The sequence below is a fragment of the Anaerocolumna jejuensis DSM 15929 genome, from assembly GCF_900142215.1.
Classification (GTDB): domain Bacteria; phylum Bacillota; class Clostridia; order Lachnospirales; family Lachnospiraceae; genus Anaerocolumna; species Anaerocolumna jejuensis.
In genome coordinates this window covers 57672-115342 of record NZ_FRAC01000019.1, presented here as the reverse complement: position 1 = coordinate 115342, position 57671 = coordinate 57672, and the positions used below count along the sequence as shown (strand labels likewise).

At 41.9% G+C, this 57671-nt stretch carries 46 protein-coding genes and 1 pseudogene (1 of these 47 only partly in view); 37 read left to right on the top strand and 10 right to left on the bottom strand.

The window, feature by feature from the left end:
• A protein-coding gene (locus tag BUB77_RS18185) for a YibE/F family protein (protein ID WP_073278265.1) crosses the window boundary here: on the top strand, positions 1-16 show its end. 1133 nt of this gene lie to the left of the window's left edge; 16 of the gene's 1149 nt are visible here — the last part of the coding sequence; the start codon falls outside the window, past its left edge; it ends in the stop codon at positions 14-16.
• A 319-nt stretch (positions 17-335) separates the two neighbouring features.
• Here BUB77_RS18185 and BUB77_RS18180 read toward each other — a convergent pair whose 3' ends face one another.
• Positions 336-2252: a right-handed parallel beta-helix repeat-containing protein gene (locus BUB77_RS18180; protein ID WP_073278264.1), complete on the bottom strand. Its 1917-nt coding sequence runs from the start codon at positions 2250-2252 to the stop codon at positions 336-338.
• Positions 2253-2461: 209 nt separating this feature from the next.
• Here BUB77_RS18180 and BUB77_RS18175 point away from each other — a divergent pair, with 209 nt between their 5' ends.
• The 5 genes from BUB77_RS18175 to BUB77_RS18155 all read left to right on the top strand — a co-directional run bounded on the left by BUB77_RS18175 (position 2462) and on the right by BUB77_RS18155 (position 9357).
• On the top strand, positions 2462-3256 hold the full coding sequence (locus BUB77_RS18175; protein WP_207650849.1) for an AraC family transcriptional regulator: 795 nt from the start codon (positions 2462-2464) through the stop codon (positions 3254-3256).
• Positions 3257-3435: 179 nt separating this feature from the next.
• Positions 3436-5652 (top strand): helix-turn-helix transcriptional regulator, encoded by a 2217-nt coding sequence (locus BUB77_RS18170; RefSeq protein ID WP_073278263.1) that lies wholly within the window; start codon positions 3436-3438, stop codon positions 5650-5652.
• Between the two features lie 196 nt (positions 5653-5848).
• Positions 5849-6817 carry an ABC transporter permease gene (locus tag BUB77_RS18165; RefSeq protein ID WP_073278290.1) on the top strand — a complete coding sequence of 323 codons (969 nt, stop codon included), beginning with the start codon at positions 5849-5851 and terminating at the stop codon, positions 6815-6817.
• 73 nt (positions 6818-6890) lie between these two features.
• A complete protein-coding gene (locus tag BUB77_RS18160) occupies positions 6891-7781 on the top strand; it encodes a carbohydrate ABC transporter permease (protein WP_073278262.1) in 891 nt (296 codons plus the stop codon).
• Between the two features lie 49 nt (positions 7782-7830).
• The gene (locus BUB77_RS18155) at positions 7831-9357 is read left to right on the top strand and encodes a DUF3502 domain-containing protein (RefSeq protein ID WP_073278261.1); all 1527 of its coding nucleotides are present in this window, start codon (positions 7831-7833) and stop codon (positions 9355-9357) included.
• A gap of 191 nt (positions 9358-9548) precedes the next feature.
• Here BUB77_RS18155 and BUB77_RS18150 read toward each other — a convergent pair whose 3' ends face one another.
• Positions 9549-10022 carry a MarR family winged helix-turn-helix transcriptional regulator gene (locus BUB77_RS18150; RefSeq protein WP_073278260.1) on the bottom strand — a complete coding sequence of 158 codons (474 nt, stop codon included), beginning with the start codon at positions 10020-10022 and terminating at the stop codon, positions 9549-9551.
• Positions 10023-10154: 132 nt separating this feature from the next.
• Positions 10155-11030, bottom strand: coding sequence for a LysR family transcriptional regulator (locus tag BUB77_RS18145; RefSeq protein WP_073278259.1), 876 nt, complete (start codon positions 11028-11030; stop codon positions 10155-10157).
• A gap of 125 nt (positions 11031-11155) precedes the next feature.
• Between BUB77_RS18145 and BUB77_RS18140 the strand changes: the two genes are divergently transcribed.
• Together BUB77_RS18140 and proB are read left to right on the top strand one after the other, a co-directional pair.
• Complete coding sequence (locus BUB77_RS18140; RefSeq protein ID WP_073278258.1) at positions 11156-11695, top strand: prolyl-tRNA synthetase associated domain-containing protein; 540 nt, start codon at positions 11156-11158, stop codon at positions 11693-11695.
• Between the two features lies 1 nt (position 11696).
• A complete protein-coding gene (gene proB, locus BUB77_RS18135; protein ID WP_073278257.1) occupies positions 11697-12497 on the top strand; it encodes a glutamate 5-kinase in 801 nt (266 codons plus the stop codon).
• Positions 12498-12592: 95 nt separating this feature from the next.
• Here the strand turns inward: proB and BUB77_RS18130 are convergent, their stop codons facing one another.
• Positions 12593-14092 carry an ATP-binding cassette domain-containing protein gene (locus tag BUB77_RS18130; RefSeq protein ID WP_073278256.1) on the bottom strand — a complete coding sequence of 500 codons (1500 nt, stop codon included), beginning with the start codon at positions 14090-14092 and terminating at the stop codon, positions 12593-12595.
• 2 nt (positions 14093-14094) lie between these two features.
• Positions 14095-14877: a DeoR/GlpR family DNA-binding transcription regulator gene (locus tag BUB77_RS18125; RefSeq protein ID WP_073278255.1), complete on the bottom strand. Its 783-nt coding sequence runs from the start codon at positions 14875-14877 to the stop codon at positions 14095-14097.
• A 354-nt stretch (positions 14878-15231) separates the two neighbouring features.
• On the opposite strand from BUB77_RS18125, the gene BUB77_RS18120 reads away from it, so the two are divergent.
• The 5 genes from BUB77_RS18120 (at position 15232) to BUB77_RS18100 (ending at position 22292) form a co-directional block, all read left to right on the top strand.
• On the top strand, positions 15232-16734 hold the full coding sequence (locus tag BUB77_RS18120) for a sugar ABC transporter ATP-binding protein (protein ID WP_073278254.1): 1503 nt from the start codon (positions 15232-15234) through the stop codon (positions 16732-16734).
• 12 nt (positions 16735-16746) lie between these two features.
• On the top strand, positions 16747-17736 hold the full coding sequence (locus tag BUB77_RS18115) for an ABC transporter permease (protein ID WP_073278253.1): 990 nt from the start codon (positions 16747-16749) through the stop codon (positions 17734-17736).
• A 54-nt stretch (positions 17737-17790) separates the two neighbouring features.
• Positions 17791-18894, top strand: a complete 1104-nt coding sequence (locus BUB77_RS18110; RefSeq protein ID WP_073278252.1) for a substrate-binding domain-containing protein — start codon at positions 17791-17793, stop codon at positions 18892-18894.
• A 368-nt stretch (positions 18895-19262) separates the two neighbouring features.
• Positions 19263-21272 carry a glycoside hydrolase family 31 protein gene (locus BUB77_RS18105; RefSeq protein WP_073278251.1) on the top strand — a complete coding sequence of 670 codons (2010 nt, stop codon included), beginning with the start codon at positions 19263-19265 and terminating at the stop codon, positions 21270-21272.
• Between the two features lie 99 nt (positions 21273-21371).
• Positions 21372-22292: a trigger factor gene (locus tag BUB77_RS18100; protein WP_073278250.1), complete on the top strand. Its 921-nt coding sequence runs from the start codon at positions 21372-21374 to the stop codon at positions 22290-22292.
• Between the two features lie 815 nt (positions 22293-23107).
• Here BUB77_RS18100 and BUB77_RS18095 read toward each other — a convergent pair.
• Positions 23108-23689, bottom strand: a complete 582-nt coding sequence (locus BUB77_RS18095) for a helix-turn-helix domain-containing protein (RefSeq protein ID WP_073278249.1) — start codon at positions 23687-23689, stop codon at positions 23108-23110.
• Positions 23690-23817: 128 nt separating this feature from the next.
• Here BUB77_RS18095 and BUB77_RS18090 point away from each other — a divergent pair, with 128 nt between their 5' ends.
• The 5 genes from BUB77_RS18090 to BUB77_RS18070 all read left to right on the top strand — a co-directional run bounded on the left by BUB77_RS18090 (position 23818) and on the right by BUB77_RS18070 (position 30537).
• Complete coding sequence (locus tag BUB77_RS18090; RefSeq protein WP_207650848.1) at positions 23818-25125, top strand: amidohydrolase family protein; 1308 nt, start codon at positions 23818-23820, stop codon at positions 25123-25125.
• 238 nt (positions 25126-25363) lie between these two features.
• Entirely contained in the window at positions 25364-25981 is a 618-nt protein-coding gene (locus BUB77_RS18085; RefSeq protein WP_073278247.1) for a TetR/AcrR family transcriptional regulator, read from the top strand.
• 92 nt (positions 25982-26073) lie between these two features.
• On the top strand, positions 26074-27825 hold the full coding sequence (locus tag BUB77_RS18080) for an ABC transporter ATP-binding protein (protein WP_073278246.1): 1752 nt from the start codon (positions 26074-26076) through the stop codon (positions 27823-27825).
• The gene (locus BUB77_RS18075; protein WP_073278245.1) at positions 27822-29561 is read left to right on the top strand and encodes an ABC transporter ATP-binding protein; all 1740 of its coding nucleotides are present in this window, start codon (positions 27822-27824) and stop codon (positions 29559-29561) included. Before BUB77_RS18080 ends, BUB77_RS18075 begins: the two co-directional genes overlap by 4 nt.
• 208 nt (positions 29562-29769) lie before the next feature.
• Complete coding sequence (locus BUB77_RS18070; RefSeq protein WP_073278244.1) at positions 29770-30537, top strand: alpha/beta fold hydrolase; 768 nt, start codon at positions 29770-29772, stop codon at positions 30535-30537.
• Here BUB77_RS18070 and BUB77_RS18065 read toward each other — a convergent pair whose 3' ends face one another.
• Complete coding sequence (locus BUB77_RS18065; RefSeq protein ID WP_073278243.1) at positions 30538-31497, bottom strand: helix-turn-helix transcriptional regulator; 960 nt, start codon at positions 31495-31497, stop codon at positions 30538-30540.
• Positions 31498-31692: 195 nt separating this feature from the next.
• Here BUB77_RS18065 and BUB77_RS18060 point away from each other — a divergent pair, with 195 nt between their 5' ends.
• The 12 genes from BUB77_RS18060 (at position 31693) to BUB77_RS18005 (ending at position 46992) form a co-directional block, all read left to right on the top strand.
• Positions 31693-32304 carry an MptD family putative ECF transporter S component gene (locus BUB77_RS18060; RefSeq protein ID WP_073278242.1) on the top strand — a complete coding sequence of 204 codons (612 nt, stop codon included), beginning with the start codon at positions 31693-31695 and terminating at the stop codon, positions 32302-32304.
• Positions 32301-33005, top strand: a complete 705-nt coding sequence (locus BUB77_RS18055) for an energy-coupling factor transporter transmembrane component T (protein ID WP_073278241.1) — start codon at positions 32301-32303, stop codon at positions 33003-33005. The genes BUB77_RS18060 and BUB77_RS18055 overlap by 4 nt, the downstream gene beginning before the upstream one ends.
• Positions 33002-34384 (top strand): ABC transporter ATP-binding protein, encoded by a 1383-nt coding sequence (locus BUB77_RS18050; protein WP_073278240.1) that lies wholly within the window; start codon positions 33002-33004, stop codon positions 34382-34384. The genes BUB77_RS18055 and BUB77_RS18050 overlap by 4 nt, the downstream gene beginning before the upstream one ends.
• 81 nt (positions 34385-34465) lie before the next feature.
• Positions 34466-36196 (top strand): ABC transporter ATP-binding protein, encoded by a 1731-nt coding sequence (locus BUB77_RS18045; RefSeq protein WP_242962538.1) that lies wholly within the window; start codon positions 34466-34468, stop codon positions 36194-36196.
• Between the two features lie 32 nt (positions 36197-36228).
• Positions 36229-37935: an ABC transporter ATP-binding protein gene (locus BUB77_RS18040; RefSeq protein WP_073278289.1), complete on the top strand. Its 1707-nt coding sequence runs from the start codon at positions 36229-36231 to the stop codon at positions 37933-37935.
• 145 nt (positions 37936-38080) lie between these two features.
• Positions 38081-38695, top strand: coding sequence for an MptD family putative ECF transporter S component (locus BUB77_RS18035; protein WP_073278238.1), 615 nt, complete (start codon positions 38081-38083; stop codon positions 38693-38695).
• A complete protein-coding gene (locus BUB77_RS18030; RefSeq protein WP_073278237.1) occupies positions 38688-39368 on the top strand; it encodes an energy-coupling factor transporter transmembrane component T in 681 nt (226 codons plus the stop codon). Before BUB77_RS18035 ends, BUB77_RS18030 begins: the two co-directional genes overlap by 8 nt.
• A gap of 11 nt (positions 39369-39379) precedes the next feature.
• Positions 39380-40762 (top strand): ABC transporter ATP-binding protein, encoded by a 1383-nt coding sequence (locus BUB77_RS18025; protein ID WP_073278236.1) that lies wholly within the window; start codon positions 39380-39382, stop codon positions 40760-40762.
• Positions 40763-40789: 27 nt separating this feature from the next.
• Positions 40790-41758 carry a helix-turn-helix domain-containing protein gene (locus BUB77_RS18020; protein WP_073278235.1) on the top strand — a complete coding sequence of 323 codons (969 nt, stop codon included), beginning with the start codon at positions 40790-40792 and terminating at the stop codon, positions 41756-41758.
• A gap of 119 nt (positions 41759-41877) precedes the next feature.
• Positions 41878-43659, top strand: coding sequence for an ABC transporter ATP-binding protein (locus tag BUB77_RS18015; RefSeq protein WP_073278234.1), 1782 nt, complete (start codon positions 41878-41880; stop codon positions 43657-43659).
• 15 nt (positions 43660-43674) lie between these two features.
• A complete protein-coding gene (locus BUB77_RS18010) occupies positions 43675-45423 on the top strand; it encodes an ABC transporter ATP-binding protein (protein ID WP_073278233.1) in 1749 nt (582 codons plus the stop codon).
• 321 nt (positions 45424-45744) lie between these two features.
• Complete coding sequence (locus BUB77_RS18005) at positions 45745-46992, top strand: hypothetical protein (protein WP_073278232.1); 1248 nt, start codon at positions 45745-45747, stop codon at positions 46990-46992.
• Between the two features lie 105 nt (positions 46993-47097).
• On the opposite strand, the gene BUB77_RS18000 is transcribed toward BUB77_RS18005, so the two are convergent.
• The gene (locus tag BUB77_RS18000; protein WP_073278231.1) at positions 47098-47469 is read right to left on the bottom strand and encodes a metal-dependent transcriptional regulator; all 372 of its coding nucleotides are present in this window, start codon (positions 47467-47469) and stop codon (positions 47098-47100) included.
• A gap of 449 nt (positions 47470-47918) precedes the next feature.
• On the opposite strand from BUB77_RS18000, the gene BUB77_RS29520 reads away from it, so the two are divergent.
• The 3 genes from BUB77_RS29520 (at position 47919) to BUB77_RS17990 (ending at position 51107) form a co-directional block, all read left to right on the top strand.
• Positions 47919-48095, top strand: coding sequence for a hypothetical protein (locus BUB77_RS29520; RefSeq protein ID WP_170866685.1), 177 nt, complete (start codon positions 47919-47921; stop codon positions 48093-48095).
• A 263-nt stretch (positions 48096-48358) separates the two neighbouring features.
• Entirely contained in the window at positions 48359-50314 is a 1956-nt protein-coding gene (locus BUB77_RS17995; RefSeq protein WP_073278230.1) for a cellulase family glycosylhydrolase, read from the top strand.
• 460 nt (positions 50315-50774) lie between these two features.
• Entirely contained in the window at positions 50775-51107 is a 333-nt protein-coding gene (locus BUB77_RS17990; protein WP_073278229.1) for an MGMT family protein, read from the top strand.
• Positions 51108-51137: 30 nt separating this feature from the next.
• Here the strand turns inward: BUB77_RS17990 and BUB77_RS17985 are convergent, their stop codons facing one another.
• Together BUB77_RS17985 and BUB77_RS31030 are read right to left on the bottom strand one after the other, a co-directional pair.
• On the bottom strand, positions 51138-51692 hold the full coding sequence (locus BUB77_RS17985) for a TetR/AcrR family transcriptional regulator (RefSeq protein WP_073278228.1): 555 nt from the start codon (positions 51690-51692) through the stop codon (positions 51138-51140).
• A 143-nt stretch (positions 51693-51835) separates the two neighbouring features.
• Positions 51836-51940 (bottom strand): annotated as a pseudogene (locus BUB77_RS31030) (transcriptional repressor); the annotation flags it as partial.
• Positions 51941-52194: 254 nt separating this feature from the next.
• Between BUB77_RS31030 and BUB77_RS17975 the strand changes: the two are divergent.
• The 4 genes from BUB77_RS17975 (at position 52195) to BUB77_RS17960 (ending at position 57638) form a co-directional block, all read left to right on the top strand.
• Positions 52195-54003, top strand: a complete 1809-nt coding sequence (locus BUB77_RS17975) for a hypothetical protein (protein ID WP_073278227.1) — start codon at positions 52195-52197, stop codon at positions 54001-54003.
• A gap of 23 nt (positions 54004-54026) precedes the next feature.
• On the top strand, positions 54027-55445 hold the full coding sequence (locus tag BUB77_RS17970; protein WP_073278226.1) for a dicarboxylate/amino acid:cation symporter: 1419 nt from the start codon (positions 54027-54029) through the stop codon (positions 55443-55445).
• Positions 55446-55476: 31 nt separating this feature from the next.
• The gene (locus BUB77_RS17965) at positions 55477-56946 is read left to right on the top strand and encodes a serine-rich family protein (protein WP_073278225.1); all 1470 of its coding nucleotides are present in this window, start codon (positions 55477-55479) and stop codon (positions 56944-56946) included.
• A 101-nt stretch (positions 56947-57047) separates the two neighbouring features.
• Entirely contained in the window at positions 57048-57638 is a 591-nt protein-coding gene (locus tag BUB77_RS17960; protein ID WP_073278224.1) for an Imm5 family immunity protein, read from the top strand.
• Positions 57639-57671 lie beyond the last annotated feature (33 nt).

Sequence of the window (57671 nt, the reverse complement as noted above, 5' to 3'; positions counted from 1 at the left end):
GAGAGTTGAGAACTGAACAAAAAAGTCTGGTAAAAGGATATCAGGGCTTGATATTACAGGGAAGGCTTGAAATTGCTTAAATGTGTGGCTTTTATCTATACCAGCATTGTTGTTTGTATTTAAATGTTAGATTAACCAGGGATTAAAAGCGGATTATTTATACGACATGTACTTGTCAAAGAATCTAAGTCTGGTAACAAAATGTTTTAAAGGATATCCTTAAAAAAGAAGCCTTGCACTTTATTAAACCGACCCCCAAAAGTTAGACCTAAATCTAACGATTGGAAGTCGGTTCAAAATGCAAGGCTTCTTCTATAGGAAATTACTAAAGGAGATTACCAAATTTTAATATAATTCTTGCCTTTTTTCAGCTCTCTGACAGGTCCTACCGGGCTCTTTTCAGCTCTCTGCCTATCCAGTAAATCCGTATCCAGAATGACTTCACTGCCATCAGGGTTCTCAAATTCGGCATCAACGATGCGGACTCGCGCCAGTGTTGCTGTTGAATGCACTTCACCGGGAAAACCATCAAAATTATCCGGCAGTTCACAGGAGAGATAAACATTCTCTCCCTTCTCGATCAAACTGAAATTTGGCTGAAAGCTTTTAGCTGAAAGCATGTCTTTTTCTTTTTCAAAGGGCTCTGCCCCTGCAAAATAGGCATTATGATTAATATAGACAGGCTGCTCGACCAGGTTAAATGTTTCAACATCACCCGGTTTTTGGTGTACATTTTCAATATATTCCTCTAAAGATGTCGTATAGTTTTTATAATGGGAGGTTCCGACTCCTTCTAAACTGTCAGCCCCTATAAAAATGTTATTATAAAAACGGTCATCACCCCCGTAAACAATAGCAAAGCCTGCAATTTTAGTACTGTGAGGCAGGTGATACTGTGTGGAACGATTCAATTCCTTCCGGTGAATCATCTTACCGCAGATAAGATTGTTTATATAAGCACCGCCCTGTGATACATTGTCTAAGGCATATTCGGAAGCCAGTATATTGTTATCAACAATATAGGGACCATGGCTTACTTCCACAAATAAATCACGGTTATTTCTGTAGAATATGTTCTTACTAATTCTTGTTCCCTGTGTCTGCCAATCGGACCATAATCCTAAAGAACAGTCATGAATACGGTTGTGATAAATCTGGACATCGATAGCTGCGTGCAGCTTGATTCCTGCGATTTCATGGCCGTAGAACTCACGTTTCAGAGCAATATTATAAATATGGTTATGATGGATTTCACTAAAGACACCGCCCATGTGACCTACAATTCCGTTTTGCCCGCAATCATAAATAGTATTATTCCGGATAATGTGGGAACCGATTTTTTCCTTGCACCAGCCATTGCGTTCAGCCGAAAAGACAGCTTCCAGCTGGTATTGATACCCGGGCTTGTCTTTCCTGACAGTGGAGTAATTATTCCCGGTGGTGGCTTCTTTCCCAATACTGATGGCACTGCATTTTGCATCGTGGATGATATTGTTTTCAATAATCCAGCCTTTGCTCCAATTGACACCAAGCAGTCCGGGCTGGTTCGCTGTGGGAGGTGCCCATGGTGTTGCAGCCTGCGCCATTTCTAAACCTCTTACCGTAATATAATCAATCCCTGTCTCCTGGGGATAAAAACAAGATTTGCGAACATTGATTTCAACCAATTCCCTGTTTGGATCAGCACCCTGGAAATTTGCATAAATAGAGGTGGTATCGGTATTCACTTCTGCAAACCAGACATATTTTGTCTGTTCCTGATTGTGAACTGGGACAATTTGCCTGGTCCAGTGGTCCAGTATTTCCGTTTTGACCTCAGGATGAAGCAACTGCTCAAAACAGCTGACTTCATAAAAAGACATACCGTTTAAATAAACATCTCCTAAGTGTTTGGTTTCCTCAACTGTGACAAGCCAGTCACCGGATACTTCCAGGGCATAGGGATTGTAGTCACCGAACAATGCGTTTGGCAAAGTGGCTTTCCATACATTCCCCTGGACCTGCGTCCAATCTTTAATGTGCTCGGAGCCTTTGATTACTGCATTTTCACCTTCTGCGGCCTCATAAGTAATTCTTCTCTTGTTGCTTAAGCCTTTATACTTTGGTTTTACCCATTCACGGTATACTCCTTCATGGATAATAACAGTGTCTCCGGCTGCAGCAATTGCTGCCGCTTTGTTGATTGTCAGAAAGGGCGCCTGTTCATTCCCCTGGCTCTGATCGGAGCCGTTTTTTGCTACATGATACTCCATAAATTTCTCTACTCCTTTCAATTCTTTTATTTTATTATAGGAAATAATAGTTGTCAGTTCTATTCAAAATATAGTATAGTATAAGACAATATTAGTGTTGTGGAAGGCTGCCCAAATTAGCGGCAGAGAGCCGGTAAAATTAGTTAGATTGAAGAATTCGTTGCATTTTATATCTTTCTATTTAAGCAGTATCACAAGCAAGCTTAGATATGCATGGGGATAAGGATGGAAGAAAGGGGAGTATTGCCAGTATGGTCTTTTTTGAAAAACACGGAGTGGAGGGAAAAGATTTCTTTGATTTCTTTCCTTTAAAAAACTATAGCTTTCCCCTTCATTTTCACCGTGCATATGAAATAATCTATGTTAATAATGGGCAACTATATGTATCCATTGATCAAAAAGAATATCTGCTGAAGGAAAATGATATGGTCTTTATTTTTACGAATCAAATGCATGAATTTAAGACCATAGACTGCTCGGATATTACAATTATCTTATTTTCGCCAGAATTGATCGGCGATTTTTTCATGAATTTTAAAAGTGTAATTCCAGATGACAATGTATTGCATTCGGAAAGTGTTCCTTTTAGTAAGCTGAATTCTGTCTATAGCCAGAAAAGCTTTATCTATGGAGTCTGTGCTGAACTCATAAATCAGAAATCCTTTATCCCTGTACAGCAGTCAGCACAGGCAAAGGTGTTTTATAAGATGCTGCTCTATGTTGAGGAAAATTATTCGGAGGATTGTACCCTGAAAGATGTTGCAAAACATCTGCAATATGACTATCCATATCTGTCAAAGCTGTTTGTCCGGCAGATGAACATGACCTTTACAGATTACCTGAATCAGTATCGGATTTCCCAGGCATGCTATATGCTGAAAAACTCCCAGCAAACAGTAGGTGAAGTGGCAGCAAAATGCGGCTATAATAATTTCAGGACCTTTCATCGTAATTTCAGGAAAATAACAGGTAAGGCACCCAGAGAATATCGCGAAATAGAGTAAGGAATGGCGGTTTAAACTTGAAACACAAATAAAATCCACAATTGTACAAGAGTTGACTTGATTACAAAAGTACTTTTCTATACAATTTATGATATAAGTTAATTAGGAACTATTTATGTTATTGGGCGAAATAAGCTTATATCTTATTGCCAAAAACTTAAAATGGAGTGGGGTTTACTATGTGGAAGGTCAGGAACAGGAACTTTGAAATCACAAATAAGCATTATTATAAGATATTGATAGTCACTTATATTCTGGTCGGAGCGCTGGCACAGCTTATTATGATTACTTCTCTGTTTTCGTGGTTCAATTCCTATCTGAAGAAACAGATATTTGAAATGGGAATTGAGCAATTGGATAATATTGATAATATTTATGAAAATTATATTAATTTATACCATACGCAGCTGCAGAATACTTTTCAGGAGCCGGATATTAAAAATTATCTTTACTCCGCGTCTTCGGAATTTGCAAGGGAGTATAAAATCAGCCGCTCCCTGAATAATATTATTTCAAATAATGGTGTGATAGATTATATTTGTCTATATCGTAATCAGACAATAGATTTTATTTCCGGAGCCAGTTATCCCGGAGAAAAGGAACAAAAATCAATAATAACGAAATTGCAGGCATCAAAGGATGATATGCAATACTTCTTAATAAAACAGGGAGAGAAGCAAAAACTTTGTATATTCCAGACGGAAAGAGAGACTTTGTATGGAAAGCCGGAGAGAGGTATTATTTATATTATAAATCTCGAGAAGCTTCAGAAAAAAATTTTAGAGCAGAACCACAATGGAAATTATCTTTTTATTTTCAGCAAAGACGGAGAGATATTAGCAGAAAAAGATAAGATTGCAGATAAGGACAGGCTTCAAATATGGAATGCTATCAGGAATCAGACAGAGACTTATAAGAGCAAGGAAATAGTATTGAATCAGATAAAATATATCTGTAATAGTAAAAGCAATGTTCAAGGAAACACCTACATTGTTATGCTTCAGGATTTTCAATTTAGTTCGCAGAAGTTAAAGGAAGCCGGAAAAAATATTTTTATAACTTCTATCCCGGTTCTTCTGCTGGTATTGATAATTTCCGTTATAATGGCAAATAAGATTTATTATCCAATAAAAAAATTTTTCAATGAATTATGGGATAGCTCTTCCTTTATGGTTTTAGGCGATGAAGAATATAGCATTAAGAAAATGGAAATGACCAATGAAAAGATTTTGAGTCAGATTAATGCAATATCTTCCCAATATTATTCCAATAAAATCTTACGATACCTGGGAGGAAACACTCAGACAGATTTAATACCAAGTGCATTAATGCTATCGGACAGAGGGGAGCAGTGCGTTTTTGTATTGTTTTGGACAGAATATGCCAGCATGGAGCTTAATGCATTGTCAATAAAAGTTCATTCCACAATGGAGACCTTGTGTAAGGGATGTAAACTGCAAATATTCAAAGAAGAGGATGGGGATTCTTTTTTATTACTGATAAAGGAACAAAAAAGAATTAATAAACTGTCCTTAAGAGAAGAATTAAAAGCTGAACTGATGAAAGTTATCAATGAGGTTGAAATGGAAAAGGGAATCCGGTGTTTTTGTGCAATCTCCAAAGTAATAGATCAGGAAAAAGATTTACGGCCGTATTTTAGTAAAGTGTTTTCCTGCACAAAGTACAATATTTTGGGACAAAGTGAAATAATAATGGATACGGAAGCCCTGAATAATAAGATTGACGCCGATATTCCAAAAAAGAATTACAGTAATATCCTGGATTACATGAAGGCAGGAGATTGCCAGACAGCAATAGATTTGCTGGAGCCGCTTTTAAGAGACATTAACGGATATGAGATTAAAAGAGAATTGCTCTTTCTTGCGGAATTTGCAACAGAAATGAATCAAATAGCCAGTGGTTTTACATTAAATAGTAAGCAATACCAGACATATTACTTAAACCACTATGTAAAAATCACATCATTATTTGATCAAAAACAATTAGTATTATATTTTTCCCAGATAATGATGGATACTTGCTTGGAAACAAAAGTTGCGCAGGAAAAATCAATCAGAATAAATATGATGGATTCCATTGCATATATCCAGGAAAATTATAAAAGTGATACCATATCCCTGGAACAGGTGGCGGATCGGTTTCATATTTCTGTATCCTATTTCAGCCGTTTGTTTAACGAATATGCCGGAATGACATTTCCTGAATATGTAAATGACTTGCGTCTTACCTATGCAAAAGAGCTGTTGCTAATAAATCCGGAAGCAAGTGTAAAAAAGATTGCTGAAGTTTGTGGTTTCAATAGTGTTTCTTATTTTTCAGCACAATTTAAGAAAAAATTTGGTACATCACCGTCTGCTTATCGAAATAATAGATAAAATTTATATATAATATAAAATTAATACATAGTTTTTGCAATAAGATAATGGATTATTGCAAGGATTATGTATTTTTTTTATAGATTACTGAAAATCCGTAAGCTATAATTACGAATACCAAATAGATGAAACCAGTACCGATGCGAATGACAAAAATCAGAAATTCGTTCGGGCAGGAATGGAGGATATTTTATTTATGAAAAAAGAAAAAAGAATTGTCAGGCGAAAGTCCGGACAGAAGGGCAAAAACAGATTAGCGTCGCTTCGGCAGGACGGACCCTTGTATATACTGGCATTACCGGGAGTGATTTCTTTGCTGCTGTTTTCCTATTTTCCAATGACAGGAATTCTGCTTGTTTTCAAAGACTATAACTTTAGAGGGGGGATATATGGAAGCCCCTGGGCGGATCCTATATTAAAGAACTTTCAGTTCTTCTTTCATAATATTTCTACTGCTATGCGGGCAACGGGACTTACCGTAATGTATAATCTTTTGTTTTTTGCAATCGGAACAATAGTTGCCGTAACTTTAGCTATCATGTTAAATGAAATAGAAAACAAGCCTTTTATAAAGGTTTCCCAGAGTATTATGTTTCTGCCATATTTCATTTCCTGGATGGTAGTGGGTGCAATTTTATTCGCATTGTTAAATTCAGAAAGTGGATTGATTAATCAGGCGCTGATTTCTTTTGGGAAGGAACCCTATGATTTTTATGCACATCCAAAAGCATGGATCCTTATTCTGGTCATCGTAAATGTATGGCAAAGCAGCGGATACAGTTCTATTATTTACTACGGTGTATTAACCGGCATTGACTCTTCTTTGTACGAAGCAGCAAAGGTGGATGGTGCTACAAAATGGCAGTGCATCCGTAAAATAACGTTGCCCTTAATAAAGCCAACAATTATAATTTTATTCCTGCTTTCCGTAGGAAATATACTGAAAGGAAATTTAAATATGATTGTGGGTGTTACAAACTTAAATCCGGTATTGTTCCCTACAACAGATTTAATTGATGTTTTCGTATACCGGAGCGGAGTCCGAAACGGAGAAATGGCATTTGCATCTGCAATAGCGCTGTATCAGTCAATCTTCGGATTCATCTTTGTGGTAGCTGCAAATAAAATCAGCGGAAAGTTTGATAAAGATTCTACGTTATTCTAAAAATGATGAACATGGACACAGGAAGGTTATTACATAAAACCAGGATATTAGAGAAGAAAGGATAGTCAGAAGAATGAAAAAGAAAAAAATAACAGGAGATAAAGTCTTGATTGTTTCATTTTATCTGCTTTTGGGCATTATGTCTGTAATTTGTATTTTTCCGATTGTTTTTGCAGTTATTGGGTCCTTCACATCGGAGGCGGAGGTGGCAAATCATGGATTTAGCCTTATCCCGGATGCCCTGTCGCTGGAAACTTACAAATATGTATTCCAAACCCAGGGAGGAAAATTATTAAATGCCTACAAAGTGAGTCTGATTAATACGTTTGCAGGAACATTTCTGTCGGTAGTTGTTACTGTCTGCTATGCTTATGTTATTTCAGTAAAAGGTTTCAAGCATAGTAGCAAATTAGCATTTTTTGCATATTTCACCATGTTATTTAACGGAGGTATGATGGCTTGGTATTTAATATGTACAAAGTATCTTGGCCTGAAGGATAATATGCTTGCAATGATTCTGCCCTATACTATGAATGTTTTTAATATGTATTTGATGCGTAATTTTATCAAAGGGCTGCCCTATGAACTATTGGAAAGCGCTAAAATCGATGGTGCAGGTCATTTTCGCATTTTGGGACAAATTATCCTGCCGTTGTCAAAAGCAGGTATCGTTACGATATCGTTATTTTATGCGCTGCAGTATTGGAATGATTTTTATCTGCCCCTTATGCTGATTAACAATGAAAAATATTATTCAATCCAGTACATCCTATATAAAATGATGTCAAATATTCAGTTTTTGGCATCCAATCCATCCAGCAGTTTAGCTTCCCATGTTGTGCTGCCTGCGCAGACAATAAAAATGGCAATCACATGCATTGCCATTGGGCCGATTATTCTGGTTTATCCGTTCATCCAAAAGCATTTTGTAAAGGGAGTTACGGTTGGGGCATTAAAAGGTTAAAACAGTGAAAACTGATTAACAATACTATTTTATTTAAAGGAGGATAAGCATGAAAATGAAAAAATTCATGGCGGTATTGCTGGTGGCAATTACTATGCTGCTGGTACTTGGGGGGTGTGGAAACACGAAGACAGAGAAATCATCTTCAGAGACTCAGACAGGGGAGACTGCAAAGGAGAAACCAACAACGGCAACGCTGATTCTTTATGGGGAAGGATCGGAGAGGATGAGTGATTTTGCAGCAAATGAATTCCATGATAAGGTGCTGGAGGCAATTAATGTTGATGTAACTGTCCAGTATCTGCCATGGTCAGAGTATGCCGGAGGAAAAACGGAATTGATGCTTTCTACCGGGGAAAAATTTGTGACCTATACGGATGTTCAATTTCTGGCAAAATGTGTGGCAAAAGGATACTATGCTGATTTAACAGAAGCCGCTGACAAATATGCTGGTGATCTGAAGAAGAACTGCGGGGGTGAAGAAGGCTTCGATACCTGGAAAATAGACGGTAAGCTGTATGCATTACCCTTTGGCAACAAGCCCAATGCCGGTGAGAACTATGTAATTATTGCGAGAGAAGACATTCTGAAGGAAGTAGGAATGACAGATCTGAAAACAGTGGAAGATGTTGAAAAATTTTATGCCCTGGCAAAAGCGAAATATCCGGATATGATAGGCTTCTCCAGAGGAGGGATAGTCCCCCAGATGCTGAATGGAGCAATTGCATCGGAGATGAATGTGCACCGTTTGAACAGCTTTGTATCGACAGATGGTAATAAACCGGAGGATTCTACGGTATATAATTACTATGCTTCGGATGAATACAAACAAGCATGCGAAATTATAAGAAAATGGAATAAGATGGGTCTGATTCCAAGCTATGCGTTATCCAATGGCTCTCAGGCTGATGCGGAATTTTCCAATGGAAAAGCACTTTTTGCAGTAGGGGCAAGCTACCGTGTATTTGAATATGAAGATATGGTCAGAAAAGCGGCACCCAACGCCGTATTTAAAAACTATTATATCGGTGATGTCAGTAAAAAGCCTTTAATGTCCCGCGGTACTTATTCAACTGCATTCGCTGTAAGTGCCAATGTTGAAGGGAAGGAAAAAGAAGGATATGTAAAATTGATCAATCTGCTTCAAAGCAGCCAGGAATGGGTGGACTTTATTTTATATGGTGTAAAAGGAAAAGACTATAATATCACGGACAGCGGACAATTGGAAATGATTAATTCGGATACCTTGTTTGATACCTGGCTTCCGGATAATATCAACTTTAAGCGTTATCAAAGCTACATCACAAAAGACCAGATTGAAACCTATGAAAACTGGAATGAAGGCAGTATACCCCAGAAGGACCTTGGCTTTGTTTTTGATGTGACACCGGTTAATACGGAATATGCAATGCTTCAGGCTGTCGAGCAGGAATATTTTCAGCCGATTACTTATGGTTTTGTAGATTACGATGAAGCAATCGGAGCAGCGTTAAAGAAGCTGAAAAATGCAGGTATTGATAACTATGTGGCAGAGTATCAGAAGCAGTTTAAAGATTTTTATGATAATAAGAAATAATATAACAGTGGGAAGATTTTTCACTATTCAGGAGTCTATAAAAGGGATTCATTATTGGAAGATTCTATCCTGATTAAACTATCCAAAAAGTAAAAAAGAGGGCTGTTTCGGTGTAAAAACAGCACCTATAGAAAGAACCCTGTATAAAAGTAGTTTATTTCACTTCTTTACAGGGTTCTTTTACAGAGCAATTAAAGTGAAGAGCTGCTTCCATTCACGTTAAAACTTCTAAGCAGGTCAATAAAGGTTTCAAGGTCTGAATTTTCCCAGGTTGATATGCGTTTATAAAATTCCTTTTCCTTTTCTTTAATAGCATTTGATGCTTTTTCCCGTCCGGCCTCTGTCAGTGATATTATCACTCCGCGGCGATCCTCCGGAGAGGTTTCGCTTTGTACATAACCTAATTGTTTCAGCTGTGCCACAAGGCGGCTGACGGAGCTTCTGTCCATAGCAGTGGATTCAGCCAGTGTGGTAGCAGTTGCCGGTCCATAGGATAAAAGCCAGCGAACAATCAGAAAAGCCGCCGGCTGCAGCGTCGAATCGAAAAGAGCGGCGGTTCTGACATTAAGAGCATGGGATGCACTTATAAGGGCGTTCAGCTGTTCACCAAGACTTAATTCGAGCTGGGTTCTTGCTGATATTTGTTTTTCATTATTATTTTCCATAATTTAACCTCACAAAAGTACTTAAAATATAATGTTTATTGAATGCAATTGATATATGTCAAGTATATTTCATGTTATGAAAGTTGTCAAATGCAAAGATAATATAAGGCTATGAATAAACGGCACTTGGATTTAATTTGGTGACCTGTACTTCATATAATCTAAGAATCTCTTAACGGCAAGAGACATACTCTTTTTATCTCTTACAGCCAATCCAATTTTTCGGTAAGCGGGTACTTCCAATTCCTTTGTTACTATACGGTAGGGAACGCGCTGTAATATAAGCTGCGGTAAAATACTGATGCCCAAACCGCTTTCCACCATCGACATGATTGCATAGTCGTCCCAAGTTGTGAAATGAACGTTAGGAGAAACGCTGCATTCCTCGAATATTTCTGAGACATCTGCTTTAGCACCCTTTTCCAGTAACATAAAAGGATAGTCATTTAAAGCGTCGGCTGGAAAGTAATCACAATTGGCAAGCGGGTGGTTTTCGGGCAATACCACAAGCAGCTTATCCTGTTCCAGGAAAAAGGTTTCAAGCTCCGGTATTGTTGGAAGCCGAAGAAATCCGCAATCAACACGCCCTTCTAAAATCCAGTTTTCAATCTCCATATAATCACCCAATAATAACTCATAATCAATATTAGGATAGTCCTTCTGAAATTCCTTAATAATATTTGGAAGCCAATGTGTTGCTACGCTTGAAAACGTACCTATCCGAATAAGTCCGGATTGCAGTCCGTTCAATTCTTCAACCTGTGTCTGCAGCTTCCGGTATTCCTCACAGACGCTTTTTGCATAGGGCAATAATTTTAAGCCATCCGAAGTTAATCGCACACCGGAGCGGCCGCGTTCAAGAATTGAGACACCCCATTCTTTTTCTAAGTCGGTTATCATACGGCTGATTCCGGACTGGGAATAGTGCAGCATTTCTGCGGCTTTTGTAAAGCTCCCATGCTCTACCGTACTAACAAATGCCATATATTTCTGAATATTCATATCCATAATTTGTTAACCTCATAACATCTGAATTTGTCATGCTTTACATGATAAACATTCACTTTTGTAATCCATTGATTTATGATACAGTATTTCCACAAAGCTTTCAAGGGAAAGGAAGGGAATAAATTATGTTTTATGTAAGTGATATTTACACAACACCACCGGATAAGTTTGAGACCGCACTGCAAAAAGAAACCTATCGAATATTGCAAAGTCTGCATATTCCATTTGTACGTGTTGCGACGGACGCGGCAATTACCATGGAAAAATGTATCAACATTGACAGAAAATTAGATATGAAGATGGTAAAAACCCTATTTCTTTGCAATAGGCAGCAAACTGCTTTCTATCTTTTCATTACATTAGGTGATAAACCATTTAAGTCAAAGGATTTCAGCAATAAATTGAAGGTGTCACGTGTATCTTTTGCTCCTGTTGGTTTAATGGAAAGCATGTTGGGAACTAAAATTGGTGCGGCTACGGTCTTCAGTGCTATTCATGATAACAAAAATGCGGTGGGGATTGTGATTGACAAAGAGGTTGCAGCTGAAGAATGGTATGGGTGCAGTGACGGTACAACTACCGGTTTTTTGAAAATCAGTACAGCTCAAATTATCCATAATTTTCTGCCGTTTGTTGGACATATTCCAGCTATAATAGAGGTGTAAGGTGAGAAAGTATCAGAATAGAATTGTAATAAAAGTCGGAACTTCCACATTGACAAATGACATAGGGCAAAATGATTTGCGTTCTTTTGACCGCCTTGCCTGTGTATTATCCGATCTTCAAAATATGGGATATGAGATTATATTAGTGTCCTCCGGTGCGATAGCAATAGGTACAAATAAACTGCAAAGGAAAACACGTCCTGCAGGTATGCCTTTGAAACAAGCTGCCGCTGCAATCGGGCAGTGCAGCCTTATGCATTTATATGATAAATTCTTCAATGACTATGATAAAACGATAGCACAGATATTACTGAATGCCGAGGATATGGAAGTCGAGGGAAAGAAGGAAAACCTGATAAATACTTTTGGTGCCTTGCTTGAAATGGGGATTATACCGGTTGTTAATGAAAATGATTCAGTCAGCTATACCGAAATTGAGTCTGCGGACAGGTTATTTGGTGATAATGATATGCTGTCAGCTGTTGTTGCTGTATTGTGCAAAGCACAAAAGCTTATTATTATGTCTGACGTTGATGGCTTTTTTGACTTGGACCCCCGCCTCCATCCTAATGCAAAACGGCTGGAATGTATAACTTCAATAGGTGAGGAAATAAAAACCTTAGCCGGAGGAGCTGGCTCCCGCCGTGGTACGGGAGGTATGAAAACGAAGCTGCAGGCAGCAGAATTGGCAACCATGCAGGGAATTGATACCGTTATCATAAATGGTAAAAATCCATCTGCGCTATATAAGATTATGAAGGGAGAAAAAGTTGGAACACTCTTTGTTGGAAAGCAGCAATAATGAGTGTTCCGGTTATTCAACTTTTAGTGGCAGCCTGACTTATTCCTATCTGGAAGGACTGAATCCGCTGTAGACTGATGATTTTGCAGCAGTAGCTACTCCAGCCCAATATGCTGGTATAATTCAGAAAAGCTGGTTTTATCCGCCCGCTCAGCCTCATAGGTAATCCGTCCGTTATTCAATACAAGAATCCGGTCGCAGATACCGGTCAGCTCTTCCAAATCGGAGCTGCAGACAATAATGGCAGCATCCTTTAGCAGTAAATCATTGAACAAATTATAGATATCTGTTTTTGAAGCAATGTCCAGGCGGCTGGTTGGCTCATCAAAAATAAATATTTTAGAGGCAGTCATGAACCAGCGCATGAGTAAGAGCTTTTGCTGCTCTCCGCCGGAGAGGAATTCCGGATTGCTCTGAGAGTCGATGAACAGATTCAAACGTTTGCTGTATTTTGCAAACTGCTTGTGCTCAAAGGGGGTTTCCCGGATAAGTCCTCTGGATGAAAAGGAGCCCAGGCTGAATGCATTTTCCAGTGAGGTCTGATTCATAAATAAGCCTGCGTCAATCCGTTCATCGGTTATATAAGCTATGCCGAGGTTAATTGCATCCTGGGGCGATTGAATATTTGCTTCCAGGCAATCCACATAGAATTTTCCTTCTGAGGCAGGGCAAAGTCCAAACAGGGTCTTTGCCAGGATGCTTTTGCCGGCACCGATTACTCCGGTGATTCCAATGATTTCCCTTTTGTATAAGGTAAAGGAGATATCCCGGAGGGTATCGCCGTTTCCCAGATGCTCTGCGCAAAATACCTCATTTCCCCTTTTCAGGGTGAGCTTCGGGTAACGGTTTGAGGTCAGGTTGCTCCACAGCAATTTGTAAACATCCTTCGTTTCGGTACTTGGATTTTCAAAGGTGGTTACAAGCTCGCCGTCCTTTACAATGGAGATGCTGCTGCCGTACTGCATGACCTCCTCAAGACGGTGGGTAATATAAAGGATTGCTGTACCGGCATTGATAAAATGTTCAATAATCCGATAAAACATTTTTAAGAAACTGTCACTTAAATTATTCAAGGGCTCGTCTAAAATAAGCAGCTTTGGTGCATTATCAATTAACATTAAACGCAATAATTCTATAATCCGCTTCTGGCCGGCATTCAGCCTGCTGATGGGCTTTTTGGGATTCAGATTAATATCCCACTCCTTAAATAATGCCTCTGTCATTGCAATTTTCTGTGAGGATGACATTTGACTCAGTCCAGACTTATTTCCCGGAAACAGGCAGTAAAGATTTTCAGCAACCGATAACTGGTCATAAAGGTAGGTATCCTGCTGAAGCAGAATAATCCCCTTCAGAATCGCATCCTTTGGAGAACTCAGGTGCAGTAATTGATTATCAAAATAAACATTGCCTGAATATTGCCCATAGGGGTAAATTCCTCCCAGGATGCGGGTCAGGGATGATTTGCCGGAGCCGTTGCTTCCGAGAAGAATGCGGAATTCGCCTTCCTGCATGGTAAGGTTGATGTTTTTTAAGACAGGGGTATTATTAATAACTAAGGAAACATTTTGATATGATAAAATGGTGTTTTTCATATTCAGCTCCTGAAGGCATCAAAGGTTGCAAAGAAACGTTTGTTGTTCATAAAGTAGTATTCCTTAAATTTCTGCGGAGCATATTCGTTTGAGATAATATTGTCAAACATATTGATATTGCCCACAATGGCGGCAGACTCCGTATCAAAATTATTATGGGTGCAGACCGCGAAATTCTGCTTGGAAATTGTAACAACATCCTGTATAATGTATGCTTTTACCAGTGAAGAAGCACTGTACCCGCGTTCAAGGGTTATTCCGTCAATATCGAAAAATGCGCTGTCAAAATAAAAGGACTTCAGACTTGTATCCGTGATTCGTCCGGAAAGCTGAAGATTAGAGCTGTTTAATTCGCCTCCGGGAAGAAATATCTTGACCTGGGGGCAGAATTGCGCACAATCACTGGCAACTAATAAGTCGGTGGTTACTACCATTAAATTGATTTTATCATCAAATGCTCTGACAATATATCTGGAGGTAATGCCAGGGCCTAAGAATATAACTTCATTATTGTTGACAAATTTAGATGCGATCTTACTGATTACCTTATAAGAGGAATCATCCTTTTCATTGATATCAAATAAATTTGAAACTGCAATCGACGCATCATTCAGGACAGCACCACCATGAGTTCTTTTTAGAAAATTCTCGTTCTCCAGCTTCTCTAAATCTCTTCGAATAGTGGCTTCCGTAACATTAAGCTCCTGCGATAAGGTCAACACATCGATTTGTTTTTTATCGGAAATTATTTTTTTTATTCGATTAAGTCGTTCTACCGGTAACATCTGTGTTCTCTCCCTCAATAATACAATACTATTATTATAAAAGAAATTGTTAATATTTGCAATACTATAATAAAATCCAATGAATAAACAAGGTGTAAACAAGAAATAAACAATGAAATGAAAAAATCCTCCTATTCGTTATTTTGGAGAAATGTAACAAAAGGATAAGAAACGAAAAAGATAAAAGTAATAATGCACAAAATATAAAACATAATTTGAGCAATATTAACAAATGTGACAACTTGCGACGAAATCCTCTTTACAAAAACGAAAATAAACGATAAAATATAAACATGAAACAAACATTAAATATAAAAAAAACTTAAAAACAAAAATTAGAAAGGAAGCAGACTATTGGAAAATAATATTATCCTAAGTACTGAAAACATACAAAAAAGTTTTCTTGGAACGAAGGTTTTAAAGGGTGTTTCAATTGAACTGAAACGAGGCGAAATACATGCACTGATAGGCGAAAATGGAGCAGGAAAGTCAACTCTGGTAAATATTATCTCCGGTGTACACCAGCCGGATGACGGTGATATTTTTCTCGATGGTATAAAGCAGGAGTACAAAAATCCAAGCGATGCCCAAAAAGCTGGTATTGGTCTGGTTCACCAGGAACTGGCACTTTGTTCCCATGTGACGGTAGGCGAAAATGTATTTATTGGACGCCTGCCCGAAACAGGAGGTCTTATTGACAGGAAAAAGCTTTATGAAATGACGGAAAAAGTACTTGAGCCCTTTGAAAGTTCGATTAAACCGGATCAGATAGTGGAAGAATTAAGTGTAGCGCAGCAGCAGATTGTTGAAATTGCAAAGGCACTTTCCTTAAACTGCAAGGTCATTATCTTCGATGAGCCTACATCAAGTCTTAATGAATCTGAGGCACAGAAGCTGATGAATATAATTGAAGATATCAAAAAGCAAGGGATAGGAATACTGTACATAAGTCATAAGCTTTCTGAAATCTTCCAAATTACGGACAGGCTTACCGTGCTGCGTGACGGCAACTTCATTGAAACCCTGGATACCGGCAGTACCAACAGCGACCATGTGATTTCATCAATGGTAGGAAAGCAGGTAAAGAAGCTGTATCCCAATAAAAGCACCTGTGTGAATGAGAAGGAAGAAATATTACATGTTGAAGGCTTTACCAGACTGCCGGAATTTAAGGATATCAGCTTCACGGTAAGAAAAGGAGAAATCCTTGGTCTATGCGGGCTTGTTGGCTCCGGCCGCACGGAAGTTTCGAGAGCAATCTGCGGTATCGACAAGTCAAAGTCAGGTGAGGTGTATCTGAATGGAACCAAGGTTTCGATTAAATGTTACGCAGATGCATTAAATAATGGAATTTGCTATCTTAGTGAGGACCGTAAAAAGGACGGGCTGTTCGTAGCAATGACATTGCTTGAAAATATGATGGCTCCGGAGCTGAAGAATATATCCAGGTTCGGATTGCTGAACCGGCGAATGGTAACCAAGCAAATGGCAGATTATAAACAGAAGATCAATATCAAATATGTAACGGTCAATCAGATTATGAACAATCTGTCCGGTGGTAACCAGCAAAAGATTATGATTTCAAAACTGCTGGCGCTGAATCCAAAATTAATTATTATGGATGAGCCCACACGCGGTATCGATGTAGGTGCCAAAACAGAAATCCATGCAATGCTGCGGGAGTTATCGGAAGCGGGAGTAGGTGTTGTGATTATTTCCTCAGAGATGCCTGAAATTGTAGGAATGTGTGACAGAGTAGTAATCATGAATGTCGGTAATTTAGTTGGAGAGCTAAAGGGAGAGGATATTACGCAAGAAAACATTATTGCAAAGATTTCTGAGTTTTGTGAATATTAGGAGGGAAAATTTATGGGAAAAATGCAGCAAAGCGCAAAGAATGGCATTTTGGGGAAGATTAGGTCATTTAAAGAATTTAATGTTTTAATGGTAACAATTATATTGATTATCGGTATTTCAATCAAATCACCGATTTTCCTGAGCGCAACCAACATCAGGACAACACTGATTGGCCTGGCCTGCAACGGTATTATTGCAATTGGTATGACCTTGGCCTTGGTCAGCGGAGGCTTTGATCTTTCGGTTGGTGCAATTATGGGTCTGTCAGCCTGTTTGACCGTGGTATTTGCAGGCATGGGATTAAATGTTTGGTTTGCAGCAATCCTTGCCCTGATAGTATGTATTGGGGTCGGTTTATTGACAGGTACCTTGATTGGACGTGTTGGGTTAAATCCGTTTATTACAACCCTGGGCATCCAGCAGATCGCACGTGGTGCGGTATTTGTTCTGACAGCCGGCAGTTCCTTAAGTTTACCTGCCGGTGCAGATATCAGTTCCTTTAAGAAATTGGGACAATCCAGTATCCTTGGTATTCCTATTATTGTAGTGATTTTCATTATTATGGCTGTATTGGGTGACTTCCTGGTTAAAAAATCTTCCGCTGCCATGAAGGTATTTTATATCGGAAGCAATGAAAAAGCCGCCATACTGTCAGGTATCAATGCAAAGAAAGTAAAACAGATGGTATACATTATCACGGCAACTCTGGCTGCGGTTGCAGGTATTCTGACCTCTGCCAGGTTTGGTGTAGCGACCTCCAATACGGGAGCCGGTTCCGAAATGACAGTAATCTCTGCAGCAGTTATTGGCGGTGCCAGTCTGACCGGAGGAAAAGGAACAATTCTTGGGGCGGTTGTCGGTGTCATTATGTTAAGTGTAATAAGTAATGCCCTGGTACTGTTCAATGTAGATGTTAACTGGCAGAGTCTTATTTCCGGTGCAATACTTATTTTAGCAATACTCTTTGATTTGTTAAGTCATAAACGTAAATATAAAGCCTAATTTATATTTACTTTTATAGAGGAGTACAAGAAAAAGAAAGGAAGGTATGGTTCTATGGGAAAGAGAAAGTTATGGAGATCATTGACAGCGGTTCTATTAGTGGCATTGATGATTTTTGGGGCAGTAGGCTGCAGCTCGAGGACAACAGGAGATAATTCAGGAAAAAAAGAGACTGCAGACAAATCAAACGGGGATCAGACAAAAGAGGGAGGTACCTCATCCGGCGGTACAGTTGAGACAGCAAATGCTTCGTTTGTCGGAGATCCCAGTGAAGAATATTACATGGTTACATTTTTATCCGGTTATTCATACTGGAAAACTTGTTACAAAGGGTTTGAGGATGCGGCAAAACAGTTTGGTGTAACATCTGTTTATGGCGGAACGACGGAATATGATGTTAATGAGGCTGTTACAGCCTTTGAACAAATCTGTGCGAAAAAGCCCGCGGGTATTGCCGTAAGCTGTATGGATGCAGATGCTTATGCACCGGTTATTGATAAGGCAGTTGCAGATGGCGTTAACATTGTAACCTTTGACTCTGACAGTCCGAACAGTGACCGTATTACATTCTTGGGAACAGAAAACTATGCAGCAGGAGCTGCGGCAGCAAACTATATCGGTGATAAATTAGGCGGCTCCGGGAAGGTTGCGGCAGTAACAACAACAGGACAATCCAATATCAATGAAAGAATCAAAGGTTTTTCTGAAACTTTAGCAGCAAACTATCCGAATATAAAACTGGTTCAGGTGGTTGACTCCGGTTCCGATGAAGTTACCTGTGCCTCCAACGTAGCAGGACTGTTAACGAATAACCCGGATCTGAAATATGTATTCTGTGCATTACTCTTAGCCAGCACAGGTACCCAGCAGGCACTTGCAGAGGCTAATCTTACCGGCAAGATTAAGGTTGTGGCCTTCGATACGGATGATGCGACTCTTGATGCAATCAAGAACGGTGCGGTAGAAGCTACTGTAAGCCAGGCTCCCTACGCACAGGGTTATTGGTCCATGGTATATCTGTATTTTATTAAACACGGCTTAATCAATCCCGTTGACGGCTGGATGGAAAAAGGATATCCTTCTCTTCCGAAGACAGCGGACAGTGGTGCCAGCATCGTAACGAAAGAAACCTGCGACAATTACTATATTTCAAAATAATCATAAGAACAGCTCATTAAGCAGCTCACAAAAAGAATAAAATCAGGTGCCATAGGACAGGAAAGGGTATGTTATTAACAGGATAACATTTCATACATAAGATTTGTGGCACCTGATTAGTAAAAGCAGTGAAAAAGAATAAAAAATCAATGATGGTTTGAGCTTCCTATGCAAGGCTCGTAAAAAGCGGTATCGATACATGAAATACAAGCGGTAAAAAGAAAATCCTTTATCTAAATCCCGCAGGGTGCCTGGCAACCTGGCTGCTCTGCAGGATATATGGCAAATCATGGAGAAAGCTAAATGACTGTCAGGGTTAATACATAACGGAAAGGCAGTCCTATTATAAAGAAAGGTATGGTGTTAATATGGCATTTTTACAGGAAAAAAATAAGTTAATCTACGTTAATGGCGGTGAAACCGTTCAGGTTGAACCTTGGGGAGAGAACAGCTTCCGTGTAAGGGCAACCAAAACAGCAAAGGTCAGTGAGGAAGACTGGGCGTTACTGCCTGGAAAAGCATGTGATGCAAAGATTACGGTAGAAGAAAACACGGCATCCATTGTAAACGGTAAGATTAAAGCAGTATTTAATGAATTTGGATGGCTGAGCTATTACAACCAGAAAGGGGAAACCTTACTGGAGGAATTCTGGAGAGTAAACGATGGCGGTGAAAAGACCAGTGCGTTAGCAGTATTCGGACGTGAGTTCAGATCGATTATCGGCTCCAGTGATTATAAAATCAAACTTCGTTTCGAAGGCAGGGATGAGGAAAAAATCTATGGCCTTGGACAACGCCAGGAGCGACAGCTGAATATGAAGGGCTGTTCCGTAGAGCTTGCCCAGAGAAATTCACAGGCAAGCGTTCCCTTTGCTCTTTCCAATCTGGGCTATGGTATCCTGTGGAATAACCCGGCAATCGGTAACGTGACCTTTGCCAATAATGTTACCATATGGGAAGCGGACTGTTCCGAGCATATTGATATCTGGATTACTGCCGGTGACACACCTGCGGAAATAGAAGAAGCTTATGCCACAGCAACCGGTAAAACACCTATGATGCCTGATTTTGCAACCGGCTTCTGGCAGTGCAAGCTGCGTTATACCACCCAGGAGCAGCTGCTGGAAGTGGCACGGGAGTATAAGAGAAGAGAACTTCCGATATCAGTTATTGTGTGCGACTTTTTCCACTGGACGGAGCAGGGTGAATGGAAGTTCGACCCTGAGTTCTGGCCGGACCCCAAGGCAATGGTGGATGAGCTGAAGGAAATGGGCATTGAACTGATGGTATCAATCTGGCCCACAGTGGATGTAAACAGTGAGAATTACGAAGAAATGAGAGAACTCGGTTACCTGGTCCGTTCGGAAAGAGCTACTCCAACCAATATGAACTTTATGGGAAATGAAGTGTTCTATGATGCAATGAATCCGGCAGCCAGAAAATATGTATGGGAAAAAGCAAAGAAGAATTACTATAGCTATGGAATCAAGGTATTCTGGCTGGATGAAGCAGAGCCGGATTATATGTTCCACTACGATTTTGACAACTTCCGCTATTATAATGGGCCGGCTGTTAAGGTCAGCAATTTCTATCCCTTTGAATATGCCAAGACCTTCTTTGAGGGCATGGAAGCAGAGGGACAGGAGAATATCCTGAATCTGATAAGATGCGTATGGGCAGGAAGCCAGAGATACGGAACCCTATTATGGTCCGGTGACGTTCACTCTACCTTCGAATGCCTGAGGAGGCAGTTTGCCGCAGGTCTTAATACAGGAATTTCAGGTATTCCCTGGTGGACTACTGACATTGGCGGCTTCACCGGCGGAGATATTCATGATCCGAAATTCCATGAATTGCTGGTACGCTGGTTCCAGTTCGGTTTGTTCTGTCCGGTTACCAGGCTTCACGGCTTCCGTCTTCCCATAGATTTTAATATATCTGATGCAGCTAAGATGTTCAATGAACCCTTTGGAAGCGGCGCAGAAAATGAGCTTTGGAGCTATGGTGAGGATGTATATGAAATGTTAAAGACCTGCACCATGACAAGGGAAGCCTTAAGACCTTATGTAAAAGAGCAGATGAGGGCAGCACACGAAAAAGGTACTCCGGTAATCCGTCCGTTATTCTATGACTTCCCGGATCAGAAAGTTTGCTGGGATATAAACGATGAATATATGTTTGGACCGGATATCTTAGTTGCGCCGGTACTATATGAGGGCATGAGAAAGCGCTCCGTATATTTACCGGAAGGAAAGAAATGGAAATGTGTAAATACTGGTAAGACCTATGAAGGAGGAACTATTGCAGAGTGTGATGCTCCGTTAGATACGATTCCTGTATTTACAACCAATGGTATGGAATTTGAATTTGTAAGATAATAAGTAACGCGTTCCCCCCCCCTCTTTATATATATTTTATGATTGGTTATGGCAAACACCATAACCAATCATAAGCTTTGAAGCAGAAAGGAGTGATTTATGAGAAAATCATATATTTGGCTTTTGTTAATAATCATATGCTCTTTTCAGTTATCCGGCTGCAGTAGAAAAATAGACGGTGATGCAAAATTAGACAGTGACGTTAAAATAAACGGTGATGCAAAATTAGACAGTGACGTTAAAATAAACGGTGATACAAAATTAGATGGTAATGTAAAAATAGACAGTAATGTAAAATTGGACAGAACTGCCAAAATGGTAAACAAAGCAATGACAGTGGAGGATTACCCCTCCTGTATTCGTCTAGGAAACTATGTAGGAGTAGCAGTAGAACTGCCTAAAAACAAGAAAATTACCGATGAAGATATTCAGGAACAGATTGCCTACGCCTTGAAGGGGACTGGAGAAAGCACCCTGACAAGCCAAAATGTAAAAGCTGTTTCAGGCTATGATTCAATCGAAGAATATAAAAAAGTCATTAAAAAGAATCTGGAAAAGTTAAATGAATCCTCGCGGCAGAACGATCTGATGAATCGGGCCTGGGATGCGGCCTTGAAGCAGGCGGTATTGATCAAGTATCCCAAGGATATGCTGGATACCCAGATAACCCAGGTAAAGGCAGGGTATAAAGGATATATAGGTGTATTTGGAAAATCCTATGAGGAGGTTCTTAAATATTTTGGTGTTACAGAAGAGGATATTCAGACAAAGGCTTTGAATTATGTAAAAAGCGATCTTTTGGTCTACGCCATTGCAAAGGCGGAAAACATTGCAGTGAATGAGGAAGAGTACAAACAGGAAGTGAAGCAGCGAATCAAATTCTTTGGTGTTGCCACAGAAAAGGAATTGGCAGATAAAATGGGAAATGGCACCGACCTGCATTTCGTTTTTCTAGCCGATAGGGTAATGCAGTTTGTATATGAAAATGCACATATTGGGGAAGATGGAAATTCACGTTAAATCATCTGAAATTCACGACATATGCATGAATCATTATAAATTTACTCATGCGTTTATCCTTTGAGGATTGTAGTAGATAGATAAGGGGGGGTTGGGAACGGACGATGATTTTGGCTTACCTTTCGTAATTTTCTTGTTCGGGGTTCCAAATTCCACTAAAATGCCGGCAGCTGTTCCTGGCAGGTGAAATTATACCAAACTCGCTGGGAGGTTGTTTTTTTGTGGAGCTGTGAGCTCAGACAGTGGTATAATTTTACCTAGGAACAGCTGCCGCCATTTAAGTGTCATTAGGGAACTCCTCAATAGAAAATTATGAAAGGTAAGCCAAAATCATCTGGGTATTGGCAATAAACCCTCTTAAGTTGTTTTGTAGTTTTAGTCTTATAGGGTACTAGGCACAGCAAACGCATAGGACCAAATAATGAATATACACAGATGACCAAGGGGATTGTTTTGGAGTTTTGTCTCAAGAGGTTCCTTATGACACTTAAGCGGCAGGAAACGTGACTAGGTAAAACAGTGCCACTGTTTGAGCTCGTTAACTGACACAGCCATATTTGTCACAGCGAGTTTGGCGCTGATTTACCTGCCAGTTACGTTTTCTGCTGCTTTAGTAGAATAAGGGTTCTCGCGTAACAAAACTCCAAAACAACCCCCTTGGTCATCGTCCGCTTCCATAAACTTCCTTCATGCACTTGCCATGTCATAAATCTGATTTATATTGACAGCGAAAAATGATAGGGTTAATATTAACTCACAGTTAATTAACTGAGAGTTAATATTAACCCTTTTAAAGCTTGACAAGGATTCTTGGTTTACAGGCAGCTGATACCATATCCAATCATAATAAGCTCGGTATCCCAGGCATTATAAAAATTGTGTTGTATTCCAGAATATATATAGGCACTGTCCCCCTGGTCAAGGATTAAGGTGTCATCGTCCAGAGAGGCTTTCACTTTTCCTTGAATGACAAATATACTAAAATCAAAGTTTAATGAAATTGGTTTTTCACACGACCATTTACCCGGCAGGAGTGTGATGTACATACCACTGACACGGGGGTTATCTTTTTTTTCAGCAGAATAGGGTGTAATGAATTCGTATTCGGTGAGTATCTCCGGCATAATAAATTTTTTTCTGCTATGATGCCGGATGATATCATACTTTTTACCGGGGGTATTTCCGGTAATAGTATCAGCAGCTTCATTTTCTGACAAAAGGTCAAATACTGTAACGTCAAGAGAATTACTGATTCGTCTGAGCATTTCAAGAGACGGCTGTTTGAGGCCTCGTTCCAGCTGGGACAGGTAGCTGGATGTGCAGCCGGTTATGCTGCTAAGATAGGATAGAGTATAGCCCTTAGCTCTCCTGAGTTGTTTCAGCTTTATAATATTCATGTTCTTTCCTCCAAAAACGAGCTTTAAAAATTATTTATAATACTATCCTTGAAAACAAATAAAGTCAATAGAGACGTATATACGAATTGTTATAATAAGGAATAATAAAGGGATAAGGAGATATTATTATGTCAGGTTATGCATTAACAAATTGCAGGCTTATCGATGGTATCCATTCCGGTTATCAGGAAAATATGACGGTATTGGTAAGCAGGGGTAAAATCAAACAAATAGGAAAAGCATCGGAAGTGAAAACACCGGCAGGCTATACCTGTCTTGATATTGATAATAAATATGTTATGCCGGGGCTGATAAATGCCCATGTCCATTTGTTCGGCAGCGGAAAACCGATGAAAGCTCTTAGCGGGGGTAACGCACAGAAGCGGATAGCTGGTATAATAAGCACGAAGCTTGGGCGGAAAGTACTTGACCGTATGGTGAAAAACCATGCTCTTACTGCACTTAATTCGGGAGTAACGACCATAAGAGCCGTTGGTGATCTGCTGTATTCCGATATTAAACTGAGAAACCTGATAGATTCCGAAAAGCTTCAGGGGCCAAGACTGATTGTATCGGGCCCTGCTATTTCTGTCACAGGCGGTCATGGTGCCGGAAGTTTTGCCCTTATCTCAGATTCTCCCTGGGAAGCGAGAAGGTTAGTTCGCAAAAATGTAAGTGAACAAGTTGACTTAATAAAAATATGTGTGACCGGAGGTGTAATTGACAGCCGGAAGGTGGGTCAGGCGGGCCGTCTGGAAATGACACTGGAGGAGGTTTCCGCTGTTTGTGAAGAAGCTCATAAAATGGGTTTTCTGGTAGCTGCTCATGCCGAAAGCACCGAGGGAGTAAGGACAGCCCTGCTGGGAGGAGTGGATACGATTGAACATGGCAGTATTCTTGACCAGGAAATTATTGAGCTTTTTTTAAACAATCCCAAATCTTTTCGCGGATACTCCAGTCTGATTCCAACCCTTTATCCCGCAGTTACGATATACAAGTTAAAGCCGGAGGATACTCTCATGAATTCTGTCAATATTGAAAATGCTAGGATTGTTTTCGAGGGAATGGTGAAAGGATTGGTTCAGGCGGCTGAGGCAGGTATTTTGACGGGACTTGGGACAGATTCCTCCTGCCCATATGTTACACAGTATAATACCTGGCGCGAACTTGACTATATAGTAAAATATGCCGGATTGCCGCCGGAAACGGCCATACATAATGCTACACGGCAGAATGCCAGAATTCTTGGAATAGATCATTTGACCGGCACTCTGGAGACCGGTAAAGCTTCCGATATAATCGTAATAAAGCATAACCCTTTAGCTGATTTACGGGCTTTATCAGAAGTTGATATGGTAATGCGGGGCGAATTAGTAATCCATAACCCCAAAACAGCAAAGCTGCCTCAGGTAGATAAATTACTTGATAGCATTTAAGCGGAAGATAAAGGAGCATTTATTACAAGCACTGCTACGGCAGTATATCTTATTTTTCTAAGGCGGAATAAGTTTAATCTCATTGGAGGGGAATACCCCGAAGTGACAGTGGAAGTAAAGTGATATTGCAGGATGATTTTATAGAAAATTTAAAAATAATATTGACAAAAAAGAAGATTGGTCGTATATTCAAAACAGTGTTATGAAACACTGTTTTGAATATACAGGGAGGCAGGCTATGGCAAAACAAATTGAAGGAGTCTATGAAAAGGTGTATGAATGCGCCCAAAAAGAGTTTTTGGCAAAAGGCTTTCAGGAGGCTTCTTTACGGACGATTGCCCAGGAGGCAGGTACCAGTACCGGCTCTATTTATACCCGTTTTCACAATAAGGAAGGCCTGTTTCATGCCATTGTTTCTCCGGTGGTGGAAGAAATAAAAAACTGGTTTATCGACGTGCAGGAATCCTTTCATCAGAAGGATGCGGACTATCAGAAACAGAATATGCCTGAATACAGCGGGATGGAAGCGGAAGAATTTGTGGCCTATATCTATGATCATTATGATGTTTTCAAACTGCTTTTAGAATGCTCAGGCGGAACAGAGTTTTCAGATTTTCTGAATCAGCTGGTGGAGATCGAGATGAAATATACGGTGAAGTATATGGAAGCGACAGGAGATGATGCCATCTGCAAGGGAAATATCAGTCCGGAATTTCTGCACATCGTAACCAGCGCTTACTTCTCCGGAATATTTGAAATCGTGCGCCATGATATGAGAAGAGAAGATGGCATGCTCTATGCAAAGCAGCTAAGAGAGTTTTATTATGCTGGATTTGCGAAAATCTATAATTGGTAAAGGATAAGAAAAGAGAATGCCTGAAAAAATGCGGGGAATACCCGCAATTTTTTAAAACATGGGTTAGACACAACTAACCAAAAGGAGGATTTATGAACCCCAAAAAGGAAAGCCCGTTAAAGAGAATATGGGGATTGGCAAAGTCCGAGCACAAAAGGCTTAAGTTATCCATATTACTGGCCATTTTAGGAGTTGCATCAGGCTTTATACCATATTTTTGTGCCGGGAAAATTATTATTATGCTGCTGAATGGGACGGCAGAGAGAAACAACTGTATTCCATGGCTTGTTCTAGCCCTGGCAGGAAGTATCGGGAAAGTACTGCTTGTCACCTACTCCACATCCCAGTCCCATATTGCCACCTACGCCGTACTGGCTGAAGTAAGAAACAAATGTGTCCATAAGCTGACGAACCTTTCAATGGGGACACTGCAGAACCAGTCCCTTGGAAGATGGAAGGGCATTCTGGTGGATCAGATTGAGAGCATGGAAACAACACTGGCACATCTGCTGCCGGAAATGACCTCAAATCTCCTTGCTCCCTTGCTGCTGCTTGCCGTGCTTTTTACCATTGACTGGAAAATGGCATTGATATCGGTTGCAACCCTGCCGGTAGGGATGATTTTTATGATGGCTGCCATGAAGAACTATCCTCAGAAATACCAGGAATCGGTTCAGACAGGTAAAAAAATGAATGATGCCATTGTGGAATATGTAAATGGCATTGAAGTCATAAAGGCTTTCAACCAGGGAAAGGAGGCCTATGCCGGATATGTGGAGGCCGTAAATGCCAATGCAGGATTTTATTATAAATGGATGAAAAGTGCACAGTTTGGAATGGCATGCTACCGGAATTTCAGCCCGGCTGTTTTACTTGGCGTCCTGCCGGCGGGCATGGGCTTTTATTTGAACGGAAGCCTCTCCTCCTCTCAGTTTATCATGGTAATGATTTTATCCATGGGAATTGTGGGACCGATTATCGCGGCCTCCAATTTTGTTGATTCTTTAGCACAGACAGGCACGATTATTGAGTCCATTGAAACTATTTTAGATGCCGGAGAGCAGCATCATCCGAAGGAGTACGTAAAACTTTCGGGAACCGATATTGAGATGGAGCATGTTTCTTTTGCTTATGAAGAGGGAAAAGAAAGTATATTAAGAGATGTCAGCCTGACAATCCGGCAGGGAACCGTCAATGCTCTGGTTGGTCCCAGCGGAGGAGGAAAGTCAACAATTACAAAGCTCATTGCTGGGTTTTGGGATACTGATCAGGGAATGATCCGGATTGGCAAAAAAGATATCAGGCAGATTCCTCTTGCCCAGATATCGGAGCAGATTGCCTACGTATCCCAGGATAATTTTCTCTTTGATGATACCATACGTGAAAATATCCGCATGGGAAAGGAAAACGCTACGGATAAAGAAGTGGAAGAGGTTGCGAAAAAGGCAGGCTGTGACGGGTTTATCCGAAAGCTGGAGCATGGATATGACACGACAACAGGGGGCGGCGGTGCGCACCTGTCCGGCGGAGAAAGGCAGAGAATTGCCATTGCAAGAGCCATGCTGAAGGATGCGCCCATTGTCATTTTGGATGAGGCTACTGCCTACATAGATCCGGAAAATGAAGCCATTATCCAGAAGGCTATCTCCAGGCTGGTACAGGGAAAAACCCTGATTATGATAGCACACCGGTTATCCACGGTAATTGGTGCAGGGCAGATTCTGCTTGTGGACCAGGGGAAAATCAGCGGGACTGGAACCCATGATGAGTTATTAAAGCAATCCGCATTATACCGGAACATGTGGAATGCCCATATCGGAGCAAAGGACGGTGAGCAGGTGTGATAAAGATCTTTCGGGAAATATGGAGATTTGCTGGTGCAGAACAGAAAAATATCAGAAATTCCATTATCGTAAATTTTATAAATGCAATTTTTCATATGCTGCAAATAGGTGCAATTTTTTTGACAATCCAGGCAATAGTGGAGGGAGGGTTACAAGCCAGGACCATTTGGTACATTTTGCTGCTTATGCTGATCAGCATTGCAGGAAAAATAGGGGCCAACTACTTTTCCCAGCTCCAGCAGACCCATGCAGGGTACTTTATGGCGGCAGACAAGAGGATTTATATTGGCAATAAGATGAAGCTCATCCCCATGGGGTTTTTCAATCAAAGCAGTCTGGGGAACATTACCGGTATCTGTACCACGGTGCTGGGTGATGTTGAAATGACGGCACCCATGGTCATGGTGCTGACCTTGGGGGGATTTATAACCACCGTTGTATTTACAGTTTATATGCTGGTCTTTGACTGGAGGATGGGCCTGATTACGGTTATTGGAGTCTTTCTGTTCTGCCTGGTTACCTCGTCCATGGAGAAAAAGTCAAGAAATACCGCACCAAAAAGGCAGAAAGCACAGGCAGAGCTGGTAGAAAACATGCTGGAAACCATTCAGGGAATGGGAGTTGTTAAATCCTTTAATCTTACGAAGCTGGATAATAAAAAGGTCGACCGTGCGATTGAAAACAGCAGAGCTACCAACCTTGCCATGGAAAAGCTAATAACACCTTATACCATTATGCAGGAGGTGACACTTCGAATCTTTAGTGTTGGGATGATGGCAGCCGCCCTATTGTTTTATTTTCAAGGGACCATGGACCTTACCTATTCACTGATGTTCATTGTGGTTTCATTTATTATTTTTGAGCAGATAGAGTCTGCCGGCCATGGAGTTGCTATTCTTCGTGTATGCGGCAGCTCCATTGAACAGGCAAATCAAATGAATGACACTCCTGTTATGGATGAAAACGGGCGGAATAAAGAGCCGAAGAGCCATGAGATTGCCTTTGAGCATGTGGATTTTTCTTATGAAAAGCGCCAGATATTAAAGGACGTTACCCTCCAGATAAAAGATAGAACCATGACGGCAATCATCGGACCAAGCGGGTCGGGAAAGACTACCATCTGTAATCTGATAGCCAGATTCTGGGATGCGGACAGCGGAAAAATTACAATCGGGGGAACGGATATCAGAGAGTATACACTGGAATCCTTGATGAATCAAATGAGCATGGTTTTTCAAAATGTCTATCTTTTTCACGATACCATAGAAAATAATATCCGCTTCGGAAATCCCAAAGCCACCAGGCAGGAGGTCATTGAGGCGGCAAAGAAAGCCAGCTGCCATGAATTCATCATGTCGCTCCCCAAAGCTTATGATACGGTAATCGGTGAAAAGGGCTTTTCCCTTTCCGGAGGAGAGAAGCAGAGAATTTCCATTGCCAGGGCTATCCTGAAGAATGCGCCGATTATTATTTTCGATGAAGCAACGGCAAATGTAGATCCGGAAAATGAAGCCCATCTGCAAAAAGCCTTTGAAGAATTAACGAAGGATAAGACAATTATCATGATTGCACACCGGCTGAAAACGGTCCGTCATGCCGACCAGATATTGGTGGTGGAGGACGGGCGGATTGTCCAGCAGGGAAACCATGAGGAATTGATTTTGCAGGAAGGTATTTATAAGAGATTTGTAAGCGAAAGGAAAGAAGCAGCTTCCTGGAATGTTTCCAAGGGGTAAGGCAGGGAAAGAAAATCAAACTTTTTTCGGAGTTTAAAGTTTGGGAAGCGGTAAGGAAGCCAGAGGGGTAAAAAGAAAATTTTTTAAATTTGAACAGGTACATTTGCAGCTATGGACGAATGTGCCTGTTTGGTATATAATGGTTAGCGAAAACTAACCAAATATGAAAAAAAATCAGATAACATAAATAATAAGAAGGTGGTGCTTTATGAAGGTATATGAGTTTGGAAAAGAAGAAAATCCGGCTATTATGTTACTGCCAGGAACATGCTCTCATTGGAAAAATAATTTTTCCCAGGTAATTGATTTGCTGTCAGAAGATTTTTATGTGCTCTGTGTATCCTATGATGGCTTCGATGAAACAGAAGAAACAGAATTCCCGGATATGATAATGGAAACAATAAAAATTGAAGATTATATCAGACAGAAATTTCAGGGAAGAATTCATGCAATTTATGGGTGTTCCCTCGGTGGTTCTTTTGTCGGGCTGTTGACACAGAGAAAGAGAATTCACATGAATCACGGGATTTTAGGAAGTTCGGACCTGGATCAAGCCTCAAAGCAGGTTGCTGCTCTGCAGGCGAAACTCATGATTCCCTTCTTTTATAAAATGGTACATACAGGAAAAGTTCCTGAAGCTCTAAGGAAACATCTATTGAAAAATGGAGGAGAGGAATATGTGAAAAATGGGCTTCGTATGTTGGGAATTGGCGGCGTAAATATGGCTTTTGTAACAAAAAAAAGTATGAAAAACCAATTTTATTCGGACCTGACAACACAATTGGATGATAATATCCAGGTACCGGGGACAATAATCCATTGCTTTTATGCTGCCAGGATGGGGGAAAAGTATCGTGACAGATATCAGCAGCATTTTGTACATCCCCATATTATTGAGCATAAATTACTTCATGAAGAGCTCCTTGTGAGCAGGCCGGAGGTATGGGTAGAAAATGTCAGAAGCTGCATTAGCTGACTAACTCATAATCCTCCGGTATTCTCCGGGAAGAATCCCTACATTTCTTTGAAATAATTCCGCAAATCTGCTGGCATTGGAATATCCTACGGTCTGAGAAATCTGTGCGATGCTTAATTCCGTGTTGGAAAGCAGGTATTCCGCCTGGCCGATTCGTGTCTGCTGGATATATTCCGTAATGGTACAGCCATTTACCTGTTTGAAGCACCTTTTTAATTTCGTGTGCCCCATACAGGCAATTTTAGACAGCTGGTCCAGAGTAAGTGAAAATGCAGCGTGGTCCTTGATATAAGCGGTAACGTTTTTTATTTGCTCCTTATCATTGTGAAAGAGATGAATTTGCCCGCTGCCCTGCTTATGAAAACGCTCCACTACCAGAGAAACTGCTTCGTTTACCTTTGCCTCGTAGAAGAGCTTGGCACTGATGCCATTCCCCCGGTATTCGGCTGCCTGATTCAGCAAAAGCAGCATTTCGGGAAAATGGGAGGTTTCGTCAAGGGAGCAGAAAGCATCATAAGGATTGATATAATCCTCCGGATACTTCTCCTTGAGATAATGGATGTAATAGGCCGGCAGTATTTCAATGCCGACTGATTTAATCGGCATTCTTTTATGCATGACAGCTTTATAGGGACTCCTGCCCCCCAAATATGTCTTGATACAGTTGGCATTGATTCGCCTGTAGGGGCTCAGCTCATGGCCGGCAATGGACTGATAGTAGGAAATACTCATGCATTCCGGCAGCATGCATTCAAAGAAATAATCTTCATGAAAAGAAAAGTCATGTATTTTGATATCAAATAAATTGGCTTCGGAATAAATCCAGTAATAGCCTTCTCCTAACTCTTTGGAAAGAGCAAAGGTCTGCCCGCAGGAGTTAAATGTTCCATTTGGACCGATGGGCAAAAATCCTCTTTCCGTCAGTATGTTCTCATAATAACATTCAATTCTGTCTGTCATAAATCCTCCTTGGGAAAATGAATTGCCTGATACCTCAATCGGACGCAAATTGAACACGATTAGACTTAACTAACGCAATCCTGTTGAAAGTCAGAAATATGTGTGGTAATTATAATAATCAGGGTTAGAAACAACTAACCATATCATAACATATTTTCCTGAAAGGTCAAGAAGGAAGAGAGAAGGAGGCTAATTATGAGTAATCAGTCTAGGATAAACAGAAAGGGACTGACAGTAAAAGATCTGGTTACAATTGGTATTTTTACAGCACTGTTATTTGTTACCATGCTGGTGGGAGGAATCTTTTTTGCACCAAATCCAGTCCTTACATTTTATATGCCGCTGGGGGCTGCTTTGCTGGGGGGACCGGTTTTCATGCTTCTGGTTGCAAAAGTACCAAAAAGAGGAGCTATTTCCCTTGCAGGCATTCTGTGTGGTGTTATCTGGTTTGCAACGGGAATGCATTGGGCAATGGACCTTGGATATATCATTGGCGGAATTGCCGGTGACCTGATTGCAGGAACCGGGAAATACAGGAACAAGGGTCTGAATATCCTTGCGTTTATCTGTATCAGCCTTGGAGCTACCGGGAGCTATATCTGTTATTTTGCGGACAGGGGGACCTGGAGCAGTTACATGCTGAACGGCGGTACATCTGCAAGCTATATTGATGCCATGAATGGGGCAGCCCAGAACTGGATGCTGGCAGTCATTCTTCTGGGAACGGTATTGGTTGCAGGCTTCAGTGCATTTGTCGGTGTAAAGCTGTTGAAGAAGCAGTTTGAGAAGGCAGGAATCACGGCATGAGAGGATTGGGCTTTGATCCCAGGACAAAACTGATTCTGTTATTGTTCTGCGTTTTATGCACCATGTTTGCCCCATCCCTTACATATGAAGTTATTCTGGTCTGCCTGATAGCGGTGTTTGCCCTGCTGTCAGGCAGATACCGTCATGCCGTTACAGGAATTGCGGCATATGGTCTTATCTATGGGGCAACACAGTTTTCCATCTATGAATTGAGCGGAACCTGGCAGGCAATTTTTGCGGCTTTCTTAGGCTTGGTGAATAAGGTATATCCATGCGGATTTATGGCAGGGATTATGATAGCCACCACAAAAACGGGGGAATTTATGGCCGCTCTCTACCGGGTTCATATGCCGGACAATTTTGTTATTCCTTTTGCGGTTATGCTGCGGTATCTTCCGGTCGTGAAGGAAGACTGGAGATATATAAAGGATGCCATGCGGATGAGAGGTATTTCACCATCCCTTAAAAATATCTGCCTGCATCCGGTAATGACCGCAGAATGCTTGTATGTACCGCTTATGATGGCAGCCTCCAATACGGCGGATGAGCTGTCGATTGCATCGGTGACCCGGGGAATCGAAAATCCTGCTCCCAGAACATCCCTTACGGATATTAAGTTTTCCTTTAAGGATTTTGGAGCAGTGACAGTAATCCTGCTGTATTTTGCCTTTGGACTTTTAGTACGGGGAGGTATTTTATGATTCAATTTAAAAATGTCTCCTTTACGTATGAGGGTTCGGAGGACGGAAAAGTAAAGGGCCTGGATTTTACAGTGGGGACGGGAGAATGCATCCTGCTGACAGGACGGAGCGGCTGCGGGAAGACGACGATTACCAGACTGATAAATGGTTTGATACCGGAATTTTTTTCAGGGGAATTAAAAGGAAAAGTACTGATTGATGGAGAAGACCTGGCAGATAAACAGCTTTATGAGATTGCAGATAAGGTGGGTTCTGTTTTCCAGAATCCAAAGACCCAGTTTTTTAATACCGATACCGATGGAGAGATTGCCTTTGGCATGGAGAATAAGGGGATACCAAGAGAAGAAATGGAACAGAGGGTGGAAAAGACGGCAGGAGAGCTTAAGATCGGTCCTTTGCTTGGAAGAAGTATTTTCTCCCTGTCAGGGGGAGAAAAGCAAAAAATCGCCTTTGCCTCTGTATATGCCATGAATCCGGATATTTACCTTCTGGATGAGCCGTCCTCCAATCTGGATACGGAGGCAGTGGAAGACTTACGAAAGTATATTGAACTGCTGAAGAAGCAGGGGAAGACTATTTTGATTGCGGAACACAGACTTTACTATTTAAGAGACCTGGCGGATAGAATATTCTATCTGGAAAAAGGGGAGCTCCGGCATATCTGGGCGAAGGAAGAGTTTCTGGGGCTATCTATGGCAGAAAGGAAAGCTGCGGGACTGAGAACGCCTGAATACAGGGAAGCCAGAGCGGATACGGGTAAAGCAGAAAAGACGGTACCTGTTCTGGAAATCAGTGATTTATCCATAGGATACGGAAAAAAGGAGGTCCTTTCCCATATAAATTTTAAGGCGGCAAAAGGGGAAATTATCGCAGTGACCGGCCGGAACGGAGTGGGAAAGTCGACTTTTTCCAGGACCTTGTGCGGCTTGCAAAAGCCCCTGGGCGGAGAGATTCTTTGGGAGGGCAGTGCAGAGAAGGAAAAAGAACGGCTGAAGAGGACCTATATGGTGATGCAGGATGTTAATTATCAGCTGTTTGCGGACAGTGTAGAGCATGAATGCTGTTTTGGAATTCGGAAGCCGGACCCGGTACAGGCAGAGAAGGCTTTAAAAGACCTGGGACTGTCAGAATACCGGGACAGGCATCCCAATACCTTGTCAGGAGGGCAGAAGCAGCGCATTGCAGTTGCGGTCAGTATGGTCTGCAAAAAGGAGATTTTAATTTTTGACGAGCCGACCAGCGGACTTGATTACGAAAGCATGTGTGCTGTTTCCGGATTGATGAAAATGCTGGCAAAGCTGGGGAAAATCATATTTGTGGTGACCCACGACTTTGAATTGATAGAGCAGGTTAGCACCAGAATATTGAGGCTGGAATGACAGTAGTTTTTATAGGAATATCATCGTTGAAGGAAGGAAAGGTAGACAATGAAAAGGAAAGAGAATTCCGTAAGCCTGTTATTGAAATGGGCGGGTAAAGATAAGTACTATCTGTATTTATCGGCACTGTGTTCTTTCATCAGCGGACTTTGCACCATGGTTCCGTATTATGGCATCTATCAGCTACTGACAGCAATCTATAATGACAGGTGTACTAGAGAGGTGCTGTTACATAACAGTGTATTGATTGCCGTTGCTGTTTTTGCCAGATTTACATTGTTCGGCTGTTCGGGAGCACTGTCACATAAGGGAGCCTATCATACGCTCTATAAGGTGAGATGCATGATCGTAGACCATATGGCAAAGGTTCCCCTGGGGGTATTAAATGAGCATAACACAGGGGCAATCAAGACCATATTAAATGAGGATATTGAAAAGCTGGAATTGTTTTTGGCACATCATCTGCCGGAATTTATTTATTATATGTGCGGGCCGGTAGCGGTGTTTGTCTATCTGTGTACCGTAAATATGCCGCTGGCCCTTATATCTCTGATACCTCTTTTATTGGCCCTGGCCGTAATGGGAATGATGTTCAGCGGTATGGGGAAGATGATGGGAGCAGCAAACCGGTCCCTGGTAAATCTGAACGCTGTCATAATAGAATACATCAGTGGAATGAGACTGATAAAAGCATATGATATGGGCAGCAGTTCCTTTCAGAAATACCAGGATGCCATTGAGGAAGAAAATAAAAACTGGAACAGGATTTCCAGAAAGATGGGGCCGCCTTATTCCGCCTATATTGTCATAACAGAATGCGGCATGCTTCTCATGGTGCCTGTTGGGGGATATTTCTTTTTGCACGGCTCCATTCCGTTAAATGTATTTCTTTTATTTGTATACGTGGGCTCCTTCTATCTGACAGAGCTAAGGCCCCTCCAGGAGCTTGGCTCCAAATTTGCCCAGGTATTGCACGCGGTCACAAAGGCAAAGGAAATCCTGGATATCCCAGTTTATGAAGGAGGTGAAGATTTCCCGGAGAATCATGAAATCTGTTTGCGGGACGTATGTTTTGCTTACCCTGCCAAGGAAAACGAAAATGTACTTGAGCATTGCAGCCTGACCATACAGGCCGGTGAGAAGCTGGCGCTGGTGGGAAAATCCGGCACCGGAAAAAGTACCATTATCCAGCTGATTGCAAGGTTTTATGACGTGCAGGAAGGAAGCGTTACAATCGGAGGCAAAAATGTAAAGGCTTTCAACTATGAACAGCTGTTGGAGCAGGTATCCATTGTATTCCAGAAGACGTTTCTGACAAGGGACAGTGTCCTTGAAAATATCCGTATGGGTTCGGAGGCAACTCTGGAGGAAGTCAGGGAAGCAGCAAAGAAAGCGCAGATTGATTCCTTTATTATGGGGCTTCCGGAGGGCTATGCTACGAAGGTCGGAAGCTTTGGAACACGTTTTTCCGGCGGTGAGAAACAGCGGATTGCCATTGCCAGGGCAATTTTAAGAAATGCACCGATTCTGATTCTGGATGAAGCAACATCTGCGGCTGACCCGGAAAATCAGGTGGAAATAGACAGGGCAATCCGGAATCTTTGTGAAGGAAAAACGGTTATCATAGTTGCACACCGCTTAAGTGCCCTTAAAATCTGCGACCGGATAGCCGTAGTGGAAAATCATGGGGTAAGCTGTGTTGGCACGCATGAGGAAGTCTTAAGCAGGAACAGCTATTACAGGACCGCATGGGAAAGCTATGAGCAGGCAAGAGCAATGACCTATCAACTGGAAAGGAGGGAGCAGCAATGAACAAGGGAGCAGCAGTGAACGGGGAAGCAGCAATGAACGGGCATAATCCCATGAAGTGGAATAAAAAACTCTATTTATCCATGGCTTGTATCATGGTGGAAGGGCTTTTATCGGGAAGTAATTTCATGCTGATGTATTACATTTTTAAGTCCTTATGGGAAGACCGGATGGATATGGGGAAAATAGTTACGATGACCGGCCTTTTGGCAGGGGTTTTTCTTCTGAGGCTTCTCATTTACGGATATGGATATGTACAGGGACAAATCGGCGGTGCTGGAGTAAGCAGGCAGATACGCCTGTTCTTAGGGGATAAGCTTAAGCGGATTCCCCTTTCCCGGTTTCAGAAATCCCAGACAGGGGATTATATCAATGCGGCAACGGAAAATGTCAACAGCTATGAGCAGATTCTCACACATAAAGCTGGTGATATTATGAAAAATCTGACACTGGCATTGATGCTGGTAGGCTTCGTGGCGGCCATGTATGTACCGTCAGCAGTGATTTTGCTGGCGGCAGAGCTTTTGTTTCTTCCGGCCATAGCCATTTCCTTTCAGGCAGTAAAGAAATATGGTACCAGAAAGAATGCAATCTGTGCGGAAAATGTCAGCAGCACCGTGGAATATATCAGCGGAATTCAGACCTTTCGGGCCTATGGAATCGGTGGAATCAAGAATAAATCCGTTACGGCAGCTATGAAAGATTTCAGTGATATCAGCTTTCTATATGAGGTGAAAATCATTCCCGATGGTGTTGTTTACAGTATTCTTACCTGGATGGCACTGCCTCTGGAGATGGTGACAGCCGGCAGTCAATGGCTGAACGGAAGACTGGACACGGTATCCTTTCTTTTAATCTGCCTGCTGCCTTTATTTCTTGCAAAATTAATGGGGACCATTTTTGTGGATGTTACCAGCTATAAGAATCTGATGATTGCAAAGAAAAAGATTGAAAGGGTGATGGAAGAACCCGAAGATGCCAGGAGCAGCGAGATATTTTCTCCGAAGGTGCATGACATTGCCTTCGAACAGGTATGCTTTTCCTATGTGCCGGGGGAACCGGTCTGCAAGGATATGGATATCCGTATAGAGAATGAGAAATTAACGGCTATTGTAGGCGATTCCGGTTCCGGAAAATCGACGATTCTGAATTTGATTTCAAAATACTATGAGCCTGATTCCGGGGATATTAAGATTGGCGGCTGTTCCATAAAGGGAATCGGAACGGAGCAGGTATTGTCAAAGATATCCATGGTGGATCAGGATATCTTCCTCTTTGATGACACCATCCGCAATAATATCCGCTATGCAAGGCCGGAGGCAGCGGACGAGGAAATCGAATGGGCATGCCGGGAGGCAAACTGTGAGGAATTTATCAGGAAAATGCCGGAGGGCTATGAGACCATGGCAGGAGAGAACGGAAACCGGCTGTCGGGTGGAGAAAGGCAGAGACTTTCTATTGCAAGAGCCATTTTAAAGGATGCGCCGATTCTTTTGCTGGATGAAGCAACGGCTAATCTGGATATTGAGAATGAGCTGGCGGTAAAGAAGGCAATATCCAATCTGCTGAAAAAGAAGAAAACAGTTGTCCTGATTGCACATACACTGTCTATTGTGAAAAATGCGGATAAGATTCTTGTAATTGCAGAGGGAAGGGTAAAAGAACAGGGAAGCCATGAAGAACTAATCCTTCAGGATGGCAAATACGCTGCCATGTGGCGTGCGGAACAGCAGCTTTTATAATGTTCCGTCTAATTGGAGCAAAAAAGTCTGATTGGAATAGATATTTTTTCTTTCTTCCGGTATTATTTACTGCGAAATAAAACGCTTTTAGGGCGTTTTATTTTGGATGATAGTTAGCCACAACTAATCAAAAGGAGGAAAAAGGATGTCTCAGTTATTAAAGGAAAACAGGCTGAATGGAAAAGATCTGATTACCATTGGTATTTTCTCTGCCATTTATTTTGTCATTAATTTCATTTTCATGCTCATGGGTGGAATCCATCCCATGATGTGGATTCTTATGCCCGGGTTTATTGCTCTTTTTACAGGTGTTCCATTTATGCTTTTGTGCTCTAAGGTGCAAAAACAAGGTGCGGTGCTTTTAATGGGGGTGATAACAGGGCTCATTTATTTTGTGACCGGCATGTTTACGGCCGTAATACTGATTACCTTTGCAGCTGGGTGTATCCTGGGAGAAGTGGTACGTCTGCTTAGCAGATACAATAGCATGAAGGGAAACATAGCGGCCTTTATCTGTTTTTCCCTTGGGATGACTGGCTCCCCTCTTCCAATCTGGATCATGCACGATAAATTTATGACGCAGATTGGCAGTCAGGGAATGCCGGAAAGCTACATAACCACACTGGAAAACTTATCATCACCGGTTATGCTTCTAGTATTATTCCTTGCTCCGGTACTTGGGGCCCTTGCCGGTTCGTGGATAAGCAAAAGGATGTTTCGAAAGCATTTTGAAAAGGCAGGAATTGTTTCCCATGCATAAGAAAGCAGCAGGACAGCCATTGCTTGATCCACGTACCTTTCTGCTGCTCCTGGTTTTTGCAAATGTAATTACCTTTTATCAGAGCAGCTTATGGATCGAATTAGGATGGATTGTATTTCTCGATATCACGATGCTCCTTGCCCGAAGATATGGCATGGCTGTCAAATGGGTGCTGTCCTTTCTGATTCTCTTGCTGCTGCAATATGTTTTACTGCCTGCCGCGCCGGAAGGCATAGCTGCCGCTTTTGTGATATTAGTGAACTACTCCAGAAGGATGTTCCCCTGTCTCATGGTAGGTGCTTTCATGCTCAAAGAGATTTCTTTGCGAAGCTTAATCCTGGCAATGAGAAAACTGCACATACCTCAGAAGCTGATTATTCCCATATCGGTCACAATCCGTTACTTTCCGGCAATCAGGGAGGAAACAGACTATATCAGGGATGCCATAAAATTGAGGAATATCAGGACAGGTGACAAATTGGAAGCCCTCCTTGTACCTCTTATGGTATCGGCTACTGCAACGGCAGAAGAATTATCTGCGGCGGCGGTAACCAGAGGAATTGAGAACCCGGTTAAAAAAACAAGCATCCTGGAATTAAAATTCCGGTTTCCTGATTATGCCTGCGGATGCCTGGGGCTGCTGTTTTCTATAGGAGCCTTTCTGATAAAGTAAGGAGCAGAGTAATGATATCCATAAAAAACGTGTCATTTGGTTATAACAGCCATCACAAAATATTAAGAAATATCAATCTGGAAATAAAGAGGGGAGAATGCATTCTTCTATGCGGTGAATCGGGGTGCGGCAAGACAACGGTTACAAAACTGATGAATGGGTTAATCCCTCATTTTTGCAATCAGTGTGAATTGGACGGAGAGGTGGTCCTGGACGGGATGCAGGTGGAAAAGGCAGAGCTGTATGAGCTGGCAGAATCGGTGGGTTCGGTATTTCAGAACCCCAAGAGCCAGTTCTTTAATCTGGATACGGACAGCGAATTGGTCTTTGGAATGGAGAACCAGGGGAAATCCCCGGAAGAGATGAAGGTAAGATTTGATGAGACAATCCGGAATCTTCAGATAGAAAACCTTCTTGGCAGAAATATTTTTGAACTGTCAGGAGGGCAGAAACAGACCCTGGCATTTGCCTCGGTCTATGCGATGAATCCGGCTGTTTATGTACTGGATGAGCCCACCGCCAATCTGGACAGTGGGGCGGTGGAATGCTTAAAGGAGCAGATTGGTTTTTTAAAGCAGGAAGGGCATACCATCATTATTGCAGAACACAGGCTGTCCTTCTTATATGATTTGGTCGACAGGGCAGTGTACCTGAAAAACGGAGAGCTGATTCAGATATATTCCCGGGAAGAATTTCATGCCATAAAGGAACCCCTCCGGAAAAACATGGGCTTAAGATGCATCAGGGAAGAAAAAGGAACGCTCCCTAAGGCTCTTCCTGCCGGTATAAAAAAGGGGCTGTCGGCAGAGGGGCTTCTTGGGGGGTATAAGGGGCAGTCACCTGTTTTTAAGGACATTTCCTTTTCAGCAGTACCAGGTGAAATTCTTGCCATTACCGGTTATAATGGAATTGGTAAGACAACCTTAATCCGGTGCCTTTGCGGATTGCTAAAACAGCAGCAGGGAAAAATATGGCTGGACGGCAGGGAAATGCCGGAAAAGGCCAGGAGAAAACAATGCTTTCTTGTAATGCAGGATGTGAATCATCAATTATTTGCAGACAGTGTATGGGAAGAATGCAAAATGGCAGGAAAGGATTATAGTGATGAGGCTATCCGGCAGGAACTGGAGCAGCTGGGCCTGGTGCCCTTTATGGAACGCCATCCCATGGCACTTTCCGGAGGGCAGAAGCAGCGTCTGGCCATTGTAACGGCTATTCTTTCCGGGAAGCCCATATTGGTCTTTGACGAGCCAACCAGTGGTTTGGACTATGGGAATATGAAAGCGGTCGCTGAGAGGATGAGAAGGCTGGCAGATTCTGAGAGGATTCTTATCGTTGTCACCCATGACAGGGAGTTCATGCTGTCGGCCTGTGACAGAATACTGGAAATATAAAAAAATATAGCAGAGAGGAGGCAGTCTATGAATTTCAATTTTATGAAAGGGGAAGCACAAATGGTTCCATTGACAGAGAATGAGGAATGCAGCATCTACCAGATAAAAAATGAAACTGGAGAAGGAATTGTGATATGCTATCAGGTTTTACCGGGGGTTTCCGTTTCATATAATGATTTTCATATGGAAAGCTGCGACTCCACCTTTTCTACTGACCGGAACCTGTTCTGCATCGACCACTGCCGGGAAGGCAGACTTGAATATGCTTCCGGCCGGGGAACCTATTCCTATGTTGAGGCTGGGGATTTGAAAATGGACAGGAGAATTTCCCATCAGGGACATTTTGAATTTCCGCTGGCCCATTATCATGGCCTCATGATTACCTTTGACCTGGAGCAGGCAGTGGAAGCCTTGAAAAATGAAATGAGGAACTTTCCGGTCAATCTGCCCCTGCTGCAAAAAAAATTCTGTGAAGGCAGGCATCCTATGGTGATTCACAATGCCCCTGCAATAGAGCATATTTTCAGTGAATTGTATATGGTACCGGAAAAAATAAGAATACCTTATTTTAAAATTAAAATATTTGAGCTGCTGCTTTATCTGGATGTCCTGGAAATTCCCCTGAATCATGAAGAAAAGCCTTATTTTTATAAAGGCCACGTGGAAAAAATCAAGGCAATGCAAAGGCTGATGACAGGAAATTTAGAGAAGCATTATACACAGGAGGAGCTTTCTCTGCGCTTTGACATACCGCTGACTCCAATGAAGAATTGCTTTAAGAATGTATATGGAAGCCCAATCAATACTTATATGAGAGTATTCAGAATGAACCAGGCTGCCGTTTTACTGAGGAATCAAAGGGGGCTTAGTATTACGGATATAGCCGGAAAACTGGGCTATGACAGCCCAAGTAAATTTTCCCTGGCATTTAAAACGGTCATGGGAAGAACGCCTTTGGATTACCGTAAGAACTTTGGTCCAAACGGAATGATGTAGTCGAAAAGGAACAGAAAAAAAGGAAGAGGAATGCTAAGATATGGATGGCCGGGAAATTTCGGCGGTCCATTTTTTATTATATAGGAAGTTCGTTGAGTAAAAAAGGAGGAAATCAGAGGATGAAAAAGGAAAACTGGCTGAAAACGCTTCTCAGCTTTGCAAAACCCTGCAAAGGAAAGATGACCCTATCGGTGCTCTTTGCTGTCATCAGTGTGGCAGGGGGCTTTGTACCATATTTGGGAGTTTACCAGATCATGAAACAGTTTATCACTGGGCAAAGGGATTGGGAGGAGGTTTTAAAATGGAGCGGTGTATGCCTGCTTGGATATCTGATTAAGATTGTCTTTTACGGATTCTCTACGGTTTTATCCCATATTTCAGCCTATACTATTTTAGAGGGGCTAAGGCTGAAGGTGGCAGATAAGCTGTTGAAGGCTCCCCTTGGTGTGGTACAGTCCAAATCCATTGGTGAGCTGAAAAATATCATCGTTGACAGGATAGAAAGCATTGAGCCCCCTCTTGCCCATATGATTCCGGAGCTAAGCTCCAATCTTCTGCTTCCGGTTGCCGTTGTGATTGTATTATTTTCCATCGATTGGCGAATGGGTTTCGCATCTTTAATTACAATACCCTTTGCGGCGGTTCCCATGGCAGCAGGAATGAAATCCTTTCACAAACAGTATGCCGATTACATGGCAGCAAATGATTATGTGAACAGTGTGATTGTCGAGTATGTGGAGGGAATAGAAGTCGTAAAAGCATTCAATCAGACAACCAGCTCCTATGCCAGATTCACAGAAGCGGTATTATCCTTTCAGAAATTTACCCTGGCATGGTTTCAAGGCACATGGAAATCCATGAATCTGACCATGTCAATTCTGCCAAGCACCTTTCTTGGAACCTTACCGGCTGGTCTGGCATTGTATCTTCAGGGAGCCCTTACTCCGGAAGAAGCTGCCTTTTGCCTGATGCTTGCCATGGGAATTGTCGGCCCCTTTTTAAAGGCGGCACAGTTTATCAATGAGTGCAAATCCATGGAGTTTGGCGTTAGAGATGCCAATGAAATTCTGCATATGGCAGAGCTGAAGGAAGAAAAACAGAAAAGGGAAGTTCCTGGTTTCGAAGTGAAATTGAATCAGGTATCTTTTTCCTATAGAGGAGAGGGGAAGGACATGGCCTTAAAGGAGGTGTCACTGACTTTGCCGGAAGGGAGCTTTACTGCTCTTGTCGGCCCCTCCGGCGGAGGAAAGTCGACCATTGCAAGGCTGATTGCCAGGTTCTGGGATGTGACCGGAGGCAGTATTGAAATCGGAGGAGCGGACATCAGAAAACTATCCTTATCCCAGCTCTCTGAAATGGTCAGCTATGTAACGCAGGATAATTTCCTGTTTGACTGCTCCATCAAAGAGAATATCCGAATTGGAAATCCGAAAGCTACGGAGGCGGAAGTGCTGTATGCCGCAAAAGCGGCACAATGTGAAGAGTTTATTGAAAGGCTGGAGCATGGGTATGACACAACTGCCGGAGAGGCTGGCAGGCAGCTTTCCGGCGGAGAAAGGCAGCGGATTGCCATTGCCCGGATGATACTGAAGAATACGCCGATTGTTATTTTAGATGAAGCAACCGCATTCACGGACCCTGAAAATGAGGCAAAGATACAAAAAGCACTGTTTTCCCTGACAAAAGGAAAAACACTTCTTGTGATTGCCCACCGGTTAAGTACAATTCAGAACGCGGATCAGATTGTAGTACTTAAGGATGGAACCATATGGGAAAAAGGGACACAAAAGGAACTCATCGAGAATTGTGAATTATACCGGAACATGTGGAAAGCCCATATTGGAGCAAAGAACTGGTCCGTGACTGCGGCAGAAGAAAAGAACAGGGCTGTTGAGGGATAAAAAGGAGGAAGTATCATGTTTCATACCATCAAACGTATCACAAAGTGGGCGCAGGAATATAAGAAACGTCTTTACCTGGGGTATATCTGCTCCTTTCTGTCTGCCTGGTTTGTGGCAGCGCCGGTCATGCTGGCTGCATGGTTCTTAGAAAAGATGACAGAGGATTATAATGGGACCAGCCCCTTGAGCAGGGCATATATTTGGTATAGTGCCGCAGGTATGATACTTGCCATAGTGCTGCGGTTCTTTTTTACTTATTGGAAGAACCGTTTGCAGGAAAGCATCGGATATGAAGTGGCTGCGAAGCAGAGAATTGAAATGGGAGATGTATTAAAAAGGGTTTCTCTGGGGTTTTTTGAAGAAAAAAAAACAGGGGATATATTAACGGCGGTTACTACAGAACTCTCAATCTTAGAGCTTCATGGAATGAAGGTCATCGACAGTGTGGTAAACGGATATCTTCAGGTGGCTGCCATGATATGCTTTGTGGCATTTGTTTCCCCGGCGGCAGCGGCGGTCTGCCTTGCCGGTGTTCTTCTGTCTGCCCTTGCACTTCATGGCATTAACAGGCAGAGTGCCTATACGGCACCAATCAGTCATAAGGCAAAGGAAGAGCTTTCAGCTGCTTCCCTTGAATATATCAGAGGGCTAGCCATCGTGAAATCCTTCGGGCGTGCCGGTGCTTCCTTTGAAGCCTTTCAGAAAGCGGCAAAGGATAATAAAGACATCTGTATCCGAAATGAGTATGGCTTTGTACCCTTGAACTGCCTGCATCTGTTTTTTCTAAAGGGGGCCTCTGTTGCACTGGTGGCGGTGGCTGCCTTTGAATTAATGGCAGGAGTACTGGAATTTCCGATGTTTCTGATGTTCTGCTTCTTTTCATTCAGTATTTTTGGAGGAGTGGAGGATATCAATGATGCGGCACATATTCTGTCCGTAATTGACAAGGTCCTGGATAAGCTTGAGGCTATGAAGAAGGCACCATTTATCGATGAGTCAGGAAAGAATTTAGAGCTGCAGAACAGTGAAATATCCATGGAGCATGTTTCTTTCGGTTATCAGAACAGGGAAATTCTTCATGACATTACATTTCGTATCCCGGAAAAAACGACAACGGCCATTGTAGGACCCTCGGGAAGCGGAAAAAGTACAATCTGCAGTCTGATTGCACGTTTTTATGATGTAAAGAGCGGGCAGATTTTTGTAGGCGGACATGATGTCAGGGAATTTACCTGTGACAGTCTGCTGTCGCATATTTCAATGGTCTTTCAAAATGTATATTTGTTCCATGATACAATTGCCAATAATATTAAGTTCGGAAAAGAAGCGGCAGAAAGGGAGGAAATCATAAAGGCAGCAAAAAAGGCCGGCTGCCATGATTTTATTCAGCTGCTTCCCCAGGGGTACGATACGGTGCTCGGAGAAGGAGGAGCCTCCCTTTCCGGCGGAGAAAAGCAAAGGATATCCATAGCAAGAGCAATATTAAAGGATGCTCCGATTATTATTCTGGATGAAGCAACCGCCAGTGTGGACCCTGAAAATGAAGCTCTGATACAGGGCGCCATCAGCGAGCTTACAAAAGACAAGACTATTATCATTATTGCCCACCGGTTGGCAACGATAGAGCAGGTGGATCAGATCCTGGTCCTGGATAACGGAAAGCTTGTCCAGAAAGGCAGGCATGAAGAGCTGATCCGGCAGGAGGGAGTTTATAGAAGATTCGTATCTGTAAGAGAAGAGGCGGAAGGCTGGAAGCTAGTGTGAAAATTAAAAAGCAATTTTCATACAAGTGCCTGGGAAATCCTCGGCCCAATCTTGTGGAGTGCTGGGAGGGCATGGATGTTAAGTGTGAAAATTAAAAAGCAATTTTCACACAAGTGCCTGCGAAATCCTCAGCCCAATCTTGCGGCGTATTGGAAAGGCTCAGTTATCTGTTTAAATAATGACAAAATATTGCAGCTATGTTATACTTTAAAATAAACTTTCTTATCATAAATAGGATAGTTTTTTGAAAAGCTGTCAGATGCCATCGTGCAGGCGGAAGGATTTGAAAAAGGTAATAAGGATAAGTAAGGGAGAGGGGTTATGCGAGTTTTTATATCTGTGACACAGGATTTGAAAAAGGTGGCTTCATTTCAAAAGACCATACCTTATCTGTTAGGAGTATTAAAGGAACGATTGCCTGAGCGTTACCTGTTCGCATTTGAAGATGTGCCGGAAACCGAAAATCCTCCGTTTTCCAAAACCTCTATGGGGAAGCTGATCAAGGCATTCCCGCCGCTGCAGCAATATCTGCGTTTACGCAGTGAAAAAAGGCCGGAGGTGAGTATAGCTTCCAATTTTCCTGCTGTCAGCAGATTTGCTTATGTTCAGCCAGAATTGGATGAGGCGGTGACACCGGAGCTGCTGACCGCAGTTGTCGAAAAAATCCCAAGACCCTACTCTTTTTACAACGTCTCAATTGTGTTGGACAGCATTTCCTGGTTTGGAGACAGCAATACGATACCGGCTTTATCATACTCCATGCCGGATGCAGAATGTGCGGCGGATGGCATCAATAGCTGCGGCAGCAGTTCCTTTTATCAGTCGGACTGTATTGTTCTGGAAAAAAGCTTTGACTATGGAACAGGCTACAATCCTCTGCATCTGCGCTTTGAGGTAACGCAGTTCATTGAAGAGGGAACCCTTTCACAGGCAGATACCCAAATAGAGGAGCTCTGCACCCGGTTCGGCGGTCAGTTCATGAGCAGGCAAATGGTCTGCTGTTTTTCACCTCAGGAGATGCTGCATTTTGAAGCGGCAGCAAAACAGCTAGGGCTTTATTTACAAAGCCGAAGCAAGGCGTGGAGTGAGCTTTCCATGCCCAGCGGGATTCCTTTTGGAAAAGAAAGCTACCAGTCCATTCCGGGTATTCAGCCGGAACAGAATTATTGCACTCCAAACAGGATTTCGTATTTTAAAAAGGTGCTCAGGGAAGACGGCTTTATTTGGCGGCATCCAAAAATCGACGGGTATTGTGAGTTCGCCAAAATTCTTACCGAGGGTAATTATGTATTAAATATCAGTCCGTGGTTTCAGCGTAATTATCTCTATATCAGACTGGATTGCAGCGGATATAATTTCACTGTAAACCGTATGGTTTCAAGTGACCGCATCTGTCATTCCATGAAGGAGCTGGAACTATTCGCAGCCGATTTGAAAATGCTCATCAGCTTATGGGTCAATGAGGTTGTTCCCGAAATCAGGCGTCTCTTTGGTGATACGCCCTCCTGGTATGCACATTCCATCGTTTTTGACAGCTATACGGGGAGTGTCCCAAATATCGAAGGATAGAAAATATAGAGTGTACATAGCTGAAGCGCCCTGTCAATTTTGACAGGGCGCTTTCATTATCTGTATAAAACCTGCGGCTCCCTAAAGCCTGCCGCATTGTTTGAATCAGGATTCTTTTTTTGCAAAATAGTTTTTGATACACTGATAGCTTTCATTACTGATAACATGCTCGATTCTGCATGCATCCTCAGAAGCGGTCTTGGCATTGACGCCGGCGGATATTAACAGGCTGGTAATGGTCTTATGGCGGTCATATATTTGAGAGGCAATTTCATAGCCTGCTTTTTTTAATGTAATATAACCATTTTCATCCACCTGAATATAACCGTTTTCACGCAGCTTTTTCATAGCAACGCTGACACTCGGCTTCGTGAAACCAAGCTCGTTAGCAAGGTCAATGGACCGGACCTGGCCAAGTTGTTCCTTTAAAACAAGGATTGTTTCCAGATAATTTTCAGCAGATTCTTTAATTTGCATTATGATCACCTCGATTATATTCCATATATTATAGAAGTAGTATTCAGTTTAAAAACTTAACTCAAATATAGCTCCTTATTGATAAATTATATCATATTCCAGGGAAAATTAAAGTACTTTTCTGACAGCCGGACAGAGAATTAAGAGGGCATTAAGAAACTATAAATTTTCCACATTTTAATCATTTTTGCATTTGAATTTGTGCAGAATCTGATAAGAAATTATATTTTTATGAAGCAATAGGAATAAAAAATTATGCAAATGGCTGAAAAATGCCAGAAAGATGCAATGTACATTGTAAACATTTGCTAATAGTAGTATAATTTCTTAAGATGCACATTCTGCTAGAATTAAGTTTTACGGAGGGGAGGTATGGTTTTATTCAGATGTGCACTATGAAATATTTAAACGATAGGAGTATTTATATCGAATTGATGAAGGAGAGGCCAATGTTAAAGAATTTAAAGGCAATCATGGTTTCAGCTCGGCTTATAACAGATGTTTTAAGTGCAGCTGAATCGGCAGGAGCTATTATTTGCTATGATTCTGCCAGGATGAGAGGAGGTAGGATAAATGCCTATGCCAAAGCAGATGAAGGTAGCACTATAAGAAATAGCATGTGGTGATAGTATCGGCAAAATACTCAACAGCATCTCATAGTGCTACATAATTGATATGATACTTTATGATGCATTTTATGTCAAGTAAAGGGTGGCTTTGATAAGTACCCAATTAATAAGTTTACAATGCTCATTATAACAATATATTTCCTGAAAAATGATGTCCTTGAAACTTCACCAAAAGAATAAATAAATCCAATATCGGTATATTTCTTTTATATTTAATTTACAGGTACAAAAGTTTCATATTGATGAAAGGATGATAAATAATGGGTATATTTAAATCGATTTATAAAAAACAGCTATTAAGTTGTGTTACAGCTGCATTATTTACTATTATCAGTGTATCCGGCTTTGGCTGCATTAACGCTGATGCGTCAGCGGATACCTCTGAATTCACTGCCGGATACAGCTCTTCGACACAGATGAGAGGGCTTTCGGCTTCGCAGCTGGTTTCCGATATGGGAGCCGGCTGGAATCTCGGAAATTCACTGGAATCCGAGAATAACGAAACCTATTGGGGAAACCCGAAGACAACAAAGGCAATGATTGACACCATTGCGGCAAGGGGGTTTAAGACCCTGCGCATTCCTGTAAGGTGGGATGACAATTATTCAGATCCATCCAAATATACAATCAGCTCCAGCTATATGGACAGAGTTGAAACTGTTGTAAATTATGGCCTTGCTAATGGAATGTATGTCATAATTAATGTTCACCATAATGATTTGCAAAAATTGGTTTCCACAGACGGTTCTGTTCAGCAGCGTGTCAAAAGTGAATTGTCAGCTATATGGGACCAGGTTGGCAACCGATTTAAAAATTACGGTGACAAGCTGATCTTTGAAATCAACAATGAACCAAGATGCGGTGAGGATTGGGGCGGAAACACTGCATACTACGACTGCGTAAATCAATACAACGAAGCCGGCCGTGCTGCTATCCGTGCGACAGGCGGAAACAATTCCTCCAGACTTATTTTGCTGCCTACCTATTGTGCTTCCTCCGACAGCCCTAAATTGTATGGGTGGAAAAACCTTTCAAGTGATAATATGATTGCTGTTTCCATCCATGCTTACCAGCCCTTTGATTTTGCTTATGAGGGCGGCGGACATTCAAACTGGACGGATTCGGACTACAATTCACTATCTTCTGTTTTCAGTCAGCTGAATTCCGTTTTTATCAGCAAGGGCATTCCGGTTGTTATCGGAGAATTCGGTGCAATAAATAAGAATAATACCGCTGACCGTGAAAAATTCACACAAATATATGCAACCATGGCAAAACAATATAATATCCCCTGTATCTGGTGGGATAATAACAGCACCGGAACCGGGTCAGAGAAGTTCGGGATTTTTGACCGAAACTCACTGTCTTTTACCTTTGGAGGAATTGCGGATGCTCTTATAAACGTATATAAGGGTGCACCAAATGACAACGACGGTAAATACGTATCCCTATTCTGGGGGACTGCCTCTGCTTCGAATTGGGGTCAGGCAGTTACTGTTTCTACCACAAGATGCGGCGGCAATTTTAATCCTTCGGACATTAAGGCAGGAGGACATTTTTATGTGGAATACAGCGGAACCAAGGACCAGGTTGAACTGATTTTTCAGAGCCTTTCAGGGGGAAACAACTGGAGTAAAGTTTCAATCAGCGAATCCGGCAGCATCAATGGACGATATTATGCGAAATTTTCTTATGATAACTGTGTGAAAGCATTTGGCTCCAATTTCAGCGGACAGCTGGATAAAATTTATGTTGGTGCTACGGATAAAGCTATTACTGTTTACTCATTGTGCTACAATTACGGGAAAGGGTCAGATTCGGATAATAACGGCGGCAGTGACAAGTATGTTTCTCTTTTCTGGGGTTCATCAACAGCATCACCCTGGGATCAGGCAGTGTCTGTTAAGACGAAAAAGAATGGAGGAAGCTTTGACCCTCAGAGCATAATTTCAAATGGCTATTTCTATGTAGAGTACAGCGGAACCAAGGATCAGATTGAATTTATTCTTCAAAGCTGGTCCGGCGGAAGCAGCTGGGGCAAGGTCAGCATGAGCGAATCAGGTACTGCCAATGGACATTATTTTGCAAAATATTCCTATGCGAACTGTGTAGCGGCATTTGGTTCAAGTGATTTCTTAAATAAGCTTGACCAAATCCATGCCGGTGCGGGCAGCAGTACGGCAACCGTATATTCCGTATGTTACTGTTATCGATAATAAAACTAACGGTAAATAAACTGCTGGTAAATAAACTGCCGGTAAATTAAAATAGTGGGGGTGTCCGCAAGGTGTAAGCTTTGGAGGGCATCCTCATTTCTTATTGAAAATGAAAGGTTAAAATAGATAGAAGGGATAAAATCAGACTCGTTCTGGTATTTATATAGAAATGGCTAGTTGAAAAGTGTATAATATAATGTGAATAAAATCGAAAAAGGAAGAAGTGTGAAAGAATAGCGCTTACACACTCCATTATTTAGGGCAGTACCGCAGACTTGTCTGCGGTATGCTATGGGAGCAAGTGTGAAAGAATAGCGCTTTCACACTCCATTATTTAGGGCAGTACCGCAGACCTGTCTGCGGTATGCAATGGGAGCAAGTGTGAAAGAAAAGCACTTTCACACTCCATTATTTAGGGCAGTACCGCAGACTTGTCTGCGGTATGCTATGGGAGCAAAGAATGAACCAATCAAACTTATATCAGAAAATTTATGAAATAGTGGCAGATATTCCGGAAGGACGTGTTGCTACTTACGGTCAGATTGCCTGGATGGCTGGGAGGCCCAATGCACCCCGTGTGGTCGGTTATGCAATGAGCAGGGTTCCGTTTGATTTAGACCTTCCCTGTCATAGGGTGGTTAACAAAGCAGGCGAAATGGCGCCTGATCATGTTTTCGGCAGCGGGCAGCTACAGCGTTCATTGCTTGAGAAGGAGGGAATTACCTTTCTGGAAAACGGCTGTATTGATATGAAAAAATGCCAGTGGAGGATCTTTGGAGAGGATGAGGAGTAAGCGCTCCCTGTGAAGGTCAGCATCCCCTGGTCACCATAGGGCAGAAAAATTAATATTTTCAATAATTTTTTGGGACATGTTCGGGTCATTATTGTCAAAAATATATTTTAAAGTAGCCATTACTACAGAAGAGTAAATACAAGCCCTGTATTCAAATAAATCCTTATTGGCTGAAGTATGATCAGCCATATAAAACGTATATTTATCCATCAGCAATTGCTGCATGTCATCATAAAGATGTATGGAATCCGTATTAATTGTCCATAGTGCAGATAAGATTTCTTTTTTCTCGTATGATCTGTCATATACATTCTTAATGATTTGCAATAAATCATCCTTCTCCTTACCTGAAAATCTTTCATCCAGAAAAAAGGAAAATTCCTTCAGGATATCCTGGATGATACTTTCAGCGAGATCATATTTATCCGTGTAATATTTATAAAAAGTAGAGCGGTTTATCAGGGATTTATCCAGTATGCTTTGAACTGTTATATGATTGAATTCTTTCTGGTGAAGTAATTGTATAAATGTATTTTTTATATTATTTTGCGTTTTAATTACACGCAGATCTAATTTTTGTTCCATTTTTTACACCTTCGAAAACTATTTTATGAATCCAGTTTATCAAATTCAGAAAGGATAAGCAACACTTAAGCTGTTAAAAAAAGTTAGTTTTATTGTACATGAAAGCCGCTTTGCTGCATGTTACAGACGGGAATTCTTATTTCTTAACATTTCCACTCATATTTTTTTAATCCATTTTCCTGCGTATTGGATTGGATGAAATCCATCTGCTGAAATAATTTTAAATTGCGGTAGATGGTTGCATAGCCCGCCCTGAAACCATCTGTTTTTAATTAATAGATATGTACTTAGGGTATCCAATATTCTCAATGGTTCATTACCTTTGGGGTATATCAGACAGGGATGCTGTTTAGAATTTAAATAAAATTGGCTTTTCCATATATTGATGAATCTACCATTATTTATTAAATAAATAGTTGACTTTTGTAAATGTCTGTGATAGGATACATAGCATATATCATATAATACATATATGCTTACTATGAATTAATGGAGGAGATTTATGAAATCAATAATGAAAAAAGCAGCTGTGGGTATTATTACATTGGCACTTGCTTTTACCGTAGTGTTTAATACGGTGGCTTCTGCGGAAGCAGCAGGTCCGCAGCCATATCCCTGGAGTAAGGTCACAGGAGGAACGACCGGAGACTATATTGCCGATTCCTATGAGAATATTGCTACCGGGCATGTTTTTGAGTCGGTAACCCAAGAACGTTTGCTTGATATCTTGAGCAGCAAAGGAAACTATTATATTGTTTTTGCCAGCCCTAAGCTTAAAACCAGCCAGGCGGTACTCAGTACCATTAACGCACAGGCAAAAAAGGACGGCATAACAAAAATCTATCATTTCGACCCGTTTATTGACGGTTATCAGATTGACATAACCAAGAGTGATTCCCTTTTTAAGGCAGCCAACGGGACCTCAGTAAATCAATTATGGACCAGAATAACTGATCTGCTGCCCTCAGAGGAAGCAATAGCCAATTACACCTCGGATGATACCCTGTTATTTTCATATAATGGCGGTAGTTCACCTAAAATAAATGCCTATTACAGCCTTAAGGATACGGAAGGATTTAAGACAGCAGCGGCAGCCGCCGGTATAGCCAAAGTTTTTAGAGGAGGTCAAAGTGCAGGTTCCGTGGTAGCTGCCGGCATCCGGACTGACTTTGAATTCTTTCAGAGGGTATATAATGCCTCCGCGACCTATTTTAATTACAATAATGGCACTCCCGATCCTCTGGGAAACAGAACAGGTGCCGCAGCTACAGAAATCTTCACGGATGACGACGAGAAAGGCTTTGCATTACACCAGGTAAACTTTGCGGAGCTGATTAATTTGTTAAATTCACCGGGGGACCACTTGATTTTCTTTGGTGCATCCTGGTGCCACAATACACAGGCAATTATCGGAAGTGTTGCAAGGAAAGCAAAGGATTACGGCTATCAGAAAATATATGTTTATGATACGACCCAGGGCAATCAGCTGACCTTCGGCACCGGTAACGATATCAATAAGGTAACGGCAATATCAAATGCCTTCAATTCCCGAAACAATGTTGTTACCACCAATGGAAATGGCAATATAAGCTACCTCTATGGAGAGCTTGCAAAATATTTCGGAAACTTTATTACGGAAAACAACTCCAGGCAGAACAATAGCATATCCTATTATCCAAACGGTAACTTAGCCGGAACGGCCACATCAACAGCTCCATGGTTGTCCGGAGACAATTTAAATGCCATCCGTCTGCAGCTGCCCTTCTTAATCAGCTATAATAAGGATAAAGCAGAACCTGTTACAAAGCAGTGGCTCCATAAAAATGCAGCCAACGACGGAACCTATACGGAGTATATGCTGGAGCTTGCCTGGGTTCTGAAAACACCCAGTGCAGCAGCGGCAGAAGGCAGTGTTGACGGACTTAGCAAGGTCGACTTTGCCAGTGAAGCAGTGGCAGCTCTTGATAAGGTTCTAAAGCCTGATAAATATGGAATATCCTTATCCAAAACCGGTAAATACACCTTTCCGTCTGCATCGGTTGGCTACCCGGCTCAGAAGGCATACGGTGTTACGGTGAAAAATACAGGCGGGCCTACAGGAAAGCTTACGGTAGCCTTGTCCGGGTCCGGAAGCAAATATTTTACACTTTCAAAGGCCTCAATCAGCAGTATAGTACCAAGCGGCAGTGATTCCTTTACCATTAAGCCTAAAACCGGACTTTCCGCAGGAACCTATAAGGCGGTGGTAACTGTTACCGGAAGTAATGAAATTTCGAAGTCCTTTAATGTGAGCTTTACAGTAAAGAGGTAAGAGCAGGGAAAGGAACACTGGAAATGAATATAGACTGGTTATCGGCAGCGGCATTAGCGGTTGTAATTGGATTTTTTATTATTATTTATCTCTTACAAAAAAAGAATGGGAATTTCACTGTAATAATATTAGGCTCTTTAGCAGCTGGCGCAGTGGTCGGGATTCTTTTTTCCGGGCACACCTCATGGGTTATGCCCATCGGCAAAATCTATGTCAGCACACTTAATGCCATTGTCAGCCCGTTGATTATTGTATCAATTCTCAGCAGTATAACATCTTTAGGCTCTACGGCTCAGCTAAAGGGCATTGGGCTGCGCTCGGTCTGCTGGCTGCTAATGACTACTTTACTTGCCATATTGCTGTCACTTGGACTGGGATTGACCTTTGGCGTTGGGAGAAATTCTTATCTTTCCCTGGATGGAATTGATGCACAGAGCTTTAAAAGCAAGGTTGTACCATTTTCACAGGTGCTTATAGGATTTTTCCCGCGCAATGTCATCAGTGATATTGCCGAAGAAAATACGATTCCCATGATTCTGTTTGCTGTTCTGATTGCGGTTTCCTATGTTGTGGCTGCAAATAAAAACCATGAGAAGGTAGCAATATTTAAGAGCTTTATTGAAGCACTAAAAGAAATCATTTTTAAAGCCGTGGACTTTATTATCAGTCTTACGCCATATGCCGTATTGGCTTTGATTGCAACGGCAACCGGAAATGGCATCAGCCGCTCAGGTATTATGTGGTCACTGCTGGTACTGCTCCTTGTATCTTTCATAGCCTTTGCCCTGGATACCTGGGTTATTAACGCCGTACTGATAAAGTCATTTGCAAGGCTTAATCCTATTAAATTCTTCCGCAAGATTTTACCGGCTCAGGTGGTTGGATTTTCCACACAGTCCAGTGCAGGAACATTACCTATTTCAACCGGAATACTTGTCAGAAAAATCGGAGTGGACCCGAAGGTCGCGAACTTTACGGCGCCTCTGGGAACCACAATCGGAATGCCGGGATGTGCCGGGATTTGGCCGATTCTAATTGCTGTCTATGGCATCAATGGACTGGGTATCAATTATGGAGTAAGGGATTATGTTCTGCTGGCAGTTATCAGCCTGTTCGTGTCACTTGGAACTGCGGGAGTACCTGGAACGGCAACCATTACCACGGCAAGTGTTCTGACAGCGATGGGGCTGCCCCTGGAGCTCATTGTTCTCAGCATTCCCATTTCCGCTATTGCCGATACAGGCCGGACTGCGACCAATATCACCGGCGCAATGGTAGCTTCCACAATTGTGGGGAGGCAAGAAAACAGTCTTAATGACAAGATATTTAATGATGTTGAGGCTTATGAATCAGAGCTTGATGAGGATAATGGACGGAGCGGGAAAATTGAGGATACCGAACCTGACAATGGCGTACCCATAGGAGCAGGATGCCGGTTATGATTCCAGGTATCGTGAAAGGAGAGATAATCGTATGAAGAGTATCCGAAGTAAGCATGTGGGGATGCATAATATCAGAAAAGCATATAAAATAATTTTATCTCTGGCGGTGATTTTGATATTGGCACTTTCAGTACCTGGCAGATATCAGATTGTTCAAGCAGCTCCACTGGAAGACTGTGACTTGGATGGATATGATGATGCGACGGGGGTGCCCGTTCCATGGCCCGGCTATGATGAAACAAAGGGAGATACGCCGGAAGGGCCTGGCGGAAGCAAAACAACTGCACCAGGAAGTGCGGATAGTACAGCCGCCGGTAACTCAAGCAGTGAGGCAACAGGTAAAACAAGTGGTGGAGATTCCGGCAAATCAAAAAATACCAATTCCAGTAAAACCAATAGTACAAAAACTGAAAATGCAAAGACTGAAAGCTCCGGAAAAACGGGCAGTGTGAGCTCCAAAACGAATAGTACAGTGCAGGATAATAAGGGCAAAGCAGACTCCGGCAAAACAAGCAGCACGGCGTCAAACAAGCAGGGCAGTACAGCAGGAGGCAGTACGAGCAAAGAAAGAACGGACAAAGAGAGAACGGACAAAGCAGGCAGCGGGACTTCGGGCAAAATAAACAGTGCGGTGCAAAGTAACACAAACAAAGGGGAAGCTGCCAATGGGGGCAGTGCAGCACAAGGTAATACAAGCAAAGGAGAATCTGACAATATCGGTAGTGCTGCACAAGGTAACACGAGTAAAGCAGTATCTGACAGTAAGGGCAGTGCAGTGGAAGGGAATACAAGTAAAGCAGAAGCTGCCAATGGAGACAGGGCAGCGGAAGATAACGCAAGCAAAACGGATTCCGGCAAAACAGACAGCACAGCTTCTGGCGTCTTGGACAGTACAGCAGCAGGAGAAAACAGTTCCGTATCCAGGGAAGAAAATAATCAGGAAGAAGCCTTGCAAAGCGAAAAGGAATCCACAGAGGTGAACTCCGGCAATGGCGGAACTGCTGATGAGGGTACATCAGAGGATGCCGGTACTTCAGCAGCTGACCTTCAATCAGCCATGAATACGGAAGGTGCATTGAAAATTACTGATGCGGCAGGGGGCATTATACATGCAGGAAGTCCGGTTATAATTTCCGGTTCCGGATTTAAGGGTGATATAAATAAGATGGAAATTGAAATTCAGTCGGAACCCAGACAATTGGGAATTGTCGAGGTTTCGGAAAATGGATCCTTTGAAGCCGAACTCAGTATCCCGGAGGATTTAAAGGCGGGAGTACACCATATTGTTCTTCTCTATCAGGGAAAAGAGATTACACGCCAGCAGATTGAGGTTGGCCCCAAGGCGGCAGATAGTTTTCTACGGGCAATTTCCGTGGGATTTACCAAGGATAACAAAGGGCTGATTCCTGGCCTGCTGATTTTGTCAGGATTATTTATAGTAGGAACAGGTGCTTTAGGAATCAATGTATTTGTTGGGCGTTTCAGACGAAACACAATCTGATAAGACAAGTACTGGAAAGGTATAGAATGACAAGATATGGCTGATATGGTATACTAATAATATCAGCCAGCTGAAATCATCACCATAATAGGGGCAGAAAAATGAATGAGTTATTTGAAGAGGCATATGAAGAAGTTCAGCAAACTGCAAGTTTGATTTTGCCCGCACGAAAAAAGATATGGACTCAATTGGGTAATATATCCTATGAGCCTGGGATACGTAAAATGACCGATGGCATTCGCAAAAGGGTGACATTAGCAAAGGCCTGTGTCAAAAAAGTGCTTCCAATATGGAATGCAGGCACAGGCTGTGACAGTAAGCTTTATGATTTCTTAAATCAAATTGATGCTTATATAGATGGATTGTGTTCAAATGAAGAATTACAGGCTAATATGAAAATATTATATAGTCAGTTTGAAACAGACGCTTATGAGCCACAATACGAAAAAACCTCTTTAATAGGGTTCGCCGCCCTTTATGCTGCTAATATCGCATTATATGATGAATTACTCTTTCAAAATTCAGAGGATAATGATTTGGATGAGGATTTAGATTCGTTTACATGGGATACATCCTATTTGGTGAGCTTAGTTTATTCTGACAGCACAGAAGAAGGTACCAGGATCGAAAAGCAGCGGGAGTATTGGTCATGGTATTTAGCAGAAGTTCAAAAAATCGCTGGAAACAACTAAGATGGAAGGCTTTATATTATAATCCGCTGTTTT

What these genes read in the sequence shown, in the direction of transcription:
- BUB77_RS18180 (WP_073278264.1), bottom strand. Translation starts at nt 2,252, where the DNA reads ATGGAGTATCATGTAGCAAAAAACGGCTCCGATCAGAGCCAGGGGAAT.
- BUB77_RS18175 (WP_207650849.1), top strand. Translation starts at nt 2,462, where the DNA reads ATGCATGGGGATAAGGATGGAAGAAAGGGGAGTATTGCCAGTATGGTC.
- BUB77_RS18170 (WP_073278263.1), top strand. Translation starts at nt 3,436, where the DNA reads ATGTGGAAGGTCAGGAACAGGAACTTTGAAATCACAAATAAGCATTAT.
- BUB77_RS18165 (WP_073278290.1), top strand. Translation starts at nt 5,849, where the DNA reads ATGAAAAAAGAAAAAAGAATTGTCAGGCGAAAGTCCGGACAGAAGGGC.
- BUB77_RS18160 (WP_073278262.1), top strand. Translation starts at nt 6,891, where the DNA reads ATGAAAAAGAAAAAAATAACAGGAGATAAAGTCTTGATTGTTTCATTT.
- BUB77_RS18155 (WP_073278261.1), top strand. Translation starts at nt 7,831, where the DNA reads ATGAAAATGAAAAAATTCATGGCGGTATTGCTGGTGGCAATTACTATG.
- BUB77_RS18150 (WP_073278260.1), bottom strand. Translation starts at nt 10,022, where the DNA reads ATGGAAAATAATAATGAAAAACAAATATCAGCAAGAACCCAGCTCGAA.
- BUB77_RS18145 (WP_073278259.1), bottom strand. Translation starts at nt 11,030, where the DNA reads ATGGATATGAATATTCAGAAATATATGGCATTTGTTAGTACGGTAGAG.
- BUB77_RS18140 (WP_073278258.1), top strand. Translation starts at nt 11,156, where the DNA reads ATGTTTTATGTAAGTGATATTTACACAACACCACCGGATAAGTTTGAG.
- BUB77_RS18130 (WP_073278256.1), bottom strand. Translation starts at nt 14,092, where the DNA reads ATGAAAAACACCATTTTATCATATCAAAATGTTTCCTTAGTTATTAAT.
- BUB77_RS18125 (WP_073278255.1), bottom strand. Translation starts at nt 14,877, where the DNA reads ATGTTACCGGTAGAACGACTTAATCGAATAAAAAAAATAATTTCCGAT.
- BUB77_RS18115 (WP_073278253.1), top strand. Translation starts at nt 16,747, where the DNA reads ATGGGAAAAATGCAGCAAAGCGCAAAGAATGGCATTTTGGGGAAGATT.
- BUB77_RS18110 (WP_073278252.1), top strand. Translation starts at nt 17,791, where the DNA reads ATGGGAAAGAGAAAGTTATGGAGATCATTGACAGCGGTTCTATTAGTG.
- BUB77_RS18105 (WP_073278251.1), top strand. Translation starts at nt 19,263, where the DNA reads ATGGCATTTTTACAGGAAAAAAATAAGTTAATCTACGTTAATGGCGGT.
- BUB77_RS18100 (WP_073278250.1), top strand. Translation starts at nt 21,372, where the DNA reads ATGAGAAAATCATATATTTGGCTTTTGTTAATAATCATATGCTCTTTT.
- BUB77_RS18095 (WP_073278249.1), bottom strand. Translation starts at nt 23,689, where the DNA reads ATGAATATTATAAAGCTGAAACAACTCAGGAGAGCTAAGGGCTATACT.
- BUB77_RS18090 (WP_207650848.1), top strand. Translation starts at nt 23,818, where the DNA reads ATGTCAGGTTATGCATTAACAAATTGCAGGCTTATCGATGGTATCCAT.
- BUB77_RS18085 (WP_073278247.1), top strand. Translation starts at nt 25,364, where the DNA reads ATGGCAAAACAAATTGAAGGAGTCTATGAAAAGGTGTATGAATGCGCC.
- BUB77_RS18080 (WP_073278246.1), top strand. Translation starts at nt 26,074, where the DNA reads ATGAACCCCAAAAAGGAAAGCCCGTTAAAGAGAATATGGGGATTGGCA.
- BUB77_RS18070 (WP_073278244.1), top strand. Translation starts at nt 29,770, where the DNA reads ATGAAGGTATATGAGTTTGGAAAAGAAGAAAATCCGGCTATTATGTTA.
- BUB77_RS18065 (WP_073278243.1), bottom strand. Translation starts at nt 31,497, where the DNA reads ATGACAGACAGAATTGAATGTTATTATGAGAACATACTGACGGAAAGA.
- BUB77_RS18060 (WP_073278242.1), top strand. Translation starts at nt 31,693, where the DNA reads ATGAGTAATCAGTCTAGGATAAACAGAAAGGGACTGACAGTAAAAGAT.
- BUB77_RS18055 (WP_073278241.1), top strand. Translation starts at nt 32,301, where the DNA reads ATGAGAGGATTGGGCTTTGATCCCAGGACAAAACTGATTCTGTTATTG.
- BUB77_RS18050 (WP_073278240.1), top strand. Translation starts at nt 33,002, where the DNA reads ATGATTCAATTTAAAAATGTCTCCTTTACGTATGAGGGTTCGGAGGAC.
- BUB77_RS18040 (WP_073278289.1), top strand. Translation starts at nt 36,229, where the DNA reads ATGAACGGGCATAATCCCATGAAGTGGAATAAAAAACTCTATTTATCC.
- BUB77_RS18035 (WP_073278238.1), top strand. Translation starts at nt 38,081, where the DNA reads ATGTCTCAGTTATTAAAGGAAAACAGGCTGAATGGAAAAGATCTGATT.
- BUB77_RS18030 (WP_073278237.1), top strand. Translation starts at nt 38,688, where the DNA reads ATGCATAAGAAAGCAGCAGGACAGCCATTGCTTGATCCACGTACCTTT.
- BUB77_RS18025 (WP_073278236.1), top strand. Translation starts at nt 39,380, where the DNA reads ATGATATCCATAAAAAACGTGTCATTTGGTTATAACAGCCATCACAAA.
- BUB77_RS18020 (WP_073278235.1), top strand. Translation starts at nt 40,790, where the DNA reads ATGAATTTCAATTTTATGAAAGGGGAAGCACAAATGGTTCCATTGACA.
- BUB77_RS18015 (WP_073278234.1), top strand. Translation starts at nt 41,878, where the DNA reads ATGAAAAAGGAAAACTGGCTGAAAACGCTTCTCAGCTTTGCAAAACCC.
- BUB77_RS18010 (WP_073278233.1), top strand. Translation starts at nt 43,675, where the DNA reads ATGTTTCATACCATCAAACGTATCACAAAGTGGGCGCAGGAATATAAG.
- BUB77_RS18005 (WP_073278232.1), top strand. Translation starts at nt 45,745, where the DNA reads ATGCGAGTTTTTATATCTGTGACACAGGATTTGAAAAAGGTGGCTTCA.
- BUB77_RS18000 (WP_073278231.1), bottom strand. Translation starts at nt 47,469, where the DNA reads ATGCAAATTAAAGAATCTGCTGAAAATTATCTGGAAACAATCCTTGTT.
- BUB77_RS29520 (WP_170866685.1), top strand. Translation starts at nt 47,919, where the DNA reads ATGTTAAAGAATTTAAAGGCAATCATGGTTTCAGCTCGGCTTATAACA.
- BUB77_RS17995 (WP_073278230.1), top strand. Translation starts at nt 48,359, where the DNA reads ATGGGTATATTTAAATCGATTTATAAAAAACAGCTATTAAGTTGTGTT.
- BUB77_RS17990 (WP_073278229.1), top strand. Translation starts at nt 50,775, where the DNA reads ATGAACCAATCAAACTTATATCAGAAAATTTATGAAATAGTGGCAGAT.
- BUB77_RS17985 (WP_073278228.1), bottom strand. Translation starts at nt 51,692, where the DNA reads ATGGAACAAAAATTAGATCTGCGTGTAATTAAAACGCAAAATAATATA.
- BUB77_RS17975 (WP_073278227.1), top strand. Translation starts at nt 52,195, where the DNA reads ATGAAATCAATAATGAAAAAAGCAGCTGTGGGTATTATTACATTGGCA.
- BUB77_RS17970 (WP_073278226.1), top strand. Translation starts at nt 54,027, where the DNA reads ATGAATATAGACTGGTTATCGGCAGCGGCATTAGCGGTTGTAATTGGA.
- BUB77_RS17965 (WP_073278225.1), top strand. Translation starts at nt 55,477, where the DNA reads ATGAAGAGTATCCGAAGTAAGCATGTGGGGATGCATAATATCAGAAAA.
- BUB77_RS17960 (WP_073278224.1), top strand. Translation starts at nt 57,048, where the DNA reads ATGAATGAGTTATTTGAAGAGGCATATGAAGAAGTTCAGCAAACTGCA.